41 protein-coding genes and 9 pseudogenes are annotated in these 48795 nt (G+C 70.6%); 21 read left to right on the top strand and 29 right to left on the bottom strand.

Going from position 1 to position 48795, the window contains the following annotated elements:
* Window positions 1–154: 154 nt before the first annotated feature.
* Together ACZ7G3_RS12740 and ACZ7G3_RS12735 are read right to left on the bottom strand one after the other, a co-directional pair.
* Complete coding sequence (locus tag ACZ7G3_RS12740; protein ID WP_426521867.1) at window positions 155–832, bottom strand: potassium channel family protein; 678 nt, start codon at window positions 830–832, stop codon at window positions 155–157.
* Window positions 832–1503, bottom strand: a complete 672-nt coding sequence (locus ACZ7G3_RS12735) for a potassium channel family protein (protein ID WP_398131759.1) — start codon at window positions 1501–1503, stop codon at window positions 832–834. The genes ACZ7G3_RS12740 and ACZ7G3_RS12735 overlap by 1 nt, the downstream gene beginning before the upstream one ends.
* Window positions 1504–2053: 550 nt before the next feature.
* Between ACZ7G3_RS12735 and ACZ7G3_RS12730 the strand changes: the two genes are divergently transcribed.
* The 4 genes from ACZ7G3_RS12730 to ACZ7G3_RS12715 all read left to right on the top strand — a co-directional run bounded on the left by ACZ7G3_RS12730 (window position 2054) and on the right by ACZ7G3_RS12715 (window position 6357).
* Window positions 2054–4114, top strand: coding sequence for an APC family permease (locus tag ACZ7G3_RS12730; protein ID WP_470925247.1), 2061 nt, complete (start codon window positions 2054–2056; stop codon window positions 4112–4114).
* A gap of 79 nt (window positions 4115–4193) precedes the next feature.
* On the top strand, window positions 4194–5546 hold the full coding sequence (locus tag ACZ7G3_RS12725; protein ID WP_470925245.1) for a class I SAM-dependent RNA methyltransferase: 1353 nt from the start codon (window positions 4194–4196) through the stop codon (window positions 5544–5546).
* Between the two features lie 227 nt (window positions 5547–5773).
* Window positions 5774–5968: a ribbon-helix-helix protein, CopG family gene (locus ACZ7G3_RS12720; RefSeq protein ID WP_007445201.1), complete on the top strand. Its 195-nt coding sequence runs from the start codon at window positions 5774–5776 to the stop codon at window positions 5966–5968.
* Window positions 5965–6357, top strand: coding sequence for a type II toxin-antitoxin system death-on-curing family toxin (locus ACZ7G3_RS12715; RefSeq protein WP_470925243.1), 393 nt, complete (start codon window positions 5965–5967; stop codon window positions 6355–6357). The genes ACZ7G3_RS12720 and ACZ7G3_RS12715 overlap by 4 nt, the downstream gene beginning before the upstream one ends.
* A gap of 275 nt (window positions 6358–6632) precedes the next feature.
* Here the strand turns inward: ACZ7G3_RS12715 and ACZ7G3_RS12710 are convergent, their stop codons facing one another.
* The 8 genes and pseudogenes from ACZ7G3_RS12710 to ACZ7G3_RS12675 all read right to left on the bottom strand — a co-directional run bounded on the left by ACZ7G3_RS12710 (window position 6633) and on the right by ACZ7G3_RS12675 (window position 12231).
* Window positions 6633–7409 carry a hypothetical protein gene (locus ACZ7G3_RS12710; protein ID WP_470925241.1) on the bottom strand — a complete coding sequence of 259 codons (777 nt, stop codon included), beginning with the start codon at window positions 7407–7409 and terminating at the stop codon, window positions 6633–6635.
* Window positions 7410–7422: 13 nt separating this feature from the next.
* Window positions 7423–8626: pseudogene (locus tag ACZ7G3_RS12705) on the bottom strand (RHS repeat domain-containing protein); the annotation flags it as partial.
* 436 nt (window positions 8627–9062) lie between these two features.
* Window positions 9063–9413, bottom strand: coding sequence for a hypothetical protein (locus ACZ7G3_RS12700; RefSeq protein WP_470925240.1), 351 nt, complete (start codon window positions 9411–9413; stop codon window positions 9063–9065).
* Window positions 9414–9605: 192 nt separating this feature from the next.
* Window positions 9606–10070 (bottom strand): barstar family protein, encoded by a 465-nt coding sequence (locus tag ACZ7G3_RS12695; RefSeq protein WP_470925238.1) that lies wholly within the window; start codon window positions 10068–10070, stop codon window positions 9606–9608.
* Entirely contained in the window at window positions 10067–10297 is a 231-nt protein-coding gene (locus ACZ7G3_RS12690) for a hypothetical protein (protein ID WP_470925236.1), read from the bottom strand. The genes ACZ7G3_RS12695 and ACZ7G3_RS12690 overlap by 4 nt, the downstream gene beginning before the upstream one ends.
* 79 nt (window positions 10298–10376) lie before the next feature.
* Window positions 10377–10457, bottom strand: a pseudogene (locus ACZ7G3_RS12685) (RHS domain-containing protein); the annotation flags it as partial.
* 280 nt (window positions 10458–10737) lie between these two features.
* Window positions 10738–10950 (bottom strand): annotated as a pseudogene (locus tag ACZ7G3_RS12680) (NUDIX domain-containing protein); the annotation flags it as partial.
* Between the two features lie 213 nt (window positions 10951–11163).
* Window positions 11164–12231: an LLM class flavin-dependent oxidoreductase gene (locus ACZ7G3_RS12675; RefSeq protein ID WP_470925234.1), complete on the bottom strand. Its 1068-nt coding sequence runs from the start codon at window positions 12229–12231 to the stop codon at window positions 11164–11166.
* Between the two features lie 96 nt (window positions 12232–12327).
* On the opposite strand from ACZ7G3_RS12675, the gene ACZ7G3_RS12670 reads away from it, so the two are divergent.
* Window positions 12328–12918 (top strand): CGNR zinc finger domain-containing protein, encoded by a 591-nt coding sequence (locus ACZ7G3_RS12670; RefSeq protein ID WP_470925232.1) that lies wholly within the window; start codon window positions 12328–12330, stop codon window positions 12916–12918.
* 258 nt (window positions 12919–13176) lie between these two features.
* Here ACZ7G3_RS12670 and ACZ7G3_RS12665 read toward each other — a convergent pair.
* The 5 genes and pseudogenes from ACZ7G3_RS12665 to ACZ7G3_RS12645 form a co-directional block, all read right to left on the bottom strand.
* Window positions 13177–14513: pseudogene (locus tag ACZ7G3_RS12665) on the bottom strand (MFS transporter).
* 323 nt (window positions 14514–14836) lie between these two features.
* Window positions 14837–15698 (bottom strand): annotated as a pseudogene (locus ACZ7G3_RS12660) (lipoyl synthase); the annotation flags it as partial.
* Between the two features lie 158 nt (window positions 15699–15856).
* Window positions 15857–16120, bottom strand: a pseudogene (locus tag ACZ7G3_RS12655) (IS110 family transposase); the annotation flags it as partial.
* Between the two features lie 22 nt (window positions 16121–16142).
* On the bottom strand, window positions 16143–17756 hold the full coding sequence (locus ACZ7G3_RS12650; protein WP_470925230.1) for an MFS transporter: 1614 nt from the start codon (window positions 17754–17756) through the stop codon (window positions 16143–16145).
* A 133-nt stretch (window positions 17757–17889) separates the two neighbouring features.
* A pseudogene (locus ACZ7G3_RS12645) lies at window positions 17890–18897 on the bottom strand (NAD(P)/FAD-dependent oxidoreductase).
* A 92-nt stretch (window positions 18898–18989) separates the two neighbouring features.
* Here ACZ7G3_RS12645 and ACZ7G3_RS12640 point away from each other — a divergent pair.
* From ACZ7G3_RS12640 to ACZ7G3_RS12630, 3 genes and pseudogenes are all read left to right on the top strand, one after another.
* The gene (locus ACZ7G3_RS12640) at window positions 18990–19604 is read left to right on the top strand and encodes a helix-turn-helix domain-containing protein (protein WP_470925228.1); all 615 of its coding nucleotides are present in this window, start codon (window positions 18990–18992) and stop codon (window positions 19602–19604) included.
* 130 nt (window positions 19605–19734) lie between these two features.
* Window positions 19735–20628 carry a methyltransferase gene (locus ACZ7G3_RS12635; RefSeq protein WP_470925226.1) on the top strand — a complete coding sequence of 298 codons (894 nt, stop codon included), beginning with the start codon at window positions 19735–19737 and terminating at the stop codon, window positions 20626–20628.
* A 286-nt stretch (window positions 20629–20914) separates the two neighbouring features.
* Window positions 20915–21031 (top strand): annotated as a pseudogene (locus ACZ7G3_RS12630) (IS481 family transposase); the annotation flags it as partial.
* A 13-nt stretch (window positions 21032–21044) separates the two neighbouring features.
* On the opposite strand, the gene ACZ7G3_RS12625 reads toward ACZ7G3_RS12630, so the two are convergent.
* Window positions 21045–22073 (bottom strand): GlxA family transcriptional regulator, encoded by a 1029-nt coding sequence (locus ACZ7G3_RS12625; RefSeq protein WP_470925224.1) that lies wholly within the window; start codon window positions 22071–22073, stop codon window positions 21045–21047.
* A 119-nt stretch (window positions 22074–22192) separates the two neighbouring features.
* Here ACZ7G3_RS12625 and ACZ7G3_RS12620 point away from each other — a divergent pair, with 119 nt between their 5' ends.
* The 5 genes from ACZ7G3_RS12620 to ACZ7G3_RS12600 all read left to right on the top strand — a co-directional run bounded on the left by ACZ7G3_RS12620 (window position 22193) and on the right by ACZ7G3_RS12600 (window position 26327).
* Window positions 22193–22822, top strand: a complete 630-nt coding sequence (locus ACZ7G3_RS12620) for an isochorismatase family protein (RefSeq protein WP_470925222.1) — start codon at window positions 22193–22195, stop codon at window positions 22820–22822.
* A gap of 236 nt (window positions 22823–23058) precedes the next feature.
* Window positions 23059–24432, top strand: a complete 1374-nt coding sequence (locus tag ACZ7G3_RS12615; RefSeq protein ID WP_470925220.1) for a rhodanese-like domain-containing protein — start codon at window positions 23059–23061, stop codon at window positions 24430–24432.
* Between the two features lie 36 nt (window positions 24433–24468).
* Entirely contained in the window at window positions 24469–24834 is a 366-nt protein-coding gene (locus tag ACZ7G3_RS12610) for a rhodanese-like domain-containing protein (RefSeq protein WP_470925218.1), read from the top strand.
* Window positions 24831–25568: a sulfite exporter TauE/SafE family protein gene (locus tag ACZ7G3_RS12605; RefSeq protein ID WP_470925216.1), complete on the top strand. Its 738-nt coding sequence runs from the start codon at window positions 24831–24833 to the stop codon at window positions 25566–25568. The genes ACZ7G3_RS12610 and ACZ7G3_RS12605 overlap by 4 nt, the downstream gene beginning before the upstream one ends.
* Window positions 25569–25751: 183 nt before the next feature.
* Window positions 25752–26327 carry a rhodanese-like domain-containing protein gene (locus ACZ7G3_RS12600; protein WP_470925214.1) on the top strand — a complete coding sequence of 192 codons (576 nt, stop codon included), beginning with the start codon at window positions 25752–25754 and terminating at the stop codon, window positions 26325–26327.
* 489 nt (window positions 26328–26816) lie between these two features.
* Here ACZ7G3_RS12600 and ACZ7G3_RS12595 read toward each other — a convergent pair whose 3' ends face one another.
* The 5 genes from ACZ7G3_RS12595 to ACZ7G3_RS12575 form a co-directional block, all read right to left on the bottom strand.
* A complete protein-coding gene (locus ACZ7G3_RS12595; protein ID WP_470925212.1) occupies window positions 26817–27683 on the bottom strand; it encodes a cytochrome c biogenesis CcdA family protein in 867 nt (288 codons plus the stop codon).
* Window positions 27680–28429 (bottom strand): DsbA family protein, encoded by a 750-nt coding sequence (locus tag ACZ7G3_RS12590; RefSeq protein ID WP_470925210.1) that lies wholly within the window; start codon window positions 28427–28429, stop codon window positions 27680–27682. Before ACZ7G3_RS12590 ends, ACZ7G3_RS12595 begins: the two co-directional genes overlap by 4 nt.
* Before the next feature lie 49 nt (window positions 28430–28478).
* Window positions 28479–28973, bottom strand: a complete 495-nt coding sequence (locus ACZ7G3_RS12585; RefSeq protein WP_470925208.1) for a hypothetical protein — start codon at window positions 28971–28973, stop codon at window positions 28479–28481.
* 462 nt (window positions 28974–29435) lie between these two features.
* On the bottom strand, window positions 29436–29603 hold the full coding sequence (locus ACZ7G3_RS12580; protein WP_470925206.1) for a hypothetical protein: 168 nt from the start codon (window positions 29601–29603) through the stop codon (window positions 29436–29438).
* Window positions 29604–29885, bottom strand: coding sequence for a metal-sensitive transcriptional regulator (locus tag ACZ7G3_RS12575; protein WP_033947068.1), 282 nt, complete (start codon window positions 29883–29885; stop codon window positions 29604–29606). It abuts the gene before it with no gap.
* Window positions 29886–30055: 170 nt separating this feature from the next.
* On the opposite strand from ACZ7G3_RS12575, the gene ACZ7G3_RS12570 reads away from it, so the two are divergent.
* From ACZ7G3_RS12570 to ACZ7G3_RS12560, 3 genes and pseudogenes are all read left to right on the top strand, one after another.
* Window positions 30056–30811 (top strand): alcohol dehydrogenase catalytic domain-containing protein, encoded by a 756-nt coding sequence (locus ACZ7G3_RS12570; protein ID WP_470925204.1) that lies wholly within the window; start codon window positions 30056–30058, stop codon window positions 30809–30811.
* A 112-nt stretch (window positions 30812–30923) separates the two neighbouring features.
* Window positions 30924–31879 (top strand): annotated as a pseudogene (locus tag ACZ7G3_RS12565) (Bcr/CflA family efflux MFS transporter).
* A 73-nt stretch (window positions 31880–31952) separates the two neighbouring features.
* Window positions 31953–32162: a hypothetical protein gene (locus ACZ7G3_RS12560; protein ID WP_470925202.1), complete on the top strand. Its 210-nt coding sequence runs from the start codon at window positions 31953–31955 to the stop codon at window positions 32160–32162.
* A 257-nt stretch (window positions 32163–32419) separates the two neighbouring features.
* Here the strand turns inward: ACZ7G3_RS12560 and ACZ7G3_RS12555 are convergent, their stop codons facing one another.
* From ACZ7G3_RS12555 to ACZ7G3_RS12520, 8 genes are all read right to left on the bottom strand, one after another.
* On the bottom strand, window positions 32420–33061 hold the full coding sequence (locus ACZ7G3_RS12555; RefSeq protein ID WP_470925200.1) for a nitroreductase family protein: 642 nt from the start codon (window positions 33059–33061) through the stop codon (window positions 32420–32422).
* Complete coding sequence (locus ACZ7G3_RS12550; RefSeq protein WP_470925198.1) at window positions 33058–33960, bottom strand: hypothetical protein; 903 nt, start codon at window positions 33958–33960, stop codon at window positions 33058–33060. The genes ACZ7G3_RS12555 and ACZ7G3_RS12550 overlap by 4 nt, the downstream gene beginning before the upstream one ends.
* A gap of 54 nt (window positions 33961–34014) precedes the next feature.
* On the bottom strand, window positions 34015–34998 hold the full coding sequence (locus ACZ7G3_RS12545) for a ScbA/BarX family gamma-butyrolactone biosynthesis protein (RefSeq protein WP_470925197.1): 984 nt from the start codon (window positions 34996–34998) through the stop codon (window positions 34015–34017).
* A gap of 14 nt (window positions 34999–35012) precedes the next feature.
* Window positions 35013–35954 (bottom strand): nucleoside-diphosphate kinase, encoded by a 942-nt coding sequence (locus tag ACZ7G3_RS12540; RefSeq protein WP_470925195.1) that lies wholly within the window; start codon window positions 35952–35954, stop codon window positions 35013–35015.
* Window positions 35951–37051, bottom strand: a complete 1101-nt coding sequence (locus ACZ7G3_RS12535; RefSeq protein ID WP_470925193.1) for an SDR family oxidoreductase — start codon at window positions 37049–37051, stop codon at window positions 35951–35953. Before ACZ7G3_RS12535 ends, ACZ7G3_RS12540 begins: the two co-directional genes overlap by 4 nt.
* Window positions 37052–37243: 192 nt before the next feature.
* Window positions 37244–38887 (bottom strand): hypothetical protein, encoded by a 1644-nt coding sequence (locus ACZ7G3_RS12530; RefSeq protein WP_470925191.1) that lies wholly within the window; start codon window positions 38885–38887, stop codon window positions 37244–37246.
* A gap of 34 nt (window positions 38888–38921) precedes the next feature.
* The gene (locus tag ACZ7G3_RS12525; protein ID WP_470925189.1) at window positions 38922–41669 is read right to left on the bottom strand and encodes a phosphoenolpyruvate synthase; all 2748 of its coding nucleotides are present in this window, start codon (window positions 41667–41669) and stop codon (window positions 38922–38924) included.
* A 59-nt stretch (window positions 41670–41728) separates the two neighbouring features.
* Complete coding sequence (locus ACZ7G3_RS12520; RefSeq protein ID WP_470925187.1) at window positions 41729–42727, bottom strand: bifunctional lysylphosphatidylglycerol flippase/synthetase MprF; 999 nt, start codon at window positions 42725–42727, stop codon at window positions 41729–41731.
* A gap of 206 nt (window positions 42728–42933) precedes the next feature.
* Here ACZ7G3_RS12520 and ACZ7G3_RS12515 point away from each other — a divergent pair, with 206 nt between their 5' ends.
* The 5 genes from ACZ7G3_RS12515 (at window position 42934) to ACZ7G3_RS12495 (ending at window position 48649) form a co-directional block, all read left to right on the top strand.
* Complete coding sequence (locus tag ACZ7G3_RS12515) at window positions 42934–44646, top strand: aldehyde dehydrogenase family protein (RefSeq protein WP_470925185.1); 1713 nt, start codon at window positions 42934–42936, stop codon at window positions 44644–44646.
* 541 nt (window positions 44647–45187) lie between these two features.
* Window positions 45188–46321, top strand: coding sequence for an acyl-CoA dehydrogenase family protein (locus ACZ7G3_RS12510; RefSeq protein ID WP_470925183.1), 1134 nt, complete (start codon window positions 45188–45190; stop codon window positions 46319–46321).
* Between the two features lie 9 nt (window positions 46322–46330).
* The gene (locus tag ACZ7G3_RS12505; protein ID WP_470925181.1) at window positions 46331–47653 is read left to right on the top strand and encodes an aspartate aminotransferase family protein; all 1323 of its coding nucleotides are present in this window, start codon (window positions 46331–46333) and stop codon (window positions 47651–47653) included.
* Window positions 47646–48158 carry a type II toxin-antitoxin system RatA family toxin gene (locus tag ACZ7G3_RS12500; RefSeq protein WP_470925180.1) on the top strand — a complete coding sequence of 171 codons (513 nt, stop codon included), beginning with the start codon at window positions 47646–47648 and terminating at the stop codon, window positions 48156–48158. The genes ACZ7G3_RS12505 and ACZ7G3_RS12500 overlap by 8 nt, the downstream gene beginning before the upstream one ends.
* On the top strand, window positions 48158–48649 hold the full coding sequence (locus ACZ7G3_RS12495; protein WP_470925178.1) for a hypothetical protein: 492 nt from the start codon (window positions 48158–48160) through the stop codon (window positions 48647–48649). The genes ACZ7G3_RS12500 and ACZ7G3_RS12495 overlap by 1 nt, the downstream gene beginning before the upstream one ends.
* The last annotated feature ends 146 nt before the right edge of the window (window positions 48650–48795 follow it).

The raw sequence follows: 48795 nt of genomic DNA, 5'->3' as shown, positions 1-48795 counted from the left end.
AAATAAGGGGAAGGACCACTCAATGGGGGTGGAGGAAACATAGGGTGGGCAAACAACACAAAAGGCGGGTACCGAACACACCAGGAGGGGGGGCCCCCCGCCCCCCCCCCCCCCCCCCACCGTCGTATGCGCGGGCCCTGCGTCCGCTCAGCGCTCAGCGCGCGGCGTCGCCGCGCCGCGCCGACAGCAGGTCCTCCAGCTGCTCCTCGCGGGCCTGCGCCGCCACGAACAGCAGCTCGTCGCCGGCCTCCAGGGAGTCCTCCCGGGACGGCGTCAGCACCCGGGTGCCGCGGATGATCGTGACCAGTGAGGTGTCCTCGGGCCACTCCACGTCGCCGACCTGGATGCCGGCCAGGGCCGACTCCTCCGGCAGCGTCAGCTCCACCAGGTTGGCGTCGCCGTGGCTGAAGCGCAGCAGCCGGACCAGGTCACCGACGCTCACCGCCTCCTCGACCAGGGCCGACATCAGCCGCGGCGTGGAGACGGCGACGTCCACGCCCCAGGACTCGTTGAACAGCCACTCGTTCTTCGGGTTGTTCACCCGGGCGACGACGCGCGGAACGCCGTACTCCGTCTTGGCCAGCAGGGAGACGACCAGGTTGACCTTGTCGTCGCCCGTCGCGGCGATGACGACGTTGCAGCGCTGCAGCGCCGCCTCGTCCAGGGACGTGATCTCGCACGCGTCGGCGAGCAGCCACTCCGCCATCGGGACGCGCTCGACCGAGATGGCGGTCGGCGCCTTGTCGATGAGCAGGATCTCGTGGCCGTTCTCCAGCAGCTCGCCCGCGATCGAGCGGCCGACCGCACCGGCTCCGGCAATGGCGACCCTCATCAGTGACCGGCCTCCTTCTCGGGACCCTTGGCGAACGCCGCCTCGACCTTGTGGACCTCGTCGGTGCGCATCATCACGTGCACCAGGTCACCCTCCTGCAACACCGTCTGCGAGGTCGGCAGGATGGCCTCCCCGAGCCGGGTGAGGAACGCCACCCGCACCCCCGTCTCCTCCTGGAGCCGGCTGATCTTGTGGCCGACCCAGGACGCCGAGGTGTGCACCTCGGCGAGCTGGACGCCGCCGGTGGGGTCGCGCCACAGCGGCTCGGCGCCCGAGGGGAGCAGCCGGCGCAGCATCTGGTCGGCCGTCCAGCGGACGGTGGCGACGGTGGGGATGCCCAGGCGCTGGTAGACCTCGGCGCGGCGGGGGTCGTAGATGCGGGCGGCGACGTTCTCCACACCGAACATCTCGCGGGCCACCCGGGCGGCGATGATGTTCGAGTTGTCACCGCTGGAGACCGCGGCGAAGGCGCCGGCCTCCTCGACGCCCGCCTCGCGCAGGGTGTCCTGGTCGAAGCCGATACCGGTGACCCTGCGGCCCCCGAACGTGGACCCGAGGCGGCGGAAGGCGGTGGGGTCCTGGTCGATCACGGCGACCGTGTGCCCCTGCTGCTCCAGGGTCTGCGCGAGGGCGGAGCCCACGCGCCCGCAGCCCATGATGACGATGTGCATCGCCTCACACCCCGCTTTCCGCGGGTCCGCCGGCCTCTGTGGATGTCCTGCTCATGTCTCTCTTTCGGCTCGCCTGGCGACACGTCGCGGCCAGTGTGCGGGCCGCGGGGGAACCATCATGCCGGTGCGTACCGGCGCTGACGCCTCTCGGGGCCCCGGGTAGCCGGATTCCCCGTCCGGGGAGCCGGATTTCCCTGTGCGCACCCAACGTATCGGCAAGCCTCCACGGGCCGCAGGGGCCGTCTCACCCTCTGGCGGACGGCCCCCGCCGGCCGATGCTGCGGACGCTGGCGAGAGTCAGGATTCCGAGGCCGACGAGTGTGACGGCGCCGCCGATCAGCTCTGCGATCAGGTGCATGGAACCTCCAGGGGCGGCAACGGCCGGGAAGCGAAAGGTAATCGCACGGTGCTTGTCATATAGGCATGCGAACCCGTTCACCTGCGGAATCCGCAGCCGCACCACCTCCGAATTCACCCGTAGAGCAGACGGTGGACGGATCGGGGGTGGCGGGTGGGCGGGCGCTCGTTCGAACCCTTACGATCCTCTGTTGTGTCCAAACTGACCGACGTGCCCAAACGGATTCTGATCGGGCGCGCACTGCGCAGTGACCGGCTGGGGGAAACGCTCCTGCCGAAGCGCATCGCCCTACCCGTCTTCGCCTCCGACCCGCTCTCCTCCGTGGCGTACGCGCCCGGCGAGGTGCTGCTGGTCCTGTCCATCGCGGGCGTGTCGGCGTACCACTTCAGTCCCTGGATCGCGGTCGCGGTCGTCGTGCTGATGTTCACGGTGGTCGCCTCCTACCGGCAGAACGTGCACGCCTACCCGAGCGGCGGCGGCGACTACGAGGTGGCGAACACCAACCTCGGCCCCAAGGCCGGCCTGACGGTGGCGAGCGCGCTGCTCGTGGACTACGTCCTGACCGTCGCGGTCTCCATCTCCTCCGGCATCGAGAACCTCGGCTCCGCGGTCCCCTTCGTCGTCGAGCACAAGGTCCTCTGCGCGATCGCCGTGATCCTGCTGCTGACGCTGATGAACCTGCGCGGGGTCAGGGAGTCGGGCACCCTGTTCGCCATCCCGACGTACGTCTTCGTCGCGGGCGTCTTCATCATGATCGCGTGGGGAGCCTTCCGGGGCCTCGTGCTCGACGACACCATGCGCTCCCCGACCGCGGACTACGAGATCAAACCGGAGCACGGCGGCCTGGCCGGCTTCGCCCTGGTCTTCCTCCTCCTGCGGGCCTTCTCCTCCGGCTGTGCCGCGCTCACCGGCGTGGAAGCCATCTCCAACGGCGTCCCGGCCTTCCGCAAGCCCAAGTCGAAGAACGCGGGCAACACCCTCGCGCTCATGGGCCTGCTCGCCGTCACCATGTTCTGCGGCATCATCGCGCTGGCCGCCGCGACCGACGTCCGCATGTCGGAGAACCCGGCCACCGACCTCTTCCACAACGGCGTCCCGCTCGGCGCGGACTACGTCCAGCACCCGGTGATCTCACAGGTCGCCGAGGCGGTCTTCGGCGAGGGCAGCTTCCTGTTCATCGTGCTGGCGGCCGCCACCGCCCTGGTCCTCTTCCTCGCCGCGAACACCGCGTACAACGGCTTCCCGCTGCTCGGCTCGATCCTCGCCCAGGACCGCTACCTGCCGCGCCAGCTGCACACCCGCGGCGACCGCCTGGCCTTCTCCAACGGCATCGTGCTCCTCGCCGGCGCGGCCATGCTCCTCGTCTTCGTCTACGGTGCCGACTCCACCCGGCTGATCCAGCTCTACATCGTCGGCGTCTTCGTCTCCTTCACGCTCAGCCAGATCGGCATGGTCCGCCACTGGAACCGCCACCTGGCCGCCGAACGGGACCAGGCCAAGCGCCGCCGCATGATCCGCTCCCGGGCCATCAACGCCTTCGGCGCCTTCTTCACCGGACTGGTCCTGGTCGTCGTGCTGGCCACGAAGTTCACGCACGGCGCCTGGGTCGCCCTGCTCGGCATGTGCATCTTCTTCGCGACGATGACCGCGATCCGCAAGCACTACGACCGCGTCGCCGAGGAGATCGCGGCCCCCGAGGACCCCGAGGAGCAGAGCGACGACATCGTGCGGCCGTCCCGCGTCCACTCCGTCGTCCTCATCTCCAAGATCCACCGCCCGACCCTGCGCGCCCTCGCCTACGCCAAGCTGATGCGCTCCGACACCCTGGAGGCGCTCAGCGTCAACGTCGACCCGGCGGAGACCAAGGCACTGCGCGAGGAGTGGGAGCGGCGCGGCATCGCCGTACCGCTGAAGGTCCTGGACTCTCCCTACCGCGAGATCACGCGGCCGGTCATCGAGTACGTCAAGAGCCTGCGCAAGGAGTCCCCGCGCGACGCGGTCTCGGTGATCATCCCCGAGTACGTGGTCGGCCACTGGTACGAGCACCTGCTGCACAACCAGAGCGCGCTGCGCCTCAAGGGCCGCCTGCTCTTCACCCCGGGCGTCATGGTCACCTCCGTCCCGTACCAGCTCCAGTCCTCCGAGGCCGCGAAGCGCCGGGCCCGCAAGCGGCAGGACTGGAACGCGCCCGGCGCGGTGCGGCGAGGTCCGGCGCAGCGCGACCGGGCGAAGGACTCCTCGTCGTCGACGTAGACTGGACGGCTGCTGTCCTTTGACGTTCGTCTTCCGGCGATCGTCCTTCGTCGTCCCCGTTCTATGGAGTCACCCCGCCATGCAGGCAGAACCGAAGAAATCGCAGGCGGAGTCCCAGGCGGTATCGCTGGTGGGTGACGAGTACGAGGTCGAGGTCGGCCCCGTCGCCCACGGCGGCCACTGCATCGCCCGGACATCCGAGGGGCAGGTGCTGTTCGTCCGGCACGCGCTGCCCGGCGAGCGGGTCGTGGCCCGCGTCACCGAGGGCGAGGAGGGGGCCCGCTTCCTGCGTGCCGACGCCGTCGAGATCCTGGACGCCTCCAAAGACCGCATCGAGGCCCCCTGCCCCTTCGCCGGCCCCGGCCGCTGCGGCGGCTGCGACTGGCAGCACGCCAAGCCGGGTGCCCAGCGCCGGCTGAAGGGCGAGGTCGTCGCCGAGCAGCTGAAGCGCCTCGCGGGCCTCACTCCCGAGGAGGCCGGCTGGGACGGCACGGTGATGCCGGCCGAGGGCGACAAGGTGCCCGCCGGCCAGGTCCCGTCGTGGCGCACCCGGGTCCAGTACGCCGTCGACGCGGAGGGCCGCGCGGGCCTGCGCAAGCACCGCTCGCACGAGGTCCAGCCGATCGACCACTGCATGATCGCCGCGGAGGGCGTCAGCGAGCTGGGCATCGAGCAGCGGGACTGGACGGGCATGGAGTCCGTCGAGGCGATCGCGGCGACCGGCTCCCAGGACCGCCAGGTCATCCTCACTCCCAAACCGGGCGCCCGCCTGCCCATCGTCGAGCTCGACCGCCCGGTGTCGGTCATGCGGGTCGGCGAGAAGGACGGCGGCGTCCACCGCGTCCACGGCCGCCCCTTCGTCCGCGAGCGCGCCGACGACCGCACCTACCGGGTGGGCAGCGGCGGTTTCTGGCAGGTCCACCCCAAGGCCGCCGACACCCTCGTCAAGGCGGTCATGCAGGGCCTGCTCCCGCGCAAGGGCGACATGGCCCTCGATTTGTACTGCGGAGTGGGCCTCTTCGCCGGCGCCCTGGCCGACCGCATCGGCGACAAGGGCGCCGTCCTCGGCATCGAGTCCGGCAAGCGCGCGGTCGAGGACGCCCGGCACAACCTCGCCGGCTTCGACCGGGTGCGGATCGAGCAGGGCAAGGTGGAGGCGGTCCTGCCGCGCACGGGGATCGACGAGGTCGACCTCATCGTCCTCGACCCGCCGCGCGCGGGGGCGGGACGCAAGACGGTGCAGCACCTGGCGTCGCTGGGGGCGCGGAGGATCGCGTACGTGGCGTGCGACCCGGCGGCGCTGGCGCGGGATCTGGGGTACTTCCGGGACGGGGGGTACCGGGTGCGGACGCTGCGGGTGTTCGATCTGTTCCCGATGACGTCGCACATGGAGTGCGTGGCCATTCTTGAGCCTGCGGGCAAGGGGTCCTGACCTGCGCTTTTGCTGGCCGGGCGGGTTGCTCGACGTGTTCCCCTCCGTGTAGCGGTTCGACGGACGGATCGATCTGTGTGGCTCGCTGACCTGCGGGTTCGTACCCGAGGTGCCTGCATCGGTGATGCCTTCTGGGAGTCGTTCGGAGATTCTTGTCGCTCGGATGACGCTCGAAGCCGAGAACGCTCAACCTCGCCGCTCTGATACCGATCAGGTATCATCCCTGCATGGCGATGACACTCCGGCTCCCCGACGATCTCGACGCGAAGCTCACCGAGCGGGCTCGTCGGGAGGGGCGCAGCAAGCAGGAACTTGCCATTGAGGCCATCCGTGATGCCCAGGACCGGGCCGAGCTGAAGGTCGATGATGTCCTGGCTGAGCTGATGGACAGTGATGCGGAGATCCTGGACTACCTGAAGTGACCGAAGTGCGCTACATCCAGATCGACGAGATTCTGGCCATCGCCCGGACGGTCAACGGTACCGAGCACAGCGTGCGTGACATGGGCCTCCTGGTGTCGGCGATCGAGCGTCCTCGCACGAACGTGTTCGGGGCCGAGTTGTATCCCGCGCTGCACGAGAAGGCGGCTGCGCTGCTGCACTCCGTCGCCCGCAATCACGCGCTGATCGACGGCAACAAACGCACCGCCTGGCTCGCCATGCGTGTTTTCCTGCGCTTCAACGGCGTCAGCGCCACGACCGTCCCGCCACCCGTCTCCGTCGCCGGCCCGTTCGTCGAGGACGTTGCGCAGGACCACATCGATGTACCGGTCATCGCCAAGCGCCTGTCGGCCTGGTTCCCCGTTTCCTGACGCTCGCCATCGCGCGGTGGAGGACAAGAGGAGGCGGGTCTCTGACAAGTCATCTCAATTGGTGAGTCGGCGGTAGCGGATCAGAGTGCAGGCGAGGCTGGTGAAGGAGTGGAAGTGCTCGGCCTCTCTGGGGTCGTAGGCCCGTGGCGAGGTCCACCGGGTCGCCGCCCGCGGTGCGGTCGCCGTCCAGGGTGTTGTGGGTGCCCCACGGATCTGGACGGCGTTGCACCTCCGGCTGTCCGCGTCGTTGCCACTGGGCGGGGCAGGCCGGTGGTTCACGGCTTCTGCCCGGTCGGCCGGTCGGCGTAGTCCTCGACCAGGTCGGCGATGAGCGAGAGAAGGGCGTCGGTTCGGTGGCGGTCCTCGCGCCGGGTCCGCAGAGCTTGCTCCAGTGCCCGGAGCCGGTCCAGGGCGGCCGGGGCCCGGTCCCTCACCTCGTCGAGGAGCCCCGTGGTGACCAAGTCCAGGCACTCGGTGAGCAGGCGGCGGGTGGCCGGGGCGGGGGGAGCCGGGTCGGAGGCGGCGAAGCCGGTGGTCAGGTAGCGCGCGGGGTCGGTGAGGCTCCAGCCGACGGCGGTGCCGTGCTGGATGAGGAGTGTGACGTCGGGGGCGATGCCGATGCGGGCCTGCAGCGGCCCGTCCAGGACGTCGAGGCCGCGTAGGCAGGTGAGCGCGGTGTCTCCGGGGGCGCGGCAGAGTTCCGTGGTCACCTCCAGGCGGAAGTCACGGGCTTCGTCAGCGCGAAGGCCCCCCGGGCGGACGGGGGGTGTGGCGGGAAGACGGGCGGAGTCCTCGGCGTCGGCGGCCTCACCCGCGATCTGAAACTCGGCGCCGACCAGTTCCCGGCCCGCCTGATCGAACCGGAGCTCGTCAGGCGTGTCCCACAGCCACGGCCCACTGCCGAAGGTGTCCAAAAGGAACCGCCCGCGTTCATCGATGTTTGCGTACGACGCGATGCGCACACGGAAGTCCCGAAAATCGAGACGCGGGGTGGTGTGCAGCGGATCGCCCGTCACCGTCGCGGTCCAGTTGTCGTCAATGGTGATTCTCATGGTGAATGCCACCTCATCTGACCTGCACTCCGGGAGCCATATAGCCGTTCTTTGCTGGGATCCTGCCTTCCACCACGTCTGCGTGCGTAATCGATTTACCGGGATCGGTGGGCAAGCCGCCCGGCGCCTCGGCCCCGGAAGGACCCTTGATACCGGACGAACCGTATGCCGTGATGACGTTGCCTGCCCCCTGACGGTCGGCCCGAACTACCACGATGCCCTCACCCTGACGGAAGATCAGGTTTCCGCTGCCCGCCGTCGAGTGGTACACCGCGTCCGGCTTCTTGAGGATCTCCGTGACCATTTCCTCAGTAAAGCCATGGTCATGCGCGTGGTAGTTGCCAGCCTTCTTGATCTTGCTTTCCTGTGCCCTCTCGATGACCTGATCCATGGCCTTGAGGGCGTCTTCCCTGGCCTTCTGAGCCTTCTCCTCCTTCGTGTACTTGGGCATGAGCCCCAATGGGTCCCATCCGCTGTGCGGGTTGTCCACGTACGCGAAGGGGTTCGGGGCGGGAGCGAGGCCGAGGGGGTCGGGGGAGGTGTAGCGGCCGGTCTCGGGGTCGTAGGTGCCCCAGAGCGTGCTCTGGGTGCGCCAGGCGATGTCGCCCGTCTCGTCGATGAGCTCGGTCGGCGTGCCGATGAGGTCGGTGGCGATGGCGAAGAGCCGGCGGTCGATCTCCTCCTGGCGGTCGTCGGCCGTGAGGATGCGCTCGGTCTGGGCCAGGGGGACGTCAGCACGGTGGTGCCAGGTGAGGGCGACCGTGTTCGGGACGTCCGGCTGGTGGCTGGTCTGTTCGCACAGGGTGAGGCCGTCCCAGGTGAAGCGGACCTCCTCCACCACGCTCTCGCCGTCGGCCGCCAGGCGCTGTTTCGTGGCGCGGCGGCCGAGCGGGTCGTAGCAGTACCTCCACCGCGTCCCGTGGGGGGGGGCACGGAGGTGAGGCGGTTCTCCGTGTCCCAGGTAGCCATGTGTCCGGCTTGCGGGAGAGGCGGGTCTTCTGCCGCAGGGTGAGCCGGCCGAGGGCGTCGTACTCGAAGCGGACGTCTCCGGCGCGGGTGAGGGTGGTGCCGGTGCAGGCGCGCGGTCCGGTGGCCTCGCTGCCGGGGTGGCGGGACGGCCGGGATGCCGCGGTCTGGTTTCCGGCAGTGGAGACATTCGGGGCGCGCTGGAAACCGCCCGTCGTTCTGCTCCCGCACCGATGCAGACCGACCTCATCCCCGGAACCGAGGGAAGCGAGGCGCGCAAGCCGCACGCCGTAAGGCCACTCACCGCAGAGAGGAGCTCTTCGGCCGGAGCTCGCACGCGGCCACGTAGGAGCAGGAATTTCGGTGACACGCAGTCGTCCCGCAGAAGGCGACAAGATCCGTAGAGCTCTTGATGGCGATGACGTGTCTGCCGCACCGAGGGCGGGGGTGCCCAGCGATACCGACTGACTCGTGCACTGGCCCCTGCTTCGGCACGGGGACGAGCAGCGGACCGTGTTCGCCATCGAGTCTGAGTGCTCCGTGCCGCGAGACCGCCTGGTTTTTCTTTTCGGGCGAGACCGACCTGTTTCGACGCTGATTCTGGCGGGGCATCACGGCGCTCCCACCTTCCATGGCCCTGTGCTCCTTGCGCGTGCTCTCATGCAGGATGACAGATCGTCCTGCCTTCTATTGGAACAGGAGGCGGTCGCGTACCGAAAGGTGGGGTGTCACCTGAATTTCCATGGTCCCCATGCACTCGCCCGTGTGGAAATCGATGGAAATGTGCCTTATTGATTGACCTGAGGTGAAGGAAAAGCGAGTTGCAGATTCACGGAAGAAATCCAGCATCTCGATTCCCTGTTCGTTCATCCAGCGGATCCTCACCGATTTCGCCAAATGTATCGTAGGAAAAATAAGCGAGCGCCCCGAATCGCCTTGCACAGTGAGAATACGTGCGCCGCTCTCGTCTGAATCCGGCCATTCCCCGATGGTCTCGTAGATTTCTTCGTCGTCGGGGATGAGGAACTCTCGGTACACGTCCGCCTTCATTCCACTGTACGGCGGCCAGTGGTTCAGACTGTCTGAATGCTCACATTCGGGCCACTGTCGCGGAAGATGACTGTGGAGAGTCTATGCCCGCAGTCCGGCAGGATCTGCCAGGTACTCTCGGTACCAAGTGCTCCGTGCGGGCGTAGAGGGCCGATTCGGTCACGCCGAATTCACCGGGCCTCAATAGGTCCTGATTTCGCGGAGTACCTCCTCATGGGCATGGGGCGGGCACAGCAGTACGGCCTGAAAAGTGATCTTCTCCTGGCCTGGAAGCTCGGGCTTTCCCGCCCAGAACTTAACGGCGTCGTTCAGGGCACGGAAGAGGATTTCACGTTCTTCGGTGCTTTCGGAAAGTGCGACGTCGGCGTCATCGATGGTGAGGAGGAAATGCTTGGCGTTGATCCAGTGTAGATCGGTCAGGCAGTTCTGCAGTGCGTTCCAGTTCCAGCCGAAGTAGTCCGGGAGGCGCAGTGCCTCGTAGAATTGAGTGAACACCCCGTCGGAGTCGTGCATTTCCTGTCCTCGCATCCGGGCCGAGTAGATCAGTCCGGTGGGAGGCAGGGCGCGTGCAACGGAGAGCGGGGAGTCGGTCGGGACGACACACACTTCTTCCTCGTTACGTTCCCACCAGGTGGCGTTGCTCATCGACCGGTCTCCATCACGATGTACGTCTGATAATGGGTCGGAGTGTAGTACGCCGATCCGTCCGACCCGGTCACGACCCTCTCGCCGCCCCATTTCGGGTTGTCGATCGACTGCACCGTGCCCCATTCCGTATAGCGGATACTATTTCCCTGACTGTCGAATTCGGGAAGTTTGTAGGCGCCGCCCTTCCCGCTGTTCTCGAATGGCTTGGGGATGGACGGTCCCATGAGTTGAGGGCCCGCGCCCTGAGCCTCCACACCGAACTCGCGAATGTCACGGAGGACCGCTTCGGACTCCGCCGGAACCGCCCCAGAGCGTGCTCCGGGTGCGCCAGGCGATGTCGCCGGACTCGTCGACAAGTTCGGTGGGGGCACCGACAAGGTCGGTGGCGGCTCCACGCGAGTTCGTCGAGCAGCCGGTCCAGGACATGGGCGGTGAAGCCCCAGACATGGGCACCGTCGAGCCGGAATCCCGGCCCTGCCCAGTGCTCCCCGTACGTCACGGTGGTGCGGTTCTCCGGGTCCACGAGGTGGCTGCGGGGCACCCAGTGCCTCGACTGGCGGTTGCGCCAGTGCTGCGCCGGGCCGTTCGGGACATCGTCTCCGGCCCAGGGCGGCACCGGCGTGACGACGTTCGCGCTCGCCTCCAGGGCCAGGGTGGGCAAGGTGCCGAGCACGTGCCGTCGGCCGAGGATGATGCCGGTCTCCTCGTGGCACTCCGGGAGCGCGGCCGTGACGGGGGTCTCATTCAGTTCGATGCCGCCGCCGGGGAACGCGAACTCGCCCGGATGATGGCGCAGGACCCAGGAACGCCGCACGAGCAGGAAGGCGATGTCGTCGGCGACCGGCTCGGCCACTACCAGCACGGCGCTCGCCCGCATCGTGCGTCGGTGCTGCGGCGTGGCCCGTGGGAGCCCTGCCCGGCCCCACGGGTGCCGCCCACTCCGTCCGACGGGACCGGCCAGCTGCTCCCTGGCGCTGATCGTCGTCTCCGTCACCCTTCCTCCCGCTCTCGCGTCGGAGTCCTCGGCTTGCGCATCGGCGCGGTCGCCGGCACGCTCAGCGACACCGCCGGTGCCGGTCAAGCCCGGGACTCACCGTGAGGGGAGCGCGTAGTGGTCGGCGATGAGCTCGACCGTGCGGGCCTGGGCCTGGCGTGAGTAACCCATCACTACGAGCATCACTTCGTCGACTCCGGTGCGGGCATGGAGTCGTTCGAGGGCCGCGGCCACCTCCGGGCCGGTGCCGTTGAGGAACCGGTGGGTGTAGGTCTCGAGGATCTGCTGCTCCTGGAGACTGGCGGGGTATGCCTCGACCTCCTCCGGGGAAAGCAGGCTGTAGGGCCTGCGCTGGAACATCCGCAGCATGGCCATCGCCGACGAGGCCGCCTGACGCCGGGCCTCCGCCGGATCATCATGGGCGACCACGCCGACGCTGACGAGCGTGTACGGCTCGGTCAGGACCTTCGAGGGACGGAAGTTCTCCCGGTACAGACGCATGGCCGAGGCCACATCGGCGTCGCCGAACTGCAACGCGAAGGCGTAGGGGCGGCCGAGTTCGGCCGCGAGGCGCGCCGAGTAGGGCGAAGACCCCAGGATCCACGTTTCCGGCGCGGTCTCGGGGCGGGGCACCCGGTTCTCGTCCGCCTGCCACGGGCCCGGGACCGCGTGGACGTTCCGGTAGGGATGGCCGTCGGGGAAGTCGCCGCCGAGGAACCCGAGCAGTTCCAGCACCTGCTGCGGGAAGCCGTCGTTGGCGTGGTGGTGGCGGCGCAGCGCCGCGGCGGTCGCCAGGTCCGTGCCGGGCGCGCGCCCCAGTCCCAGATCGATCCGTCCCGGGGCGAGGGCCTCCAGCATGCCGAACTGCTCGGCGATCACGAGCGGCGCGTGGTTGGGCAGCATGATCCCGCCCGCCCCGAGCCGGATGCGGTTCGTCTCGCCGGTCAGGCGCGCCAGCATCAGCTGCGGCGAGGAGGTCGCAGCTCCGGGCATCGCGTGGTGCTCGGACATCCAGAAGCGGTGGTAGCCCCGCCGCTCGGCCAACCGGGCCAGAGCGATGACTTCACCGAAGGCTTCCTCGACGGTCTGCCCGACAGCGGTGTGTGCGTTGTCGAGCACCGACAGGGCGAACGGTGCGGTGCCCGAAGGCGGTGCGGGGATCATGCCACTGCTCGATTCTCACGGAAAATAGTTCTGTTCATCGTGAGATCCACGCTAACAGGTGTCTCATGGAAGAATGGCACTGATACCATGAGGATGATGCCGAAGATCCCACTCCCACCCGCCCCTGGAGCCGACGAGCACGTCAGCCTCGCGCTGGTCAACGGCACGGTGACGCTCCCCGGTGGGCATCGGGCAGACGAACTGGGCACCCCCGAGGAGGCCACCGGCTGGCTCGTCAGTCACGGCCTCGTACCCGCGCGGACGACGCTGCTGGCGTACTGCCAGAACCAGCTCACGGAACTCCGAGGCGATCTGCGCGCTCTCTTCACGGCGCACGTGGAGGGCAATGCTCCCCCGGAGCCGGCCCTGAACGGCATCAACCGGGCCCTCACCAAGGTCCCCAGCGCGCGGTTGCTGCGTCACGAACCGGACGAAGGATTCCGTCGGACCCCGGTGCACCCCGTGACGCAACTCGTCGAGCACGCGATGGCTCAGATCGCCGAGGACGCCGCCGCCCTGCTCACCGGCGACGAAGCATCTCGGATCGCACGCTGCGAGGCGCCCCCCTGCGACCGCTTCCTCCTGCGCACCCATGCACGCCGACAGTGGTGCTCCACCCGTTGCGGAGACCGCGTCCGAGCGGCCCGCTCCTACGCCCGCAAGCAGCAAGGCCGAGCCTTCGCTTGAGACCGGGCCGCACATCGGCGAGGGTCCGCCGCCGACATCGCCGCTGCGCACCAGACATACCTGGAGACCCCTCACCGGGAGATCAACCCTGAGCGCTCCGCCCGGCACCCCGCGCACCACTCGTGAAGGGCCGGATGAGATCGGCTGCTGAGCGGACCTGGACGGCAACCGGCGACCGGGACATCCTCGGGCCCCGCGGGCTCGCGGTGCGCAGTCCCGGCCCAGGAAGATTTCCTGGGCCGGGACTGAGCATCGCCCCTACCTCACCTCACGCTGCAAGCCGTTGCCGCCCTGCCCCTGCCGTATTCGCAAGGCCGCCACCATGACCGCGGGCAGGATCGCAAGGGCGAGCGCACCACCCGCGACGGCAAGCACGGAATAGCCCGCCGTGGCGACGACCAGGCCGGAAAGAAGTCCACCGGCCGCGCCCGCGATGGCGATAGCCACATCGGCCAGGCCCTGTGTCCTGGCGCGAGTGGCTGCCGGCGCGGCTTGGGTGACGATGGCGGTCCCGCTGACCAGGCCGAAGTTCCAGCCCAGCCCGAGGAGTACGAGTGCCACAGCCGAGAGCGCGACGGAGTCACCGGGTGCGCACGCGGCGAGGACGCCGGACGTGAGGAGGGTGAGCGCAGAAGCGGTGGCGACCGCCGTGCTGCCGTAGCGGTCGACCAGGAAACCCGTCAACGGGGATGGCAGGTACATGGCGCCGACGTGCAGACCGATGACGAGCCCGGAGGCTGCCGTGCCGTGACCGTGGTCATGCAGGTGGACCGGCGTCATCGTCATGACCGCGACCATCACCAGCTGGGAGAGGCCCATGACCAGTACGCCCACCAGGAGTCCGGGGCCCCGGTGTGCGCAGTGTGCCTCCGGCCGTTCCGCTCCGTCTGACGGCTCTCGTACCCCGGAGAGGGCGCGGGCAAGCAGCAGCGGGTCTGGGCGCAGCCAGACGGTCAGGACGAGGGCGGCCAGGGCGTAGGCGAGACCCGACAGCAGGAAGAGGCCCGTGAGGCTGGGCAGTTCGAGGGTTTCGGCGACACGTCCCGCCGGAGTCGCCAGGTTGGGGCCCGAGGATGCCGCCGAGCGTGGTGGCGACCAGCGCGGTGGACACAGCGCGGGCCCGGTAGGCGGGGGCCGCGAGGTCGGCTCCGGCATAGCGCGCCTGGAGGTTGGCGGCGGTCCCGGCGCCGTACAGCACGAGGGAGACGAAGAGCAGGACGGGGCTGTCCAGGGTGGCGGCAGCGACGACGCCTGCGCTGCCCAGCGCCCCGACGACGTAACCGGCGGCGAGTCCGGGACGCCGACCGCGTGCCTGTGAGATGCGGCCGATGGCGACAGCGGCGAGTGCGGACCCGCCGGTGAGCAGAGCGCTGGGCAAGCCGGCCAGGGTGGTCGATCCGAGCATGTCCTGGTACAGCAGTGCGCCGACGGTGATGCCTGCCGCGAGTCCGGCGCCGCTGAGGATCTGGGAGATCAGCAGGACGGTTCAGGATGCGCTTCTGCGTCTCCGGGACGGAACGGCGCAGGCCCGTCTCCGGCGGGCGGTTACCAGTATGCGGCGCGACCGGCGCCGAATAGGCCGCAGGCTTGGGCATGGACATTCTCCTGAGGTATTGAGCGGGTGGGATGGGATGTGATGGCCGGCAGCGCCGCGCGTCGATCAGCGCCGCCGTGCCCAAGGCGTGTGCGAATGCGGTCTGGGCGGAAGGCGCCGGCCGCCTCGCTGCCCGCAGGGGCCGCAGCTCCGGGAATGGGTGCTCGGCTGCTACGAGCGCTGCTGCGCCTCCGTCCTTCTGAGCGGTAGTCGTTGCAGATCGTCCGCGATGTGCTTGTTGCGCGGATCATCGAGGACACGCCACCGCCGGCGTCGGACCCTTGTCCTCCGTCGGCCGGGCAGTCCGGTGTGGTTCCTGCGCCTTCAGACCGCCCGAGGGAACGCTTCTTCGGCCGTGGCGGTCACGAGGTGCCGCGGTGCGGGCGGCACCTCGCGACCCTGTGCCGTCATGGCCTGGGCCCACAGTCGTCCGGCTCGGTAGGACGAGCGCACCAGTGGGCCGGCCAGCACGCCCGCGAACCCCATCCGGTCGGCCTCTGCCTTGAGTTCGGCGAACTCTTGCGGGCGTACCCAGCGGTCGACCGGGCGGTAGAGGGGCGACGGGCGCAGGTACTGGGTGAGGGTGAGGATGTCGCAGCCGGTCTCGCGCAGGGCGTGCAGTGTGGCGATGACTTCCTGGGTGGTCTCGCCCATGCCGAGGATCAGGTTGGATTTGGTGATCATGCCTGCTCGGTGGGCCTGGCGCAGGACGTCGAGGGAGCGGTCGAAGCGGAAGCCGGGGCGGATCTCGCGGAAGATGCGGGGGACGGTTTCCAGGTTGTGGGCGAAGACCTCGGGACGTGCCCCGAAGACGGTGGCGAGGTCGTCCGGGCGGCCGCCGAGGTCGTCGGCGAGGACTTCGACGCCCGAGCCCCGGGGTTCAGGGTGTGGATCTGGCGGATGGTCTCGGCGTGGAGCCAGGCGCCCGTATCGGGCAGGTCATGCGGGTGACGCCGGTGATGGTGGCGTAGCGCGGGCCCATGGTGCGCACCGACTCCGCCACGCGCCGGGGCTCGTCGCGGTCCAGCGGGAGGGGCTTGCCGGAGGTGATCTGGCGGAAGTCGCAACGGCGGGTGCAGACGGAGCCGCCGATCAGGAAGGTCGCCTCGCGGTCCTCCCCGCACTCGTAGATGTTGGGGCAGCCGGCTTCCTGGCAGACGGTGTGCAGGCCCTCGCTCTTGACGAGGGCGGCTATCGCCATACAGCGATGTTATTCGCTCGACCGTGCCCCAGGCCAACGGACTACGCACACCCGCGGGACCGCGAGCACGGCGAAGCTGCCGCGAAGTGATTTCCCATGTGGTTGTCAAGGTGTTCTGGCCCCGTAGAGAAGGCGCGGACGGTTCATGCCGGATGAGTGACCGGGGGCGCCTGGGTGAAGCAGCGTCCGTCGCGCAGTAACGCCCAGAGGACGTTCACGCGTCGTCGGGCGAGCGCGAGCACGGCCGGGGTGTGGCGTTTTCCTTCGGTGCGCTTGCGGTCGTAGAACGCCCGGGAGACGGGACACGTGCGGATGCTGATCAGGGCCGACTGGTAGAAGACTCGTTGCAGGCCGCGGTGGTAGCGCCAGGGCCGGTGGAGGTTGCCGCTGATGCGGCCGGAGCTCCGTCCGCACAGAGTTTCGGCGAGGTCAGCGAGCGGCGACGTTGTCCGCGACCCCGGTCTCGGGGGCTGCCTCGGCTTCGGGCCGGCGGGGTGTGGTGTTCTTCGGGCCGCGCAGGGCGACGTAGACGAGCAGGGCGGCCATGACGGCGGCGCCGACCCACATGGACTGCTGCCAACCGTCGACGAAGGACTGCTGCGCGGCGTGGATCAGATCCTGGGCGTGGCCTCCGGTGGTGGGCGCGACCTCTATGGCGTTGGCGATGCCCTCGCGTGCGGTGTCCGCGGCCCCGTCGGGGATGCCGTCGAGCTTGCCGTCGATGGCGCTGCGGTAGCCGCTGGCCAGGAGCGCGCCGAGCATCGCGATACCGAGAGCGGTGCCGAACTCGCGGGTGACGTCGTTGAGCGCGGAGGCCACGCCCTGCTTCGCGCGGGGCAGGGAGCCGGTGATGGCCTCGGTGGAGGGCGTCATCGACAGGCCCATGCCGATACCCATGACGATCATGCCGGCCAGGATGGACAGGTAGCCGCCGTCCACGGACACGAACAGCGCCATCAGCGCCAGGCCGAGCGTGGACAGGGCGACGCCCACCGTCATGGTGGAGCGGGCGCCGTTCCTGGCGGCCACCTTGGGGGCCAGGCCCGAGCCCGTCATCATCATGACGGCCATGGGCATCAGCGCCACGGTCGACAGCAGCCCCGACATGCCGAGCACAGCCTGGAAGAACGGGAAGAGGACCACGGCGATACCGGCCTGGACACCGAAGACCACCAGCAAGGTGATCGAGCCGCCGGCCAGGCCGCGCTCACGGAACAGGCGTACGTCCAACAGCGAGGCATCGCGGCGGCGCAGCTCCCAGGCCACGAAGGCAACGGCGGCGGCGACGCCGACGGCCAGGCTGACCAGCGTGATGGGGGCGGTCCAGCCGCGCTCGGGGCCTTCCTGCAGGACGAAGATGAGACCAGTCACGGCGACGATGGAGAGCAGCGCGCCGATGATGTCGAAGGAATGGGCGGAGCGTTCGCGGGAGTTGGGCACCGACTTCAGTGTCATCGCCAGCGCCGCGGCCCCCAGGACCACGGGCAGCACGAACAGCCAGCGCCAGTCGGCGACATCGACCAGCAGGGCGGACAGGAACATCCCCACGATGCCGCCGCCTCCGGCGACACCGGTCCACACACCGATCGCCTTGCCGCGTTCCTCCTCGGGGAAGGTGGAGGTGATGACGGCCAGGGTGATCGGCATGATCATCGCGGCGCTGACGCCGGCGGCCATCCGGGCCGCGATCATCGTCCCGGCCGTCGGGGCGAGTCCCGCGAGGACGCTGGCGGCGCCGAAGATGACCAACCCCGCGATCAACATGGGCTTGCGGCCCAGGCGATCACCGATGGCGCCGAGTGGCAGCAACAGCGCGGCCAGGGCGAGGGTGTAGCTGTTGATCATCCACAGGACGGCGGTCTGCGAGGCGCCGAACTCGACGGCCAGCTGGGTCTGGGCGACGCTCAGCCCCGACACCGAGGCGATGACAGCCATCAACGCGATCGAGACGGTGATCAGGATCGCGCGCAGCTGACGTGCATCCGGCGCACCCTCGTCGCCGGCCGGCGTGGCCGTCGCCTGAAGAGGCTGATGAGTACTCATGGTTTCCTTCCGAAAGGGTATGCGGAATCAGCGCCGGGACAAGACCGGTCGCCAGTTGGGTGAGACAGGGACTTGCTCACCGCGCGGACCGATGGATGGCGGCCGCGCGGTTGTTCAGCGGCGGGCGTACGTGTCAGCCGGTGGCCTTCTGTGCGACGGCGAGCGCGGCGTCGGTGTCCGCCGTGGCCGGCATCGCGTTGATGTGGGAGGCGGCCAGGGCTCCGGCCGCCGCGGCGGCGCCGCCCTGGGCAGCGAGGTCGGTAGCGTTGCCCGCCACCCACACACCCGGGATCTCGGTGGTGCCGGCCATGGCGGAGGCGAAGTGGCGGCCCAAGTTGTCCGGCAGGGCCTCCATGGGCAGCTTCGGCCCGTCCAGGCCCTCAGTGCGGGCCTCCATCCTTGTGGTGACGGCCAGGACCCGCCGCTCGACGAGGGTGCCGTCGGTCAGGCGGACACCCGCGAGGGCACCGTCGGTGTCGTTGGCGACTTCCCTCACGTCGGTCTCGAAGACGCGGTTGCCCCGGGCGGCGAAGCGGGCGCGGGTCCCGGAGCCCACGTCGGTGCCGCGGGTGAAGTAGATCGGATCGTCCGTCAGCTGGCGGAACAGCCAGGCGTGTGAATGGAGAGAGGGCCGGTGGCGAGGATGCCGATGGGCTTGTCGCGTACCTCGTAGCCGTGGCAGTAGGGGCAGTGCACCACGCTGTGGCCCCAGTGCTCGGCCAGGCCGGGCACCTCGGGCAGTACGTCGCGCAGGCCGCTGGCCACCAGCACACGGCGGGCCGTCAGCGTGCGGCCGTCGGCCAGAGTGACGGCGAACCGCAGATCGCCGGCCGCCGACGGGGCAGCGGGTTCCGCTGCGGCCACCTCCCCGAAGGCGATCCGGCCGCCGTACTGGCGTACCTGCTCGCGTCCGCGTCCCAGGATCTCGGGCGGCGGGACGCCCGTCCAGAACGATGAAGCCGTGCATGGCGGTGGCGGGGGCGTTGCGCGGGGTGCCGCTGTCGATCACGATGACCGAGCGGCGCGAGCGGGCCAGCATCAGCGCGCCGTTCAGGCCCGCGGCGCCGCCGCCGATCACGACGACGTCCACGGTCTCGGTGGGCAGTGCGTCGCTGTCGTGGTGGGAAGTCTGCGCAGACATGTCGCGCCCTTTCGTCGTACCTGGCCCCGTGGGTCGGACCATCTGTGTTCGACGTTAAGCGCATGTTGCATCACGGGCATACCATGCTGCCCATGACGCAAGAAGATGGTCAGCTCGACAGCCTCGTACGCAAACGGATCCGCGCCCTGCGCGTCGCGCAGGGCTGGTCCCTGGAGGAACTGGCCGGCCGGGCCAATCTCAGTCAGTCCTCACTGAGCCGCATCGAGAACGGTCAGCGCCGTCTCGCCCTGGACCAGCTCGTCACCCTCGCCCGCGCCCTGGACACCTCCTTGGACCAGCTCGTGGAGAACGCCGCCGAAAATGTCGTCATCAGCCCGATGATCGACGGCGCCCACGGGATGATGCGCTGGCCCGTAAAGGGCGACCCCGGCATGACCGTGATGCGCCAGCGGATGACCGACCCGCCGCCCGACAACCCGGCCCGCATGCGCGCCCACCCCGGCCGCGAATGGCTCGTCGTACTGTCCGGCACCGCCGTCCTCATGCTCGGTCACCGGCGCTTTCGCGTCGAAACCAACCAGGCCGCCGAGTTCCCCACCATGATGCCGCACGCCATCGGTGCCGAGGGCGGCCCCTGCGAGATCCTGGGCATCTTCGACCGTGACGCCCGCCGCGGCCACCGGAAAGACGCCGACACCGACGACTTCGAAGCCGACTGCACCAGCACCCAGGACCCCTGCGCATAGCGGGCCGTGGCTGGGCGGGAGGTCCCGGCAAAGCGGGCGATCTTGCGTGCCGGGCAGTGCACCGAACCGTCTCTTTGCTTTACGCGCAACGAGACGTGCGGCAGGCGCATGGCCAGCTTACGGTGGAGTCATGTCCCACACCCATCAGCACACCCACCACCACGGCAACGGCGGTCACCACCTCGGTCACGGCCAGGGCGGACATCCCGAAGGCGGCAATGGCGGCCAGGCGGAGATCCTCGACCTGGATGCCGAGGTGCTCGCCGAGCACATCGCGTCGATCACCGCCTGGCTGCCACTGAAGGACGAGCCGCGCCACATCGTGGACCTGGGTTGCGGCACCGGAGCGGGTGCCTTCGCCCTCCTCGAACGCTTCCTCGACGCGCACGTCACCGCCGTCGACACCTTCGCCGAGCACCTGAAGCTCCTACGCGAGAAGGCGTGCGCGCGCGGCATCCAGGAGCGCGTACGGATCGTGCAGGCCGACCTCGACCACAACGACTGGCCCGACCTCGGCCGACCGGACCTGGTGTGGGCCTCGGCCTCGATGCACCACATGGCCAACCCCGACCGCGCCCTGCGCAACGTCCGCGAACTGCTCGCCCCCGGCGGCCTGTTCGCCGTCGTCGAGCTCGCAGGCGTCCCCCGCTTCCTGCCCGCCCACGCCCCGGAGAACCGGCCCGGCCTCGAAGAGCGCGCCCATGCCGCGACCAACAGCTTCCACGCCGAGCGCGTTCCGCACCGCGGCGCCGACTGGGGCCCGATGCTGACCGCCGCCGGCTTCACCGTCGAGGACGAACGCACCCTCACCGTCAGCATCGCAGGGCCGCGCAGCGAAGCGGTCGGCCGCTACGCCTACGGCGTTCTGCAGCGCATCCGTAGCGTCGCCGCCCCCGGTCTCACCCCCGAGGACCTCGCCGCACTGGACGAGCTCCTGGACACCAGCAGCCCGAACAACCTGCTGCTCCGCGAGGACCTCGCCGTACGCACCGAGCGCACGGTGTGGGCCGCCCGCCGCGCCTGACTCCCGGCCAGGTGCGACGGTTCGCCTGTCGGCAGGGGGCGCATCATTCCTTGCCCCTGACAGGCGCGGTCGTCGAGGCGGTCGGGCCTCGCGCGGGTGTGCGATGACAGCGATGCCTGCGAGGAGGAGGTCGACGCCGGTTGCACACTCTTGGCGGTCATCGTGGTGGGCCAATTGCGGTGCGCTCGTGCGCGAAGCGCATCTGGTCTCGTCCGACGTGCGCGGTCCAATCCGCGGTCACAAAGAGCGATGCCAGCGGCAGGGCCCACATCACCCAGAGGTCTCCTTGCCTCACCCCGACGTCCGGCTGACCGTCCACGGCAGACGGCTCCTTGTCGACCCGGTCCGAGTCGGCAGGCCGCCGCGCGCAACGCGGCACTGGGGCGCACGGGGACGCCGCGAAGCGGCTTGGAGTCCTATGCCTCCGCGACGGAGGTGGCGTGTTCTGCGTATCCACCCAGGGCGGGCTCGGAAGTTCCTGGGGCAGAGCCGTTCATCCGGGTGCGATCGGTGAAGCGGTGGCGGTAGGACGTCGGTGTGGTCGCGTAGTGCGCGGTGAAGTTCTGCCGGAAGGTCACGGCGCTGGCGTACCCGCATGCCGCGGCGATGCGGGTGATGCTCCAGGTGGTCGTCTCCAGCAGTCTGCGGGCTTCATCGAGCCTGCGCGTGAGGACCCACTTGGCCGGGCTCATGCCGGTCGTCTCGTAGAAGCGGCGGGAGAAGTTGCGGGTGCTCATGTGCGCGTGGGCGGCGAGTTCGGTGACGGACAGGCGCTGATCGAGGTTGGCCAGGGCCCAGGTGATCGTGTCGCCGATGGGCCCCGCGGCGTCGTCGGGCACGGGCCGGTCGATGTACTGGGCCTGGTCACCCTCCCGGTGAGGCGCGATGACGAGATGGCGTGCGACGGTGGCGGCAGCCTCCGATCCCAGTCGGTTGCGGACGATGTGCAGGCAGGCGTCGAGCCCGGAGGCGGTGCCGGCCGAGGTGAGCACGTCACCGTGGTCCAGGTAGAGGGCGTCCGCGTGCACGTCCACGGCGGGGTACCGTTCGGCCAGTTCCGTCGCCGAGGCCCAGTGGGTGGCCACGGTCCGTCCGTCGAGCACGCCGCTGCCCGCCACGGGGAACGCGCCGAGGCAGAGTCCGACGATTCCCGCTCCGCGGCCGTGCGTGTCCCGGATCAGGGTGACAAGGTCGCCGTCCGGTTCAGGGAAGTCGGCGGGCCAGGAAGGAAAGACGAGCAGGTCGGCCCCTTCCGCCGCGGCGGGCCCGGCGAGGTCGTCGATCACGATCCCTTCCGAGGTACGGACCGAGCGCGCGTCCGTGCTCCAGACCGTGGTCGTCCACTCGGGGGCCAGGCCCTGCCGGGCCACTTCGCCGAACACGAGCAGGGGCGCGGCGAGGTGGAACGCGGTGATCCCGTCGAAGGCGTGAACGGCGATACGCATGCCTGTCCTGATCTCATCGATTAACAGCTTTTCTGCCACTCACTGTAGTGCCCGCTGCCCCATGAGCATGGGATCCACGGCGCTGTCCGCGCCGTACCACCAGAAACAGGAGAGACCACGTGACCACCCCACGCCGCGCCCTTGTCCTCATCGACGTGCAGCAGGAGTACTTCGACGGACCGCTGAACATCCAGTACCCGCCCCGCGGCGCATCGCTGAAGAACATCCTGCGCACCCTGGACATCGCCGCGCAGGCGGACCTGCCCGTCGTCGCCGTCCAGCACGAGTTCCCCGAAGGCACGCCGGTCTTCACGGCCGGCTCGCCCGGCTGGGAGAACCACCCGGAGGTGGAGCGCCGCATCGGCTCCACGACCAAGCGAGTGGTCAAGAACTACTCCGACATCTTCACCGCCACCGGCCTCGCCGAGTGGTTCCGGGAGAACGAGATCGACACGCTGACCCTGGTCGGCTACATGACGAACAACTGCGTCCTGTCCACCTCCGCCGCGGCCGAGCCCCTCGGCTTCACGATCGAGGTCCTCTCCGATGCCACCGGCGCCATCCACATCGCCAACGAGGCCGGCACCGCCTCCGCGCGACAGGTCCACGAGACCCTGATGACGCTGCTGCACTCGAACTGGGCCGCGGTCACCACCACCGACGCCTGGGCATCCGCCGTCACCGACGGGAACGGCCTCGCCAAGAGCGATCTCGTCACCTCGGCCACGCAGGGTCTGGCCGCTCACTGACGGCACTCCACGCTGCACAGGGTGAGAGCGCCTCGCACCAGGTCGAGGCCGTGGCGTTCTCACCCCGGCGGACCGTGCTCCAGGCATGCCCCCGTCCTTTTGCGTCGCACGCGGCAGCCATCGGACGGCGGCTGCCAGAAGCGGGACCACGACGCTGAAATACCCCCCTGGGTATAGATGTTAGTGTGAGTGACAGATACCCCCCCGGGTACATCGTTCGAGAGGAGTGGAGCGCCGTGTTCTTCGTCGACACCCTGGAGTTCGAGGGTCTGGGCAACCGCAGCTACCTGGCCGGCGGACCCGACGCAGCGGTGGTCATCGACCCGCCGCGGGACATCGACCAGATCATCGCCGCAGCGGCCCGTCGCGGAGTGCGCATCGCTTTCGTGGCCGAGACCCACGTGCACAACGACTACGTCACCGGCGGCCTGGAGCTCGCCCGCACCACCGGCGCCCAGTACCTCGTGCCGGTCGGCGCGCACGTGTCCTTCCCCCACACCCCCGTCGCCGACGGCGAGGTCGTGACGGTCGACGAGGGTCTGGTGCTGCGCGCGATCGCCACCCCCGGGCACACCCCGCACCACACCTCCTACGCCCTCGCCGAGGACGGACGCGGTGTGGCGGCGTTCACCGGCGGCTCGCTGCTGATCGGCACCGTGGGCCGTCCCGACCTGGTCGAGCCGCGGCTGACCGAGCAGCTCGCCCGCGCCCAGCACACCTCCGCCCACCGGCTCGCCGACGAGCTGGACGACGAAGTTCCGGTGCTGCCCACCCACGGCTTCGGCAGCTTCTGCTCCTCCTCACAGGCCGAAGGGGATGCGACCACGATCGGCCAGGAGCGCAAGACGAACGACGCACTGAACCTGGACGTCGACACCTTCGTCGCACAGATGCTCGCCGGGCTGGACGACGTGCCCGCCTACTACACGCACATGGCCCCGGCCAACGCCGCCGGTCCCGCACCGGTCGACCTCACCCCGCCCAGGCGTGCGAACGCCGAAGAGATCGCCTCCCGGCTGGCCGCGGGCGAGTGGGTCGTGGACCTGCGCAACCGTGTGACGTTCGCCGAGGGACACGTGGCCGGGTCGTTCAACTTCGAAGGCGAGGGCAAGCTCGCCACCTACCTGGCCTGGCTGATCCCGTGGGGCAAGCCCGTCACCCTGCTCGCCGACACCCCGGAGCAGGTCAGCGCCGCGCAGCGGGAACTGGCGCGGGTGGGCATCGACCGCCCGGCCGCCGCCGCCACCGGTGATCCGGCCGGCTGGGTCCGTAAGGGTGAGCGGCTCGCCTCCTTCCCCCGTGCCCGCTTCGCCGACCTCGCCGACCTCGCCGACGTCCGCGAGCGCGGCGATGACGTGGTCGTTCTGGACGTGCGCCGGGACTCCGAGCGTGCCGGCGGTCACATCGACGGCTCGGTCCACATCCCGATCCACGAGCTGCACGGACGCCTCGGCGAGGTGCCGGACGGGACGGTGTGGGTGCACTGCGCAGGCGGGATGCGGGCGGCGATCGCCGCCTCCCTGCTGGACGCCGCCGGCCGTGACGTGGTCGCCGTCGACGACGGCTTCGACGCCGCTGCGGATGCCGGGCTGTCCCTCGTCTCCGGCTGAGAGCGACCGTTTCACCTGTAAGGAAGGAAGCGTGTGATGTTCCTCTTTCGCCGAGCCGGGGCCCGCGTCACGGTCGACGAGGCACGCAGCCGCACCAGCGGCGGTCAGCCCGAGGCTGTTCTGCTGGATGTCCGTGAGGAGCCCGAGTGGGCCGCGGGCCACGCCCCGGGCGCCGTCCACGTACCGCTGACGGAACTGGCCGCCGGCGCCACCCTGCCCACCGAGGCGCAGGGTCGTCCACTGGTGGTGATCTGCCGCAGCGGTCACCGCTCCCAGCGGGCGGCCACACTCCTCGCCGAGCGCGGCGCGCAGGCGGTGGACGTCGAGGGCGGCATGAACGAGTGGGCCGCCGCCGGGCACCCGGTCGTCGACGGACGCGGGAACAGCGGCCAGATAACGTGAGCGTACTCGTTCTCGCCCTCATCGCCGGGGCCGTCATCGGTCTCGCCCTCGGCGCTCTCGGCGGTGGTGGCAGCGTTCTTGCCGTACCGGCACTGATCTACCTGCTCGGATTCACCCCGGCCGCCGCCACCACGGCCAGCCTGATCATCGTCACCGCCACCTCCGCCACCGCCCTGTACGCCCATACCCGCGACGGGAACGTGGCCTGGAAGACGGGGGCGCTGTTCGCCGCGGCGGGTATCGTCCCCGCCTTCCTCGCCGGGGCTGTTGCCGGGCGCCTGCCCCAGGCGGTACTGACCACGGCTTTCGCACTCATCGCCGCGCTGGCGGCCCTGCGCATGCTGCGGCCGTCCGCGGCCGAGTCGCCGCACCGGATCCGGGCCGGCAAGGCGGCCGGTACCGGTGCCGGACTGGGCGCCGTGACCGGGCTCCTCGGGGTCGGCGGAGGGTTCCTCGCCGTGCCCGCCCTCGTCAGCGTTCTGGGGCTACGGATGCGGCAGGCGGTCGGCACCAGCCTGCTCGTCATCACCGTGAACTCCCTCGCCGCGCTCGCCGCCCGCACCGGCACCGGCCTCCACTGGGAGGTCATCGGGCCCTTCACCGGAGCCGCGATCCTCGGCGCCTGGGACGGCAAGCGCCTCGCGACGAGGATCTCCGGCACCGCCCTCCAGAAGATCTTCGCCGGTGTCCTGCTGGCAGTGGCGGCGTTCATGCTCGTCGACGTAATCGCCTGAGACGTAAGGCTCGCCGGCTGTGTTCTGTCTCCTTCCCCGCACCGCGCCGACGGCCCATCCCGATGCCGAACAGCCTCTGCTCGGCCCGCGGTCCGGCTCCCGTCAGCTCAAGCTCCCTCCGACCCCGCACGACAACAGGGCCCCCGCCGGGGGCACCGTCGACACGCAAGGATGACCTCTCCCATGACCACGCCCACCGCCCTCACCACCGCCCAGGCACGCACCCGCCTGCACGAACTGACCGTCGTCGACGTGCGCACCCCGGGCGAATACGCCGGCGGTCACCTCCCCGGCGCGCTCAACGTCCCCCTCGACCAGATCCAGCGTGCGCTGCCCGAACTCCAGCATGCAGCCGACCGCGGCGACGTCCTGGTCGTCTGCGCCTCGGGTGCCCGCTCCGAGAACGCCTGCCGGATCCTCGCGGAGCACGGCGTCACCGCCGCCACCCTGTCGGGAGGCACCGGAGCCTGGGCGGCCGACGGCCACGAGCTGCAACGCCCCCAGGGCACCTCGCGTGCCACCTGGGGCATGGAGCGGCAGGTGAGGCTCACCGCAGGAGTGATCGTGCTGCTCGGCCTGCTGCTCGGCCTCGTCGTCCACCCCGCCTTCCAGCTCCTCTCCGCCGGCATCGCGGGCGGCCTGGTCTTCTCCGCCCTCACCAACACCTGCGGCATGGCCGCCATGCTCGCCAAGCTGCCCCACAACCGTCCCCGCGCCGCCGACTTCGACAACGCCCTGACCGCGCTGCGCAACCGCTGAACCATGCGTTGAGGAGGAGGCCGGACCCGGTCCCCTCCTCAGCGCATGTCAAGCGGGCAACCGAAGGCGTCCCGATCGAACGATCACTTCTGATTCTTCAGGACAGGCCCGGCGTGTGATGGGCGCTCGGTCGGTTTTCCGCCCCGGCGTTCACTTCTACCGGCCCAGATATGGGAGGGGGTATTTCACTCGGGGAGTGAGGTGCCCGAAGGCATGACGGGGGCAGAACGATCACGACGGGGGCAGAACGATCACCGGGGTGGGCGGACCGGGCCCAAGGCGGCGGACATCTGCGGCCCGCTCCTGGTGGAGTCGGGGGAACTCAGGAATGTCAGCAGTCGGGCAGGCCCGGACGCCGGAAGGAGAACCGGCAGACCGGGCCGGCACATGGCCGCGCACGAGGAGGCGCGTGCGTGCCCCGCCGCGGGCGGCCGAGGCCGCCCGCTCAGCCACTCCCCATGCCCTCTGAAGGTATCCCGGAGCGAACAATCACTCGCGTGCGGCCGACTCCGTTTCCGGCGGCGACTGCGGAACCCGCCGGCCGGCCGGCCGGAGCAGCACCAGCAGGGCGGCCAGCGCCGCCACACCGGCCAGGACCAGCACGACCAGCCGGTCGGACACCGCTGCGCCGATGTCGGACAGGCGTTCTTCCAGGGCGAACTCGGTGTCGGTGCTCAGTACCGACGGAAGCGCGGATGTTCCGTCGAAGGCCAGGAACGCCGCCCCGAGAGCGATGAAGAACAGGCCACCGATGAGGGAGGTGCTGTGCAGCGCCACCGGTCCCACCCGGAAAGAACGTCCCCGCAGCCAACGCTTGCGGCCCAGGTCGAACCGGTCCCACAGCGACGCCAGCACGAACATCGGAACCGCCATGCCCAGGGCGTAGACGGCGAGCAGCACCCCGCCGTGCAGGGGATCGCCATCCACCGCCGCCACGGTCAGGATGCCGCCCAGGATCGGCCCCGCGCAGAAGCCCGCCAGCCCGTACACCGCCCCCAGGGCGAACACCGACAGGGCCGAGCCCGAACGGCGCCCGCCCGCGGCCTGCGCCATCCGGCGGGACCCGAAGCCCACCCCGGCGATCTGCGCCACGCCCAGGGCGACGACCGTCCACCCTCCCACCGTCACCAGGGTGTCGCGGTGGCCGTAGAAGAGGCGGCTGGCGAACGAGCCGGCCACGCCGAGCGGTACGAGCGTCGTGCACAGCCCGATGTAGAACAGGCCGGTACGCGCCACCAGCCGGGTGCGGCTGCTGAAGGAGTAGGCGAAGAAGGCCGGCAGCAGCAGTGCGCTGCACGGACTGAGCAGGGCCAGCAGCCCGCCGAGGAACGCCACCGCCAAGCCGACTTCGCTCATCGCCCGGCCGCCTTCGCCGCCGTCTCGACGGCTTCCTCGAAGGTGGCCGTCGGCTGGGCCCCCAGGATCGGCCGGCCGTTGACCAGGAACGCCGGAGTGCTGGTCACACCGAGGACGTAGCCCTCCTCCTGGTCCTTTCGCACGGCCTTGCGGGCCTGGTCGGAGGCCATGTCGGCCTGGAAGCGCTCGATGTCGGTGATTCCCGCCTCACGGGCCATGGCGATGAGCTTCTCGGCGCTGAAATCGCCGGCGTTGCGTTCACGTGGCTTGCCGTAGGCGACGTCGTGGAACTCCCAGAACTTCTTCTGCTGTCCGGCCGCCCAGCCGGCCAGCGCGGCCTGCTCGGATTCCTCGCCGAAGACGGGGAAGTTGCGCCATTCGATGCGCAGGACTCCCTTGTCCACGTACGAGCGCAGCAGTTCGGGCTTGGTCTCGCGGGCGAACCGGCCGCAGAACGGGCACTGGAAGTCGGAGTACTCGATCATCACCACCGGGGCGTCCGCACGCCCGAGGGCCAGCGGGTCGGACGTATCGCGGCGGGCGAGGGCGAGCAGGCTCTCGTCGGCGGGCGCGGGAACGGCGGATTCAGTGACGACCGCGGGCTCGCCGGCAGTCTCGTTGCGGTTGCTCGAATCGTCGAGCGTGAGGGCGAAGGCCGCGGTCACCGCGGCGGCGGCGAGAACCGCGACGGCCGCGATGGTCCGCCTGCGGCTGCGGCGGGACGAGGACAGGGTGGATCCAGACATGGGACACCTCAGATGTTGAGGAGGAAAAGGAAGCAGAGCCGGCCGCAGGTCAGGCGGAAGCCGTGACCGGGCACGCGGTCTGCAAGGACAGGCGGCGCAGCGCGGCTTCCGCCAGCAGTCCCACCGACAGGAAGGCCAGCAGCGGCTGCAGGGGAGCCCAGTAGCTCAGGGCACCGGAAGCTCCGAGGAGCACAAGAACGAGCTTGTTGCAGACCGGGCAGCCGACGGCGAAAAAGGACAGCACCCCGCCGATCGCCCCGAGACGGCCACCGTCCGAGGGTTTCGGCTCCGAAGAGGTCGAGGGCTGACGCACGTAGGTGCTCAGGACGATGCCGGCCAGGACGGCCGTGACGGCGAGGGCCGGATAGTTCCACCACTGCACCGGTACCGACCGGCCGAACAGCGGATTGGGCACCACATCGGTGGGTGCGCCGACCAGGATCGCTGTGGTCAGGGCACCTGCGCCTGCCACAGTCCACTGCCGGGTGCGCCAACCATGCAGTGCTGCACCCGCCCGGCTCCATGAGCGCGAGGAAGAGGACATGCTGAAGAACTCCGTTCTCGAAGGATTCAGGGACACGGCCAACGGGCCGGTCTAAATCCGCAGAACGGAGTGAAGTGTCGCGGGTGGTGGAGCAGGGCTCCCCGACAGCACCCCGGAGTGCTGTGACACGGAAGGTGCGGGATGAGTGGGCTGCAACACGGAACCGGAGGACGAAGCAGACGGCGCAGGAGTCTCGGCCCGCGACGCGCTGTGATCAACGAGCACCTTCTTGCCGCAGGGCGCAGCTGCACCGTCTGAGGGCTCAGCAACCGCGAGGCTCTGTACACGTTCCGCGGTGGACGGGGGCGTGTCAGGCTCGCCGCGTTCCGTGTGCCCGAAGACGCACAGCAGCGCCACCACGGCCACGAGCAGAGCCAGCACACCACGAAACCGGGCGTGCGCCCGCCCGTGTACTGCTCGCTTCATCGCCACTCCTGCGTCCCGTTTGCAGATACGCCCAACCTAGGTCACTCGTTCCGGGCCGTGGTCGCCCAGGTCGGTGAAGAAGTCGTCAGCGCCGTCCAGATCCTGGTCACCGTGGCGTTCGCCATCGTGCTGCCGCCCGAAGCCGGCTTCGTACTCGGTGACGCCCTCGCCCGACGAGCCGAGCGATCCGGCGCGGCTGCGCACTCAGGCCAGCGAAAGGAACAACTTCTCCAGTCGGGCCCGCATCTGCTCCCGGTCGCCGGAGGCGGCCATGTCCGCATCGGTCAGGCAGTGCTGCAGGCCGGTGGCGATGATCGCGAAGCCCGCCTTGTCCAGCGCCCGGGAGGCCGCCGCGAGTTGTGTGACCACTTCCTCGCAGTCCCGCCCCTCCTCGATCATCTTGATCACCCCGGCGATCTGGCCCTGTGCCCGCCGCAGCCGGTTGACGACCGTCTTCAGTTCCTCAGCAGCCATCGCCAGTTCCACGACCCACGCCCCTTCGATATACCCCCGCGGGTAATCTACCTGGCGGTCGGGAGCTCGGCCAAGTTCGTGAAAGCGCAGAACGTCCCGGGGGCTTGTCGGCAACGAAATCTCCGCTTCGTCCGTCGGGGCGTGGACGGCTGCGTAAGCAAGGCCAGACGTTACCCAAGGCCATGAGCGCTGCTGTCCTCTACCGTCATGGGGGCGCGGAAGCGCTGGGGCTGCGGGATGACTGGCCGCTGCCCGAGCCCGCTCCGGGGCAGGTTCTGGTGCGGGTGGCTGCGGCTGCTGTCAACAACACGGACGTGTGGACCCGCGAAGGGGCGTACGGGCTGCCCGGGCGACCGGAGGCGAAGGCGGGATGGCGGGGTCCGCTGGAGTTCCCGCTGATCCAGGGCGGCGACATCGCGGGCACCGTCAGTGAGCTCGGCGCGGGTGTGCCGACGAGGTGGCTGGGCTGCCGCGTGCTGGTCGATCCCGCCTTCTACGCCGACGACGGTGAGGACGCCCCGCCCGTCGGTCTGCTGGGCAGTGAGAGGGACGGCGGCTTCGCCGAGTACGTCGTGGTGGATGCCGACCGCCTGCACGACATGAGCACCTCCCCGCTCTCCGACCAGGAGCCGGCCGCCCTTCCGGTCGCCTACGGCACGGCGATGGGGATGCTGGAGCGCGCGGAGATCCGGAGCAGTGAGACGGTGCTCGTCACCGGCGCTTCCGGCGGGGTGGGGCTGGCCCTGGTGCAGCTCGCGGCGGCTCGCGGGGCACGGGTGGTGGCGCTGACCAGCGCGTCCAAGGCCGCCGCGCTGCAGGAGGCCGGCGCCTCGGCGACGCTGGCCAGGAACGCGGACCCCGCCGACCTGGAACGCCGGCTGGCGGCGACGGCACCCAAGGGCCTGGACGCCGTCGCGGACGTGGCGGGAGGGCCGTGACTGCTCAGGAGGCATTCCGGGACGGCACCCACGTAGGCACCGCCAGAACGATGAAGCCCGCTCCCCGCCGCAGGAAGGGCATACGCCGGCGGCCGGGGAGCGCAAAGCGAGGGTGCTCGCGGTGCTCGCGGCTCTCACGGCTCTCGGACCCCTGTCCATAGACGCCTACATACCCGGCCTGCCCCACCTCGTCGACGAGTCGCACAGCTCGGCCTGGGCCGCCCGGCTCACGGTCACCTCCTGCCTCATGGGTCTGGCCGCCGGCCAGCTTCTGGCCGGCCCGATGAGTGACGCGCTCGGACGGCGGAGACCGCTGGTGGCCGGCCTTGCCCTGTACACCGCGGCGAGTCTGCTGTGTGCTTCTGCCCCCACGATGGGGATCCTTGTCCCATTGCGCGGAGTGCAGGGCTGGGCGGTGCTTTCGCTCTGGTCATCGCCTTCGCGTACGTCCGTGACCTGCACGAGGGAAAGGCCGCGGCCCGCTATTTCTCCCTGCTGATGATCGTGACGGGCCTGGCGCCGGTACTCGCCCCGCTGGCGGGAGCACAGATTCTCGGCGCCTGGGGATGGCGAGCGATCTTTGCCGCGCTCGCCGTTCTGAGCGCCGTCCTCATCGCGTGCACACGTGTCCTGCCGGAGAGCCGCCCGCCGCTCCTGCGCCAAGCACGGAGTGGGCGCCGCACGGGCGCGGTGTACGCCAAGCTGCTGCGTGACCGTCTCGCGATGGGCTACGTGCTGACCAACGCCCTGTCATTCGCCGCGCTGTTCGCCTACATCTCGGGCTCCCCGTTCGTTCTGCAGGACCTGCACGGGCTCTCAGCCCAGCAGTACAGCCTGGTGCTCGCCGCGAACGCTGCAGGTCTCGTCGCCGGCACACAGATGAGCAGGGTGCTCGTCCGCCGGCTCGGGTCCGAGTCGCTCCCGACCATGGGAGTGGCCGGCTCGGCGGCCGCAGGCGTCGTCGTCGTGGCCCTCGCACTCGTCGGCACGGGGCTGTGGCCGTTGCTTGCCGCCCTGTTCGTGTTGATCACAGGCGTGGGAATGGTCATGCCTGCGTCTCGTTCCTGATGGTGTGGTGTCGCCCGTTCGTGGGTGAGGGGACTGGGGTCGCGGGCATGGAGGGAGGCCGTACGCAACGGGCTTGTCCGACGAGCAGCGGGCGTTGATCGAGCCGCTGGTCACCGCGTGGCAGCAGGCCCGGTCGGCGACCGGGGGCCCGGGCTCCTGCGCCCTGCGCGAGGCCGTGAACGCGCTTACCCCGTCGAGCAGCGCCAAGCTGTCCGCCGGGCCCACGAGCAGGTGGCTGCACCCAGCGGTGGCGCCCGGCCGGTCTGGCCCGGCCTCGGCCTGAAACAACGAAGGCTTCGTCGTCGGCCCGCTCGGCGCCCGCCGGGTTCGCCTGCGGGCCCTCGCACTCGATGCGGCCTCGGGCATGACGGGGGTAAGGACTCCGGTACGGGCGTCCTGCCGGCACTTCCCCCGCGGCGGCGCCAACTGCTACTTCGGCCGCACCGCTCCTTGGAACCGAGAGCGTGACCCGTCCGGCCGGCGAGGGCCGGCGCCCGTAGCCCGAGGCCCGAATACCGTCCCGGGCGGGGCGCGGCCTTCTCAGCCCTGCCAGCCGTTGCGATGCAGGACCGACTCGAGCGGAAGCCGTGGGCCAGGGCGGAAGACGGACCGCAGGGGGTACGCCGTCGGCAGCAGTGCGCCCTGGCGTACGGCGGGCGGTAATCCCAGCAAGTCGGCGACCTCCTGCTCGCGGTCCAAATGGACCGCTGTCCACGCGGTGACCAGGCCGCGGCTGCGGGCGGCCAGGGCGTAACTCCACGCCGCCGGCAGGAGCGAGGCCCACAGCCCGGCCTGGTTGCCCTCCGGCAGCGCCCCGTCGGCCAGTTCGAGACAGGGGACGACCAGCACGGGCACCCGGTGCAGCCGGTCGGCCAGTTGCCGGCCCGCGGTCACTGCGGAGCGTGTCGCCGCGGGCAGTTCTTCCAGCCGGCTCAGGGCCGAGGCGTTTCGGGCGAGGAAGGCGGCGCGGTACACGGCGGCGACCTCCGCGCGGATCCGCGGCTCGGTGAGTACGATCCAGCGCCAGTTCTGCCGGTTCATGCCGTTGGGCCCCTGCAGGGCGACGCGCAGACAGTCCTCGACCAGCTCCGGGGCCACCTCGCGGTCCAGGTCCAGGCCCCGGCGGACGGAACGGGTGGTGGTGAGCACCTCCGTCACGGAGAGGGGGAGTTCCGTGTTCACCGCGGTGCCACCGCCTGCAGGGCTAGGGCGAGATGGGTCCCCAGCACGAAGCCCGTCGCGGGGAGCAGCGGCCAGGCGCCCCGGCGCGCGGTCGAGAACCGCCGGGCGCCCCACAGCGGAAGTACGGCGGGCAGGCAGGACAGGGGCCACAGCGACCCGCCGTCGGCCGCGAACAGGACGATCTGGCAGGCCACCGCGCCGGCCACCAGCCCCATGCCGATCAGGACGCTGGGCCCGGTGCCGAGGTCCGCCGAGTACAGGCGTGTGCCCGGCGGTGCTTCCCACGCCGTCTTGCGGGCGAACTCGAAGTGCAGGAACACGCAGACGCACAGCACGATCAGCACGGCACCGCGCCAGTCGGCGGTGACGGGGCCGGCGGCGGCCGTGGACCCGTACACGTAGCAGCCCAGCAGCACGTGCACCGGGCAGACGACCGCCAGGTTGAGCAACTGCCGGTCGCGCACCGCCGCCGACACGCGCTCCAGGAGGGCCGCCAGCAGCCCGTGGGCGAAGGCCGCGAGGACGAGGAGGACGGCCGTCGCCGACAGGGCCGCGTTGAGCCCCGCCGCCACGACGACGAGCACGGTCATGGCGCCGCGCAGCTCGGCGGCACTGATCGCACCGGTCACCAGGGGCCGTTCCGGATGGTGCAATCTGTCGTACTCCAGGTCCTTCTGCTCGTCCAGCATGCGCAGGAACAGCAGGACCAGGACGACGCTGACGGCCCGTACGCAGGTCGCCCCGGTCGGCCGCCAGGGCGTTCCCGTCAGCGCGACCGCCGAGCCCTCCAGGGCGCAGACCCACAGCACGCCGTACGTGACGTAGACCTGGGGCCGGAACGTGCGCAGGGTGAAGCGGCCCAGGCGGCCCGGCACCCGGTGTGCGGCGACGGTGGTCATGTGGGGAGATCCCTCGCTCGGTTGCGTGTCGTGGGGTGGGCCGTGCCTCCGGAGTCAGACCCCGTGGGCGCTCCGGCCCGCGGAGACCTCCGCCGGGCCGGCGGCCGGGTCCCGGTCGGCGAGGGTGAGGCGGGCCTCGGCGACCGGTGTGCCGTGCTGCTCCAGGGCGCACTCCAGCCCGGCGCCCCGCTCCGCCGGAGCGGTGGTGCACGTCAGGGGGAGGTCCAGCTCGGCGAATTGGCGGAACCGTGCGGACAGGCCCACGGGCAGCGCCGAGGCCGTGCGCACGGTGCCGGCGTCCGCGGCGGCGACGACCGCCAGTTGCCGCAGGGCCTCCAGCTCCAGCATGCCGGGGACGTGGTCGACCCAGTGGTCGAACAGGGTCGGATGCGTGGTGTCGGCGACCAGGCGGGCCGTGCGTCCCCCGTCGGGGGTGATGCCCGGCGGCGAGATGACGGCGTTGGCCGGATCGCGGCGGCCCACCCGCGCGGGATCGATCCGCGGCACACGGAGGGCGACCGGCCGCTCGAAGAGGCCGAGCGCGTCACGCCGGGCGTCGCGCATCCGCTGCCAGGCCCCCGGCGGCAGCCACGAGAAGGAGATGCGGGCCAGCAGGGCCTCGCGCCCGTCGACGGTGACCTCGAAGCGCAGCCGCAGCCCCTTCGGACGGCGCCGGTCCCCGAAGCGGTCCTCGATCCGCACCGCGAGGACCGCCTCCGCGGGCGCGACGCCGTGCACCAGGGCGTCCGGGTCGGTCACCTCGTACTCGACGGAGCGCAGCAGGAACTTGTCGTTCTCGGACGCGCCGAGGTAGCGGTGCGCCACCACGAAGATGCCCTGGCGGCACGTCTCCAGCAGCAGGAAGGGGTCGTGGCGGGTGCGGGGGCCGAGGGTGTCGTCGTAGAAGACGTGGTGGCGGGGCAGCTGCGCGGCGAGGAGCACGTCGTCCTCGCCGCGGCGCTCGGCGTCGGTCAGGAAGACCTCGGCCACCGCCTGCCGGTGCACCAGCGCACGGGGAAGGGTCCTGGCGAATTGCATGAGCGTTTCCTCGTTCAGGTGAGGTCGCTCCGGAGAGCGGTCAGGTGACGGCGCCACATGTCGACACCGGCTCCGTCCAGCACCGGGGCGCGGCCGGGCTGCCGCATCGGCAGAACCGTGGATCCGACGATGACGGCGTCCCACGGGTCCACATCCACGCCGTGGGCCCAGGCGGACTCCAGCAGCTCACGCGGGGCGGCGGCCGGATCGAGACCTTCCCGGCCGGCCACGGCGATGCGCAGACGCTCGACGGCGGGTTCGAAGTCGAGTTCGCGGGGCTTGGTGTCCGCGTACATCCGCTCGGCCACTTCGGTGGCGTGCGCGGTGGCGTCCGCGCCCGAGAGCGCCTCGCGGAAGAGGCGGTCGCGCGCGTCGTCGTCGAAGTGCACCGCCAGCTCACGCAGCACGTCCGCGGGTTCGTCCGGGGTGTGTACCAGGTTGAGCAGATAGCTGTAGCGGCCCAGGAGATGGCGCAGCTGGCCGGGCACCCTGGCGTCCGGGTCGGTCGGTCCCTTCAGCCCGGTGAGCACCACCGACGCCGGGACGTCCGTCTCGGCCTCCGACCGCACCAGCAGGACGAGTGAGGAGGTCGAGTGGAGGAACAGCCCGGCGAGCCGACGCCGTTGCGGAGTGGCGAGGTTCCACTGGAAGTACCACAGTGACCGGACGGCGGTCCTGCTGAGCCGGGTCGGCGCCGCGGCCACGACGCGGAAACCCCGCTCGGCGAGCCAGTCCAGAGCCGGCAGCAGCCTGCGGGCCACCACGGCGTCCGGCTTGAGCAGCAGTGCGGCGTGCCGGTGGGCGAAGCCGGTGACGTTGTCGGTGAGCGCCCCGAGCTGCTCGAAACTCTCCTGGAAGTAGGTGTCCGCGCCGTACAGCCGCTGTTTGCGCCGACTGCAGGTCAGCAGGGGCGACACCTCGATGCCGTAGCCCGGTTCGGTCGTCGCGGTGCTCATGCCGTGCTGCCCTCTCCCGCTGTGATCAGTACGGATTCGGCGGTGCCGGGCGAGGGGGCGCCCAGGTAACCGGTCCTCAGACCGTGGTCGAGCAGCTTCCGCAGGTACGGAGGTCCGCCGACGGGGACCGGGAAGCGGCTGAAGGCGACCGTGCCGGTGTTGTCGAAGCGGATCCGGCGACTCATGTAGGCGGTGTACAGGGAGATGACCCGTTCGTGGCACAGACGCTCGCCGACCGGAAGGGCGTCCTCCGAGAAGACACTGGACGGAACCCACCTCGCCACCTGGAACGACGGGTACTCGGCGAGCACGTCGGACAGGTCCCGCAGGGTGAGGGGACGGCTCGCGACGGCGTGCAGGGTACGGCCCCGGGCGTCCTCGAAACGGGTCGCCGCCTCGGCGATCAGGTCCGCCACGTAGTCGACCGGAACCAGGTCGAGGAGCGCGTCGTAGTGGCCCGGGATGGTCCTGACCCGCCCCTTGGTGATCAGCCGGACCACCGGGTACAGGGTCTTGTAGTCCCGGACCTGGCCCGTGCGCCGCTCGCCCGCCACGATGCTCGGCCTGATCACGACAACGGGCAGTCCGTCCCCGGCCGCCTCGCGCACCAGCATCTCCGCGCGCAGTTTGCTGCTCTCGTAGGTGTTGCCGAACCGCTGGCCGACGTCGAGTTCGTCCTCCTGGACGGTGCCGTTGCGCTCACCGGCCACGTACGCCGTGCTGACATGCACCAGTGGTGTGCCGTGGGCGCGGGCCAGGGTCAGGACGTTCTCCGTCCCGGTGACGTTGACGTCCTGGTACAGCTGGGCGGGAAGTCCGAAGTCGGTGATGCCTGCGCAGTGCACGATCCGATCGGCTCCGGCGGCCAGGCGCAGCTGCTCCGCGTCCAGTCCGAGCCCCGGCCGGGTGATGTCGCCGGTGAGCCGTGTCAGCGAGCCCTGCGGAGCCTTCAGCCGCTTTCCGCTGTTACGGACGATGTCGCCGTTGCGGTGCAGCAGGGCCAGCACCCGGTGGCCGGCCGTGAGGAGGCGTGCGGTGACCTCGGCGCCCAGGAATCCGCCGGCGCCGGTGACCAGAACGGTCGGGCCCCCGTTCATCGAAGCCTCCGGTGGTGGTCGCGGGTGGTGGGTCTCACGGTCTGCCTCCAGATGTCGCGCGGTCGGACGCCGCGCGCGGTCGGGTGATCGGGGCCGGGCCCCGCACGGACGGACGGCCGGAGCCGGGCGCGGGGGTGGAAGGACGGGCGGGCGGGTGGGCGGCGCAGGGACGCGCGGGCGGCGGGTCGGGGGTCACCTCACCCGATGAGGTTGCGCCCCGCTGTCGGCGACGAGGTCGCGCACCTCTTCGAGAGGCAGGTCCGCGTCGAAGTGGGCCGCGACCCGCACCCAGTCTTGACCGAGTTCCAGGGTGGCCCGCCAGGTGTCGGGGGAGTCGAAGGAGGCCGGGAAGGCATCCGCGCCGGCCGCCTCCCGCACCACACCGATGAACTCCGCCAGCTCCAGCGACACGCGCTCGGCGCTCTCCGCCGAGTCGATGGCGACCCGGATCAGGGCGTCCGCGAGGGGCCCGATCGGCCGCGTGTCCGGGGGGAGGGACAGCAGCGGAAGCCGGCGGACCAGATCCGGGTCCGGCGGCAGCGGACTGACCCCGTACGCGCAGAACAGGCCGCGCAGCGCGCTCTGCGCGGCACGGCGCGCCGCGACCTCGGCCACCCTCCACTGGTTGCGCCGCACGGCGCCCGCCAGGTCCTCCCTGGCGTTCTCGACCACCATGTTGGAGAAGACCAGCGCCAGCGCCGCCGCGGAGAACCGTGCCGCAGGCAGCGGCACCAGATCGACCGCGTCGGGACCGGAGACTGCCGCCCCGCGCAGCGACAGCAATGGCCGGGCCGTACTGGGCGGCGGAGTCAGCGGACCGGGCGGCGAGGCCAGCGGCAGGGCCGGTGTGACGTTGCCGCCGCCCTTCCAGGTCAGCCGGACCAGTCCGAGCCGCAGGAACTGCGCCAGCAGCGGTCCCGCCTCCGAGCCGCCGGCGGCACGGGCCCCGGCCAGTGCCTCGGGCAGCGGCCTGCCCAGGACGAGAGAGCGCCACACCCGGCCGGCCCGCTCACCGAACGCGAACACGTCGCTGCGCCCGCGCACCACATGGACGCGCTCCACCGCCTGCCAGGTGGTGACACCGGGCCGGCGTTCCACGGCCAGCCGTTCCGGCCGGTGGGGCACACCCGTGACGCCCAGCTCCGCGGCGAACGCCAGACAGGCACCGACACGGGCGTCGGCGTCCATGCCGGTCCCGCCGGACTCCAGCTCCCAGTAGCGCTCCCGGATTTCGGGCCGCTGTGCGCGGTCCAGCTGCATGGAGAGCCACTTGGGTTCCAGATAGGTCTCGCCGCGCACCGCCGCCCACGACTTGACCGCCTGCACCACGCCGGAGCGGGCCCAGTCCACGGCCTCCTCGTCCTCCCCGAGGCACAGCATCGCCATCGCGTGGCGCAGGGACTGTCTGGAGGCGTGCGCCCACCAGTCCGCGGCGACCGTGCGGAAGCGCTCCCGCGGGAACTGCGCCTTGACCTCGTCGACCAGGGCGTGGCCGCGCAGCGGGAAGCTGTGCAGCAGCCGCTGGCACCGGTTCAGCAGGTCCTCGGAGATCCTGCCCACGCGCCGCTCGTCCGCCTTCAGGGCGGCGAACTGCTCGGTGACCTGACGCAGGGAACGCGTCCGGACCTCGACCCGGCGGCCGTCCACGAAGAAGAGCGAGGGCATGGTCGGCAGGTCGTCCTCGCTGCGCCCGATCAGCAGGAAGTCGATGTCCGAGCCGGAGTTGCCGAACCCCTCGGCGATGGAACCTTCGAGCACCACGGCCCAGTCGCCGGAGCGCACCTGGGGCAGTGTCTTGTCGAGCAGGTCCTGCAGATAGTCCTCGGTGAGGATCAACGGGAGTGTCTCCGTCCTGGGGGTACGGGCGAGGTCAGGGCCGGCCGCCGGGGTCGGGCGGCACGTCGTCCGGCGCCGGGTCGTCGAGCACCGTCACGGTGCCGAGGGCGCCGTCCACCCGCAGCCGTGCACCGGTGCGGATCTCGGTGGTGGCGTTGGCGACCTGCACCACGGTGGGGATGCCCATCTCCCGTGCGACGACGGCCACATGGGTCAGCGGGCTGCCCCGTTCGATGATCAGTGCGGCCGCCGAGGGCAGCGCCGTCACCCAGCCGGGGTCGGTGCGGTAGGCGACCAGGATGCCGCCGTCGACGGCGTGGGGGGCGTCGGTGACCACCGCGAACCCCTCGACGACACCGGGGCAGCAGGGGGTGCCGCGCAGTTCACGGGCGCCGCTGCGGGCGGCCGGGCCGCTGGTCCAGCCGGCCAGTTCGAGGTTGCCCGACCAGTACGGGGCACCACGGGTGGTGAACCGGGACGGGGCGGTCAGTGCGGCGTCCGCGGCGAGCTGCCGGCGGCGCATCGCGGCCAGCTCGCGCAGCTCGGTGTGCGCGACCGTGCCCTCGTAGGCGCCGCCGATCTCCTCCAGGCGGAGCATGAAAACGTCGTCCCGATCGTCGAGCGCCCCGGCGCCGGCCAGGTCGCGGCCCAGGGCCCGCAGCATGCCCTTCACGGAGCCGAACGCACGGGTACGGCAGAACCGCAGCCGCTCCCGGTCGGTGAGCGCGGCCCGCGCCTTGCGCCGCACCAGCTCGTAGACCCGGCGCCGGGGACCGCGCAGGTGGGCGTCGAGGTACGCGTCGGCCTCGCCGCCCCGGTCGTCGGGGCGGTTCGCGGCACCCGGCAGCGCGTCGCGCAGCAGGGTGAACAGCCCGGACGGGTCCTGGCGGAAGTCGGGCACCTCCAGCTTGAGTTCGTCCAGGCTGCGGTATCCGTAGGCGGCGATGTACGCGTCCACGTCCGACAGGAAACCGGTGTGGCCGCCGTCGCGCAGGGCCTGGTGGGCGGCGTCGTCGGGAGTGCTCTCCAGCAGGCTCCGCACGGCGTCGTCGGCCCGTGCCCGCGCGGCCAGCGCGATCAGCGCCCGTGCCGGTTCGGCGGACTCGACGTCGGCGCCGGGAGCGGCCGCAGCCCAGGTGAACCACTCGGGGGCGTCGGGCAGCCACCTGCGGGTGAGCAGGCCCAGCATGCCGACGGAGAGCAGGATGGTGGCGTCCAGGGCCTGCATCGGGCCCCACTTCTCGATGAGGTCCCGCTGCAGCCGGCGGAAGCGGCGGTAGGTCTCGTCGCCGGGCAGCGCCTCGTAGTCGACACCGTCGAACACCGCGTAGGCGCGGTAGAAGTCCCGGTGGAACGTCTCCATGGTGCGGCGGATCGTCAGGAACCTGCGGGCGAAGACGGCGGTGCGGACCAGCCGGGACACCCGGCCGCGCACACCCGGTCGCGGGGTGAAGGGACGGAGCGCGTCGGCATTCTCGTCGGAGATGCTCTCGGCCACCCCCAGAGACTTCTCCAGCACGCGCCGGTTGAGCGGGTAGAGCGGCGCGAGCCGCACCATGCGGTACCAGTGGTGCAGGTTGTAGTAGACCCGCCCGTGGAAGTACCCGAGCAGGTGCGGGGTCCACTCCCGCACCTCGCGCAGCTGCTCGCCGCGGACCCCCAGGGCCCGGGCGTAACTCTCGTACACCTTGGCGTAGGTGTCGGCGGCGAAGCTGTACGTGAGGGGCGAGACGATCCCGCTGAAGCTCTCGATGATGTTCGAGTTGTCCCAGAGGCGCTCCTCGCCGGCGGGCTCCGCCGCGTGGTCCGCCGCAGCGCCGAGGGCCGTGACGGGGCGGCTCTGCAGCACCCACAGCTCGCCGTCGGCGATCGCCCACTCGATGTCCTGCGGGACGCCGTAGTGGCCCGCGACGCGCGTGCCCAGCTCGTGCAGCCGGCCCAGGTCGCCGGGGCTCAGGGACAGCACCCCGCGGTCCTCGTCGGAGACCGGCCGCACCTCACAGCCGGCGCCCGCGCCCGCGCCGTAGCGCTCCCGTTTGTCCCCGATCACGGCGCTCACCGTCGTACCGTCCGCCCCGTCCAGGACAATGGTGTCGGCATCGACCGCGCCGGAGACCAGCGCCTCGCCCAGCCCGTAGACGGAGCTGACCACCTGGCGGTCCGTGCGCCCGGAGACCGGGTCCGCAGTGAACAGCACCCCACTGCGTTCGGCGGCCACCATGCGCTGCAGCACGACGGCGACACCGTCGGTGCCCGCGGGCAGCCCGCGCTGCGCACGGTAGTGCAGGGAGCGCTCGGAGAATGCCGAGGCCCAGCACCGGCGCACGTACTCGGTGACTTGATCGAGGCCGCGGACGTTGAGGAAGCTGTCGAACTGACCGGCGAAGGAGTGCTCGGCGCCGTCCTCCTCCGCCCCCGAGGAGCGGACGGCCACCAGACCGCCACCGGCCTCCCGGTAGGCGGCGGCGACGGCCTCGGCGACGCCGTCGCCGAGGTGCGCCGTCGCGATCAGCCCGGCGGCCTCGGCCGCCACCTCGCCGGCCCGGTCCTGCCGGCCGTCGCCGAACAGGTCCGCCAGCCGCTCGTCCAGGCCGCTGTCCCGGGAGAACTCCGCGAAGACGTCGAGGCCGATCACCGACCAGTCCGGCACGCGGAAGCCGGCCGCGGTCAGAGCGTGCAGGTTCGCGCCCTTCCCACCGGCGTGCGCGGCGACCCGGGAAAGTTCGCTGGTCGGTGTGAGAACGCGCAAGGAGCGCTGCTCGGATCCTGCGGTGAGTGACAACTCGGTTCCTTACGCTGGCTCTTCCCCCGGATCGTGGGGCGGGTGCGGTGCCGGGAGGTTCAGACGGACTTGGTGACGCGGAGCATCTGCCAGACGGCCGGGAGACTGGCACGGCCGTGGAAGGCCAGGTACTCGGGAAGCACCAGGTCGGGGCCCCACTTCTCCTTGTAGGCCAGCTGGCTGGCCGAGGGGTACACCTTCTCCCCGTGCTCGGCCATGAAGCGCATGAAGCGGGTGGTCGGGCCGCTGGCGCCCGGCACCTCGTGGTCGGCGGACAGACCCACGAACGGGGTGAAGCCGAAGTGCAGCCACTCGGCCTTCTCGTCCCGGAACGTCTCCAGGGCGTGCAGGTTGATGGCCTCCATCACCCCGGGCGGAGCGGTCGCCCGACGGCGGCTGAGGTCGTGCAGCCAGCCGGGGTGCGAGCCGTAGACCGGGGAGTAGGAGATGTAGCCGATCGCCCGGCCCTCCAGGCGCCCCAGCAGCAGCCGCCGGTGCTCCTGGGCGGAGCCGCCGAGCTCACCGACCAGGAACTCGATCTCCTTGACGTGTCGGCCCTTCGAGCGGAGCCACTCGCGGTCGATGTCGACCAGGTCGTCGGCGGCCCGGTCGTAGGGGACCTCGGCCACCTCCAGGCCGGCCCGCCTGGCCTTGGAGATCTTGTTGCGCAGTTTCATGAACTTCGTACCGCGCAGAGTGTGGTCCGGCAGCCGCAGTGCGTACGAGGAACCGACCTGGTTCACGGTGAAGCCGCAACGGTCGTACAGCTCCGCGTCGGACCGCTGGAGCTGCACGGCGACCACCTTGCGGCGGGCCGTACGGGCGAAGGCGAGGAACGCCCGCAGCAGGCGCTCCCGGTCGGCCTCGGGCGCGAAGACGCCACCGAACTGCATCAGGTACCGGCCGGCCTCGCGGTAGGCGACGACACCCTTCACCGACGGGTCCGAGAAGTAGGCGTTGCCGGCGTTCAGGGCGAGGAAGGCGCTGGGATTGTCCGCGCTCTCCCGGAGGATGGCGACCACTTCTCCTGGATCGATCTCACGGTTGACGGTGGTCATCGTTCCCCTTGTCGTCACGAAAACGGTGGCCGAACTCCCGGCAGATCGTTGCCGATCTCTCTCTCATCGGCCTGACACATCCGTCTCAGGCCGGTCTCCGCCGATTGTCAGGCCGCGCTGTAACAGTCCAGTGCGAGGAAGCAGGACGTCGAACATTTCCTTCCCGGCCTCCGCGGCTTTGGGGGGTAGGAGAGCGGAGGACCCGCGTGAGCAGTGCCCGTACGACGCCCGAGGCGTCGCACCATGAGGACGCCGTCGGCACCGCGGCGGACGGCAACGGTCTGCTGACCTACGACTCGCTCGTCGACGGCAAGAACGTGCCGAGCGACCAGTGGGTCTACGTGGTCGACTCGGACGCGCTGCTGCAGGACGCGTTCAGCAGCCTGACACTGAAACGGAAACTGGAGAGCGGACGGTTGTCCCCCGAGGAACTGCCCGGCGGCAGCATCGTCGGAAGGGTGGCACGGGCCGGCCGCGAGACCGTGCTGCAGGCCGTCGAGGCGGCCTCCCGCGCCACCGTCGAGTGGAACACGTTCCCCCTCGACGAGCGGCTGGACCGGTTCGGTGCCCTCCTGCACCGCCGGCTGACCGAGCAGGCCGACCGCACGATCGAGATTCTGCTGCGGGAGGGCCACCCTCTGGCACTGGCCCGCTGGCAGGTGTCCGGAGCGCTGGAGTGCTTCTCGCCCCAGTCGCTGGCCTTCTACCGCAGCCAGATGCTGCACGAGTCGCGGCACGGCGAACGGCGGATCTCCGTGCGCCGCCGCCCGGACGGCGTGGTCTGCCTCAACCCGCCGCAGAACGCCCCGCTGTCGAGCGCGCTGCTCGGCGTCACCTCGCTCATGGCCGGTAACTCGCTGGTCGTCCGCGCTCCGCGCAGCGCCCCGCTGGGGGTCATGTACGTGCTGCACGAGATCGTGGCGCCCGTCCTGGAGGAACTCGGCGCCCCCGGCGGCACCTTGAACGTGGTCTGCGGGGACCCGGCGCCGATGCTCTCGGCCTGGCTCGACAGCCCGCTCGTCGACGACATCATGTACTTCGGCAGCAGCGAGGCCGGTATCCGCTTCCAGGAGCGCTGCGTGGCGGCGGGGAAGAAGCCGATCCTCGAACTCGCGGGCAACGACACCGTGGTGGTCTGGAAGGACGCCGACCTCGAGTACGCCGCCGAGGCGCTGACCGAGAGCTTCTACGGCTCCGGCCAGCTCTGCATGATCCCCAACCAGGTGCTCGTGCACCCGGACGTCGTGGAGCGGCTGACGGCCCTGCTGGCCGAGAAGGCCGCGGACGTGCGGGGCGGGTCGGTGCGGCAGGAGGACGTCCTGCTCACCCCCGTGCTGCGCAACGAGAAGTTCTTCGCGTGCCTGGAGGACGCTCTGTCGAACGGTGCCGAACTGGTCTGCGGCGGCCACGCCATGCAGGACGACGGGACCCGGGACGCCGCGGGAATCTTCCTGGAGCCCACGGTGGTCCTGGTCCGGGGACTGGAGGGGGCCCGCGAGGTGCAGGCGGTCCGGCACGAGACGTTCTTCCCGCTGCTGCCGGTGATCGCGGCCGAGCCGGCCCCGGACGCCGTCCTGCTGGACCGGTTCGTCGGCTTCGTCAACAGCAACCCGTACGGGCTGCGCAACTCGGTGTGGGCCGGCGACCCCGAGGTCGTCGAGCACTTCGTGACCCGAATCACCCAGGGCGGCCTGCTGAAGGTGAACGACTCCCACATCGGTTTCCTGCCCGGCCTGCCCACACACGGTGGCACCGGGCTGACCGGCGGCGTGTACGGCGAGGCCAACTACCCCGTCCTGCGCACCTCGCACATCCAGGGCGTGAGCATCTCCGACGGCGGGATCCGCCCCCGGGAGGCCGTGTTCGGAGCCTGGCAGGCGATGCGGGGCGAGGACGGGACCGCAGCGGCCGGCGCGTGACACCGACGCCGGCCGCTGCGGTCCGGCGGCCGCCGGGCAGTCCCGTCCCAGGAGACCGCCGGTGACCTGCGGTGGGACTTCGAACGGCCGAGAGACCAGAGAGATTCGCCAGCATGCGTGACGGCCTCGAAGGTGCGGTGGTCACGTCCCAGGGCCCGGAGCACGTTCAGGCGGTGTCCGGAGTTGCAGCAGCCCGTCCTCGCTGTTCGGCACCCGGCGCGAGCGAACCTTCGTGCCGGGTGCATCGATCGCGGTGCAGCGGTGTCCGGCCTTGCCCGTGTCCGTCCCCGCCCACGGTTCGGGCACCAGTCCCTCCTTCGTCGTCCTTCTGTGCTCTCCCAGCAGAGACCTCGCTGTCACGTCCGTACGAGCGATTCGGTTGGCGCACCCCCCTCAGCAGGCGCGTCGTCGCGGGAAGCCGGGCTGCCGATCTCTCCGAGCCACGAATGCGGCAACACCATGACAGCCGCACCCGGCAACCCCTGGGCGTCCCGATCCCACGAATGACCGCGATCAACCCATGAAGAAAGGTGTGGAGACCATGCGCCCACTCGAAGCGGCACGCGCCGCTTGTGAATCCTTCCTCCCCGGCCTGCTCGACCGCCTCGCGGACATTCCGCTGGCGGAACTGGAGGCGCCGGGCAGCCCGGCCATCCGCCACTTCCGGGAGTGCGGCGGACCCGCACTGGTGATCCCCAAGGAGTACGGCGGGCACGGTGCCGACCCCCTGGAGGCGATGGCCGTGACCCGCGCCCTGGCCTCCCGGGCCCCGTCCCTGGCGGTGGCGACCACCATGCACCACTTCTCCGTGGCCACCCTGTTCAGCCTCGCGGCCAGCGTGCAGAGCACCGGGATGGAGTGGGCCCTGCTCGAAGGGGTCGCGGAGCAGCGGCTCCTGGTCGCCTCCGGGTTCGCGGAGGGACGGCCCGGCCAGGGCATCCTGTCGCCGACGATGTCGGCCCGCAAGAGCGAGGGCGGCTACCTGATCGACGGCTCCAAGAAGCCGTGCAGCCTCGCCCACTCCATGGACCTGCTCACCGCCAGTGTGGCGCTGCCCGCCGACGACGGCACCGAGCAGATGGCCGTCCTGCTGATCCCGGCGACGACGGCCGGCATCACCGTGCACCCCTTCTGGAAGAGCAGCACGCTCGCGGGCGCCGAGAGCGACGAGATCCGGCTGTCCGAGGTCTTCGTGGACGAGCAGCTGCTGATGCCCAACACCGCCGACCCCGGGGAGCTGGACGACCTCCAGACCGTCGGTCTCATCTGGTTCGAACTGCTCATCTCCAGCTGCTACCTGGGCATGGTCAGCGGTCTGGTCGAACGGGCCGTGGACGGACGGCGGGGCAGCGAGACGGACCGGGCGCGCGCCCTGATCCGGCTGGAGGCGGCGGCCCAGCTGCTGGAGGGTGTGGCCCGCCGCGTGCGGGACGGCGAGAACGGCAACGAAGCCCTCGCCCAGGCACTGGTCGCCCGCTACGCGGCGCAGGAGGCGCTGGCCGATGCCCGCGATCTGGCCGTGGAACTGCTCGGCGGGACGGCCTTCATGAGCGCGTCCGACACCGCTGTGATCGCCGCCTCGTCGCACGGCATCGGATTCCACCCGCCGTCGCGATCGAGTTTCACCGGCCCGTACCTGGAGCACGCAGCGGGCCGACCGCTGCGCCTGGCCTGAGGAGGCACCGTGACCGTCGCACCCACCGGATCGACTCCCGCAGCAGACCCCGGCACCCGCCGTGTGCCCGGCCGCGACGAGCTCGGCCGCCTGTACCGCACCCACATGAACCGGGGCCGGGCCACGCTCGGCGAGATGTTCGGCGGTCATGTGGAAGTGGAGTCGCATGGCGCCTGGGTCACCACGGCCGAGGGCAAGCGCTTCCTCAACTGCGGTGGCTACGGCGTCTTCCTGGCCGGAGCCAGGCACCCGACGGTGATCCGGCACGTCACCGAGCAGCTGCAGGCGCATCCGATCGCCACCCGGGTCTTCCTCGAACCGCAGGCCGCGCTGGCAGCCGAGGCACTGACCTCGGTCGTGCCGGCCGGACTGACCCGCGTGCACTTCGCGGGCTCGGGCGCCGAGGCCGCGGAGACCGCGCTCAAGATGGCCCGGACCAAGGGCCGCCGGCGGCTGGTCGCCACCACGGGCGGCTATCACGGCAAGACGATCGGCGCGCTCAGCCTCACCGGCAACGATCTCTTCCGCACCCCGTTCCAGCCGCTGCTGCCGCAGACCACGCACGTGCCGTTCGGTGACGCGGCGGCTCTGGAGGCCGTGCTCGCGGAGACTCCCGGCGAATGCTGTGTCTTCGTGGAGCCGGTGCAGGGCGAGGCCGGAGTGGTCATCCCGCCGTCGGGCTACCTGAAGGCCGTGCGGGACGCCTGCGACAGGCAGGGCGCGCTGCTGGTGCTCGACGAGGTCCAGACCGGCCTGGGCCGGCTCGGCAGCTGGTGGGGCGCGGACGCGGAGGACGTCAAGCCCGACATCATGCTCGTCGGCAAGGGACTCAGCGGCGGCGTGGTTCCGGTGTCGGCCGTGGCGGCGACCCGTGAGGCGTTCTCCGTCTTCGACCGCGACCCGTACCTGCACACCTCCACCTTCTCCGGGGCCCCGCTCGCCATGGCCGCCGCCCGCGGCGCCATCGCGGCGATCCAGGAGGACGACCTCGTCACCCGCGCCCGCGAACTCGGGGACGAACTGCTGCCGCGGCTCCGCCGGATCGCCGTGGAGCACTACGGCGACGTCGTCCGCGAGGTGCGCGGCCGGGGACTGCTGCTGGGCATCGAGTTCGCCGAGCCGGGACCCGCCGGAGACCTGCTGATCGAGCTGATCTCCAACGGAGTGATCGCCAACCACTCCCTCAACTCCCATCTGGTCCTCCGCCTCACCCCGCCCGCCGTCCTGGTCCGCAGCGACCTGGACTTCCTCTACGAGGCATTCGACCGGGCGTGCCGCGCGCAGGCGGCTCGCTACTCGCCCATCACAGGAGGCAGCCGCAGCCATGCGTAACGCATCCGTACTTCTTCGCATCGACGGTGTCGCCCCCGGGACCGTGTTCGACCGCATCCACGACTTCGCCCGCTATCCGGAGTTCACCGACGTGGTCCGGAGCGTGACCGTCCATCAGATGTCGCCGGAGGAGGAGACCAGCGACTGGGAGGTCTACTTCCGCAACGGCATCCTGCGGTGGACCGAGGCCGACCGGTTCGACCGGGACGGCCTGGTCATCTCCTTCGAGCAGATCGACGGAGACTTCGAGGAGTTCTCCGGCACCTGGCGGATCGGCGCCGACGGGCCGGACAGCCTGGTCGACTTCTCCGCCGACTTCGACTTCGGCATCCCGAGCCTGGCCGGGATCCTCGACCCGGTGGCGCAGCGGGTCTTCAAGGAGACCATCGCTCGTGTCGTGATGGGGCTGTTCGAGGGCCGGGCGTCCGTGGTGGGCGACGACGCCACGGCACGTGCCGTCGCGGCGGCGTCCGCTCCCGTCCCGAGCACCGGAGCGGTGGGCTGATGGACGGCCGCAACCTCTTCGAGACGCCCACCACCTACCGGCTGATCCGCCTCGAGTACGCGCTCGGCCTGGTGGTGGCCGCCGTCCTCTTCTTCACCCACCTCGACGAGGTCCGCTGGCTGCCCGCCGTCGGGCTCTTCGTCTACATCGACCTGATCGGGTACCTGCCCGGGGCCTTCGCCTACCGGCGCAGCCCCGACAAGCGGATCTCCAAGGTCTACTTCGTCCTCTACAACGTGATGCACAGCCTGGTCACCCAGGGCCTGGTCGTCCTCGCCTGGATCTGGCTGTTCGGCGCCGAGTGGGCCCTGCTGGCCGTCCCCATCCACCTCTTCGGGGACCGCGCTCTGTTCGGCAACTTCCTGAAGCCGTTCGCGCTGCGCTTCGAACCCGAGCCGCACCCGGCGTACACCGCCTTCCGTGAGCACTACGAGCACAGCGGTCCGGTACCTGCCGCCGGCACGCCCGCCGGTGTGCCCGCCCACCACTGACCGCGCGGACCACCCGCGCCCGGGGGGGGGGGGGGAGGGGGGGGGGGGGGAGGGGGGAAAAGGGGGGGGAAAGGAGGAGGTGCGGGTGGGGGTCGGGTTCCGAGTGGGAGAGGGATGTGGGGCGGAGGGGTGGGCGGTCGGGGGTA

Source organism: Streptomyces sp. NPDC037271 (assembly GCF_055603605.1).
Note: the sequence above shows the minus strand (reverse complement) of the source record. Positions and strands in the feature narration are given on the sequence as shown.

Coding starts and splice junctions, on each gene's coding strand:
- ACZ7G3_RS12600 (WP_470925214.1), top strand. CDS start 25,752: ATGACCACGCCCACCGCCCTCACCACCGCCCAGGCACGCACCCGCCTG.
- ACZ7G3_RS12695 (WP_470925238.1), bottom strand. CDS start 10,070: ATGAGCAACGCCACCTGGTGGGAACGTAACGAGGAAGAAGTGTGTGTC.
- ACZ7G3_RS12710 (WP_470925241.1), bottom strand. CDS start 7,409: ATGAGAATCACCATTGACGACAACTGGACCGCGACGGTGACGGGCGAT.
- ACZ7G3_RS12595 (WP_470925212.1), bottom strand. CDS start 27,683: ATGAGCGAAGTCGGCTTGGCGGTGGCGTTCCTCGGCGGGCTGCTGGCC.
- ACZ7G3_RS12535 (WP_470925193.1), bottom strand. CDS start 37,051: ATGAACGGGGGCCCGACCGTTCTGGTCACCGGCGCCGGCGGATTCCTG.
- ACZ7G3_RS12550 (WP_470925198.1), bottom strand. CDS start 33,960: ATGACCACCGTCGCCGCACACCGGGTGCCGGGCCGCCTGGGCCGCTTC.
- ACZ7G3_RS12625 (WP_470925224.1), bottom strand. CDS start 22,073: ATGCGTATCGCCGTTCACGCCTTCGACGGGATCACCGCGTTCCACCTC.
- ACZ7G3_RS12570 (WP_470925204.1), top strand. CDS start 30,056: ATGAGCGCTGCTGTCCTCTACCGTCATGGGGGCGCGGAAGCGCTGGGG.
- ACZ7G3_RS12590 (WP_470925210.1), bottom strand. CDS start 28,429: ATGTCTGGATCCACCCTGTCCTCGTCCCGCCGCAGCCGCAGGCGGACC.
- ACZ7G3_RS12545 (WP_470925197.1), bottom strand. CDS start 34,998: ATGCAATTCGCCAGGACCCTTCCCCGTGCGCTGGTGCACCGGCAGGCG.
- ACZ7G3_RS12635 (WP_470925226.1), top strand. CDS start 19,735: ATGTCCCACACCCATCAGCACACCCACCACCACGGCAACGGCGGTCAC.
- ACZ7G3_RS12520 (WP_470925187.1), bottom strand. CDS start 42,727: ATGACCACCGTCAACCGTGAGATCGATCCAGGAGAAGTGGTCGCCATC.
- ACZ7G3_RS12740 (WP_426521867.1), bottom strand. CDS start 832: ATGAGGGTCGCCATTGCCGGAGCCGGTGCGGTCGGCCGCTCGATCGCG.
- ACZ7G3_RS12720 (WP_007445201.1), top strand. CDS start 5,774: ATGGCGATGACACTCCGGCTCCCCGACGATCTCGACGCGAAGCTCACC.
- ACZ7G3_RS12675 (WP_470925234.1), bottom strand. CDS start 12,231: ATGATCCCCGCACCGCCTTCGGGCACCGCACCGTTCGCCCTGTCGGTG.
- ACZ7G3_RS12640 (WP_470925228.1), top strand. CDS start 18,990: ATGACGCAAGAAGATGGTCAGCTCGACAGCCTCGTACGCAAACGGATC.
- ACZ7G3_RS12690 (WP_470925236.1), bottom strand. CDS start 10,297: ATGGGACCGTCCATCCCCAAGCCATTCGAGAACAGCGGGAAGGGCGGC.
- ACZ7G3_RS12610 (WP_470925218.1), top strand. CDS start 24,469: ATGTTCCTCTTTCGCCGAGCCGGGGCCCGCGTCACGGTCGACGAGGCA.
- ACZ7G3_RS12650 (WP_470925230.1), bottom strand. CDS start 17,756: ATGAGTACTCATCAGCCTCTTCAGGCGACGGCCACGCCGGCCGGCGAC.
- ACZ7G3_RS12510 (WP_470925183.1), top strand. CDS start 45,188: ATGCGCCCACTCGAAGCGGCACGCGCCGCTTGTGAATCCTTCCTCCCC.
- ACZ7G3_RS12540 (WP_470925195.1), bottom strand. CDS start 35,954: ATGAGCACCGCGACGACCGAACCGGGCTACGGCATCGAGGTGTCGCCC.
- ACZ7G3_RS12725 (WP_470925245.1), top strand. CDS start 4,194: ATGCAGGCAGAACCGAAGAAATCGCAGGCGGAGTCCCAGGCGGTATCG.
- ACZ7G3_RS12670 (WP_470925232.1), top strand. CDS start 12,328: ATGCCGAAGATCCCACTCCCACCCGCCCCTGGAGCCGACGAGCACGTC.
- ACZ7G3_RS12585 (WP_470925208.1), bottom strand. CDS start 28,973: ATGTCCTCTTCCTCGCGCTCATGGAGCCGGGCGGGTGCAGCACTGCAT.
- ACZ7G3_RS12500 (WP_470925180.1), top strand. CDS start 47,646: ATGCGTAACGCATCCGTACTTCTTCGCATCGACGGTGTCGCCCCCGGG.
- ACZ7G3_RS12735 (WP_398131759.1), bottom strand. CDS start 1,503: ATGCACATCGTCATCATGGGCTGCGGGCGCGTGGGCTCCGCCCTCGCG.
- ACZ7G3_RS12495 (WP_470925178.1), top strand. CDS start 48,158: ATGGACGGCCGCAACCTCTTCGAGACGCCCACCACCTACCGGCTGATC.